Raw genomic sequence first — 57,195 nt, forward strand, 5'->3', positions numbered from 1 at the left:
GCTCTGGGGGAGAACTGCGCGACCAGCCCCCACGCAGGGAAGATCGCGACGCCCACCGCAAGGGCACCCCCGGAGCGCTACCTACGGCGTGGGCGCGTGGGGGTACCTCCCAGGCGAAGCTCTGGGGGAGAACTGCGCGACCAGCCCCCACGCAGGGAAGATCGCGACGCCCACCGCAAGGGCACCCCCGGAGCGCTACCTACGGCGCCGGATCACCGAGCCCAGCCACACCAGTGGATCGTACTTACGATCCACTGCCCGCTCCTTCAGCGGAATGAGCGCGTTGTCCGTGATCTTGATGTGCTCAGGGCACACCTCCGTACAGCACTTCGTGATGTTGCAGTACCCGAGCCCGTGCTCGTCCTGCGCCGACGCCGCCCGCGAAAGGCCCTCCTCGGACGCCGCGTCCAGCGGATGCATGTCGAGCTCGGCGACGCGCATGAGGAAGCGCGGCCCGGCGAAGGCCGGCTTGTTCTCCTCGTGGTCGCGGATGACGTGACACGTGTCCTGGCACAGAAAGCACTCGATGCACTTGCGGAACTCCTGCGAGCGCTCGACGTCGACCTGCTGCATGCGGTACTCGCCGGGCGCGACGCCCTTGGGCGGGACGAAGGCCGGGATCTCGCGGGCCTTCTCGTAGTTGAAGGAGACGTCCGTGACGAGGTCCCGGATCACCGGGAAGGTGCGCAGCGGGGTGACGGTGACCGTCTCCTCGGGGGAGAAGACGGACATCCGGGTCATGCACATGAGCCGGGGCCGGCCGTTGACCTCCGCGCTGCACGACCCGCATTTGCCGGCCTTGCAGTTCCAGCGGACGGCGAGGTCCGAGGCCTGGGTGGCCTGGAGGCGGTGGATGATGTCGAGGACGACCTCGCCGTCGTTCACCTCGACCTCGTAGTCCTGGAGGCCGCCGCCTTCCGCGTCGCCCCGCCAGACCTTGAAGTGCGCTGTGTGGGTCACGCGTCAAGCTCCTCGTCCGTCAGGTATTTGCCCAGCTCCTCGCGTTCGAAGAGGGCGAGCAGGTCGGCCCGCATGGGCGGCATGTCCCGCCGCCGCAGGGCGATACCGGCCGGTTCTGCGGCGCCGCCCGGCGCCGCCAGCTCGCACACGAGGTTGACCTTGCGCCAGGCGCGGTCCATGCCGGGGTGGTCGTCGCGGGTGTGGCCGCCGCGGCTCTCGGTGCGCTCCAGCGCGGCCCGGGCCACGCACTCGCTGACCAGCAGCATGTTGCGCAGGTCGATCGCGAGGTGCCAGCCGGGGTTGAACTGCCGGTGGCCCTCCACGCCGACCCGCCCGGCGCGCTCGCGCAGGGACACGAGCCGTTCGAGGGCCTGCTCCATCTCCGCGCCGCGCCGGATGATGCCGACCAGGTCGTTCATGACCTGCTGCAGCTCCTGGTGCACGGTGTACGGGTTCTCCGGGACGCCCGCGGAAGAGCCGTCCGCCGGGGACTCCGCCCCGAAGGGCCGCAGCACCTCCGCGGCGGCGGCGTCGATCTGCGCCTGGTCCGCGGCGGGGCGCGCTTCGCCGAGGCCGGCGGCGTACCCGGCGGCGTGCAGGCCCGCGCGGCGGCCGAAGACGAGCAGGTCGGACAGCGAGTTGCCGCCGAGGCGGTTGGAGCCGTGCATGCCGCCGGCGACCTCGCCGGCCGCGTAGAGGCCGGTCACGCCGGTGGCCGCGGCCGTGTCGGGGTCGACGTCGACTCCGCCCATCATGTAATGGCAGGTCGGCCCGACCTCCATGGCCTCGGCGGTGATGTCGACGTCGGCCAGCTCCTTGAACTGGTGGTGCATCGACGGCAGCCGGCGCCGGATCTCCTCGGCGGGCAGCCGCGTCGAGACGTCGAGGTAGACCCCGCCGTGCGGGGTGCCGCGGCCGGCCTTGACCTCGGAGTTGATCGCGCGGGCCACCTCGTCGCGGGGCAGCAGCTCGGGGGGCCTGCGGTGGCTGTCCGGGTCGGAGTACCAGCCGTCGGCCTCCTCCTCGCTCTGCGCGTACTTCTCCTTGAAGACGTCGGGCACGTAGCGGAACATGAACCGCTCGCCCTCGCTGTTGCGCAGCACCCCGCCGTCGCCGCGCACCGACTCGGTGACGAGGATGCCCTTGACGGACGGCGGCCAGACCATGCCGGTCGGGTGGAACTGGATGAACTCCATGTTGATCAGCGGCGCCCCGGCCAGCAGCGCGAGCGCGTGCCCGTCCCCGGTGTACTCCCAGGAGTTGGACGTCACCTTGAAGGACTTGCCGACGCCGCCGGTGGCGAGCACCACCGCGGGCGCGTCGATCACGAACAGTCGCCCGGACTCGCGGACGTAGCCGAACACCCCGGCGACGGCGCCACTGCCGGAGCCGTCCTTGAGGACGCGGGTGACCGTGCACTCCTGGAAGACCTTCAGCCGCGCCTCGTAGTCGCCGGTCTCGGCGAAGTCCTCCTGCTGCAGCGAGACGATCTTCTGCTGGAGGGTGCGGATCAGCTCCAGGCCGGTGCGGTCGCCGACGTGCGCGAGGCGCGGGTACTCGTGGCCGCCGAAGTTGCGCTGCGAGATCCGGCCGTCCGCGGTGCGGTCGAAGAGCGCGCCCCACGTCTCCAGCTCCCACACCCGGTCGGGGGCCTCCCTGGCGTGCAGCTCGGCCATCCGCCACTGGTTGAGGAACTTCCCGCCGCGCATGGTGTCGCGGAAGTGCACCTGCCAGTTGTCGTGCGCGTTGACATTGCCCATGCTGGCCGCGATGCCGCCCTCGGCCATCACGGTGTGCGCCTTGCCGAAGAGCGACTTGCAGATCACGGCGGTGCGCAGGCCCTGCTCGCGGGCCTCGATCGCGGCCCGCAGCCCGGCGCCGCCCGCGCCGACCACGACCACGTCGTACGCGTGCCGTTCGACTTGTGTCATCTCAGAAGAACCTCGGATCGTCGAATACGCCGCTGGCCACCAGGTACACGTAGAAGTCGGCGACGGCGACGCTGATCAGCGAGGACCAGGCCAGCAGCATGTGGCGGCCGTTCAGCGCCCCCACCCAGCCCCACAGCCGGTAGCGCACCGGGTGGGCCGAGAAGTGCCGCAGCTTGCCGCCGATGATGTGCCGGCAGGAGTGGCAGGACAGGGTGTACGCCCAGATGAGCGCGATGTTGACGACGAAGACCAGGGTGCCGAGCCCGGCGTGGCCCCAGCTCCCGTCCGTCCCGCGGAAGGCGAGCACCACGTCGTAGGTGAGGATCCCGGCCACCACGAGGGCCAGGTAGAAGAAGTAGCGGTGGACGTTCTGCAGGATCAGCGGGAAGCGGGTCTCGCCGCTGTACTTCTCGTGGGGCTCGGCGACCGCGCAGGCCGGCGGCGACATCCAGAAGCCGCGGTAGTAGGCCTTGCGGTAGTAGTAGCAGGTCAGCCGGAAGCCCAGCGGGAAGATCAGCACCAGCAGCGCGGGGGACAGGCCCCACCAGCTGCCGAACAGGTGCCAGTCGGCGCCGCCGTCCATGTCCGTGCAGTTCGAGGCGAGGCACGGCGAGTAGAAGGGCGAGACGTAGGGCGCGGTGTAGTAGTCGCCGTTCGCGAAGGCCCGCCAGGTCGCGTAGACCACGAACAGGCCCAGCACCGTCGCGGTGACCAGCGGTGACAGCCACCACTTGTCGGTCCGCAGGTGGCGGGCGGGGATCGCGGCGCGGCCGGGCGTGAAGACGCCGCGCTCGGGTGGAGTGACGGGAGTGGTTCCGGTGGCCAAAGGGTGACTCCGTACGGGAGGGGGCCGGGGGCGCGCGACGGGAGCGGCGCGCACAGGCGTGACGCGGGGCGGGGCGGGGCCCGCCGGTGTCACGGGGCGTGCCGGTACGGCGAGCCGAGCCCCTCGTCCTCGGCGTCCGCCCACAGCCCGCGGTCGTACGGCGCGTCCGGAACGGTGATCATCTCCACCGGCCGGCGGCTCGCGGCGGCGGGCGCGGCCTCGCTCAGCAGCGTGAGGCTTTCCCGCAGGTGATCGGCGGCAGAGCGGACTCTGCGCAGGTCGAGGGAGTCGCCGCACGGCTCGTCGAGGCGGGCGACGCAGCGCATGAGGTCGTCGAGCCGGCGCTGGACCGACGTCAGGTCGTCGTGCAGGGACATGCCGTGCCCTCACCTTCACCATCTGCCGCCATGGCATCGCGGTGCTGCGCCAGCGAGTGTCGCGCGTCACACCACGCCTTGTGAAGACGCGTGCACGGATTCGATCAGCGCGCGGGGCGTGGGCCGGACGGGTGGAGTGCGCCGGTGCGGTCGGCGGGTCGGGGGCGCGGCGCCGGTGGCGTCGTCTGGAGTGGGGACTGCGAATAACCGGACCACCGGTAAAGCGGCCCATTTGATCATCGGAAAAGTCCCCGGCGGAACCCGACCGTCTCCGGCCGGCCGCCAGGGTCGCGGAGGAGCGACCTCATGAACCGTGCGGCCCCGACCGCCATCCCCCCGGCGCCGCGGGCGCGTGCGGTGCGAATCGCCGTGGCGCTCACCGCGGGCGCCACCCTCTCCCTCAGCGCAGCCTGCTCCTCGGGCGGCGGCAACCACGCGGCCGGCACCGCGGGCACCGACATCGCGACCGTCGCGCGCTCGGGCGTACGCGACGGCGGGACGCTCCGCTGGGCCACCGAGAGCGTGCCGCGCACCCTCAACGCCTTCCAGGCCGACGCGGACGCCGACACCGCGACCGTCGCGGGGGCCACCCTGCCCGTGATGTTCCGCCTCGACGCGCACGGACGGCCGCACGCCGACCCGGACTTCGTCACCAAGGCCGACGTCACGAAGACCTCGCCGCGGCAGGTCGTCACCTACCGGCTCAACCCCAAGGCGAAGTGGAGCGACGGACGGGCCGTGTCCGCCGCGGACTTCACCGCCCAGTGGAAGGCCCTCAACGGCTCGAACTCCGCGTACTGGACCTCGCGCAACGCCGGGTACGACCGGATCGCGTCGGTCAGGCAGGGCGAGGACGCGCAGCACGTCGAGGTCACCTTCAGCACGCCGTACGCCGACTGGCGCTCGCTCTTCAGCCCGCTCTACCCCAAGTCCGTCACGGGCGACCCCGACGCCTTCAACGACAAGGCCCGCACCGCGCTGCCCGCCGCGGCCGGGCCCTTCGCCGTCAAGGACGTCGACGCCAAGGCCGGCACGGTGACGCTGGAGCGCAACGCCGCGTGGTGGGGGCAGCGCGCCAAGCTCGACCGGATCGTGCTCACGGCGGTGCCGCAGGGCAAGCGGGCCGCGGCGCTGGCCGCCGGCAGGCTCGACCTCGCCGACATCGAGCCGGGCGCGCTCGGCGCCGTCACGAAGACCAGGGGCCTGGCCGTACGCAAGGCGCCCGACGCGGCCTACGCGCAGCTCGCCCTCAACGGCAGCGCGGGCCCGCTCGCCGACGAGCGCGTCCGGCACGCCGTGGCCCGCGCGGTCGACCGCAAGGCCATCGCGACCGCCGTACTCAAGCCGCTCGGACTGCCCGCCGAGCCGCTCGGCAACCACCTCGTCCTGCCCTCCCAGGACGGCTACGCCGACCACAGCTCCGCCCTCGGCAAGGCGGACGTCCAGCAGGCGCAGGCGCTGCTCACGGGCGCGGGCTGGAAGCGGTCCGCCGTCAAGGGCGGCGACCAGGCGGCGGCGCCCGCCGACGGCCACGACAGCGCGTCCGGCGCGCTCACCGTCGTCGAGCCCGCACGCGCGGTCACCAAGAGCGGCAAGCAGCTCAGCCTGCGGTTCGTGCTGCCGGCGGAGTCGCCGACGCTCGACGACGTCGGCTCGCGGATCGCCCGCATGCTCTCGGCGATCGGCATCCGCACGGAGATCACCAAGGTCGACGGGGCGAGCTACTTCCAGGACCACATCGCGGCCGGCGACTTCGACCTCGCCCTCTACTCCTGGCCGGGCACGGCCTACCCGGCCACCGACGACACGCCCATCTACGCGAAGCCCGTGCCGGCCCCGGACGGCTCGCTGAGCGTCGCCCAGAACTACACCCGCGTCGGCACCGACCGGATCGACCAGCTCCTGGACCGCGCCGGCTCCGAACTCGACGCCGGCACCGCCCGCTCCCTGACTGCCCAGGCCGACGCCCGCATCTGGGCTGCCGCCGGCTCGATCCCCCTCTACCAGCGCCCCGCGGTGGTCGCCCTCCGCACGACCGTCGCCAACGCGGGCGCCTTCGGCTTCCAGACACCGCGGTACGAGGACATGGGCTTCCGCAAGTAGCCCTACCGTTCTCCGCGCCGGGTACGCCCCGGGGGGTGCCACTTGCGGTGGCCCCCGCGACCGTTCCCCTGTGGGTGGTTGCGCGCCCAGCCCCCACCGGGGGACAGGTACCGTGCCACGCCCAGTGGCAATCACCCAGGGGCGCGGGGACCTGCGCGCCCAGCCCCCACGCGCGGAGGTTCGCGCAAAGCACCCCCGGGGGCACCCCGAGGCGTACCCGGCACCCCCGGAAGGGTCAGAGGCGGAGGAGCCCCGCCGCTCGGGCCTGGGCGCGAGCGGCCTCCGCGGGCCGCCCGGCGGCGGCGTGGACGGCGGCCAGCGTGTCGAGAGCCCCGGCACGGGAAAGCGCCTCCGGGGCGTTCGCCGCGGCCCGCGCGGCAAGCTTCGCCGCCAGCGGAAGCCGCCCCTGGAAGTACGCCTCGCGGGCCACGAGATCCGACCGCCGCAGTATCGCGGGCGCCTGGGCCCGCAACCCGTCCATCGCTGCCGCGAAGTACGGCAGCCCCGACTCCGCCGGGAAGTGCCCGGCGCGGACCCCGTCGCTGATCGCGGCGGCGTAGAGGGCGAGCGCCCCGGCCCGCAGCGAGGGCGCGGTGGACCGCGCGTAGAGGTCCACCGCAGCGTGCGCGGCCTCGGCGGAGCGGCCCTCGGCGAGGGCGAGCATCGTGGTGAGGGTGAGGCGCCGTGGCGAGTCGGACGGCGGAGCCGCGGCGAGCGCGGCCCGCACGAGGTCGATACGCCCGGCGCCCGCCGCGCGCGTGGCGGCGATCGTGGCGTCGTCGACGCGCCATTCGCCGAGCCTGTCCTCCTCCGTCCCGAAGGGCAGCCGCAGCAGCCGCCACGCGGGACTGGTGACCCGGCCCGGGGCGAGGACGTGGATCAGGACGGTGATGAGGGCGATGCCCCAGCCGACAGCCGCGACGGCCCCGCCCGCGGCGATGAGCGCCGCGGCCACCGCGCTCTGGACGAGCAGCTGGACGAACGCCCCCCACCACAGCTTGCGCCGCAGTCCGGGCCGGTCGGCCACGACCATGCAGGGGCTGTAGAGGATGAGCGGCAGCGGCCGCAGGACGAGCTGCCGTCCGCCGACGGTGGTGGCCCCCAGCCAGGGGCCCGCGCCGAGCGAGGAGTAGACGGGCGCGAGCCCGGCGAAGGGGCCCAGCAGCCGGGTGAGCACGTTGTGCAGCGAGACGGCGAGCAGCACCCCGACGGGGAGGAGCAGGAAGTAGCGCTCGGGGAAGGGAAGCGCGTCGGCGCTGCCGGCGACGCCGACGGCGCCGCCCACGAGGGCGGCGATGACGAGGGTGACCTTCCGGCTCCGGCCGCCCGCGGGCGCGTCGGGGAGGGCGGGCGGGGGCGGCGGCACGGTGGCGCCCTGCGGCGGCGCGGGTGGCGTGTACACGCCCCGGATCATGGCACCACCCCGCGTCCGCCCGGCCACTGCCCCCGGCGTGAGCCCGCCCGCGCGGCCCCGGACGGCACTCGCGCGGCCCCGGACGGCAGGCCCACCCATCCGCGAGCGCCGATCCGCGCCCGGCAGCGGCCCCGCCCGGCCACTGCCCCCGCGGGGGCGAAGGCTCTTCCGGAGAGCCCCTCGGACCGGCCCCGCGCAGCGGTGTGGTCTCCCGGCGGGCGGCGGCAGGCGGGGCACGTACCATGGGAGGTGGCCGTGGCGTGAGTTCTGCCCGGCGAGGCGAGCGCGTCATACCGGAACGCGACGTCATCCACGATCCGGGAGAAGCCCCCCAGCATGTCCACGCGCCACGATATCCGTAACGTCGCCATCGTCGCCCACGTCGACCACGGCAAGACGACCCTCGTCGACGCCATGCTCAAGCAGGCGGGCGCCTTCTCGGCGCACCAGCACCTGGACGACCGGATGATGGACTCCAACGACCTGGAGCGCGAGAAGGGCATCACCATTCTCGCGAAGAACACCGCGGTGAAGTACCACCCGAAGGACGGCGGCACCCCGGTCACGATCAACATCATCGACACCCCCGGCCACGCCGACTTCGGCGGCGAGGTCGAGCGCGGCCTTTCCATGGTGGACGCGGTCGTGCTGCTGGTGGACGCCTCCGAGGGCCCGCTGCCGCAGACCCGCTTCGTACTGCGAAAGGCGCTGTCCGCCCGCCTCCCGGTGATCCTGTGCATCAACAAGACGGACCGCCCGGACGCGCGTATCGACGAGGTCGTCAACGAGACCTACGACCTCTTCCTCGACCTGGACGCCGACGAGGACCAGATCGAGTTCCCGATCGTCTACGCGTGCGCCCGCGACGGCGTCGCCTCGCTGACCAAGCCGGCCGACGGCACGGTCCCGGCGGACAGCACCAATCTGGAGCCGTTCTTCTCCACCCTGCTGGAGCACGTCCCGGCCCCGGTGTACGACGAGGAGGCCCCGCTCCAGGCGCACGTCACCAACCTGGACGCCGACAACTTCCTCGGCCGTATCGCGCTGCTGCGCGTCGAGCAGGGCCACCTGAAGAAGGGGCAGACCGTCGCGTGGATCAAGCGGGACGGCAGCATCTCCAACGTCCGGATCACCGAGCTGCTGATGACCGAGGCGCTGACCCGCGGGCCCGCCGAGAGCGCGGGCCCCGGTGACATCTGCGCGGTCGCGGGCATCCCGGACATCATGATCGGCGAGACCCTCGCCGACCCGGACAACCCGATCGCGCTGCCGCTCATCACGGTCGACGAGCCGGCGATCTCGATGACGATCGGCACGAACACCTCGCCGCTGGTCGGCAAGGGCGGCAAGGGCCACAAGGTGACCGCGCGGCTGGTCAAGGACCGGCTGGAGCGCGAGCTCGTCGGCAACGTGTCGCTGCGCGTGCTGCCCACCGAGCGCCCGGACGCCTGGGAGGTGCAGGGCCGCGGCGAGCTGGCGCTGGCCATCCTGGTCGAGACGATGCGCCGGGAGGGCTTCGAGCTGACCGTCGGCAAGCCCGAGGTGGTCACCAAGGACGTCGACGGCAAGGTGCACGAGCCGATCGAGCGCATGACGATCGACTCGCCCGAGGAGCACCTGGGCGCGATCACCCAGCTCATGGCGTCGCGCAAGGGCCGGATGGAGACGATGACCAACCACGGGTCCGGCTGGATCCGCATGGAGTGGATCGTGCCGTCCCGCGGCCTGATCGGATTCCGGACGGAGTTCCTGACCCAGACCCGCGGCACCGGCATCGCGCACTCCATCTTCGAGGGCCACGAGCCGTGGTTCGGCGAGCTGCGCACCCGCAACAACGGCTCGCTGGTCGCGGACCGGGCCGGCGTCGTCACGGCCTTCGCGATGACCAACCTCCAGGAGCGCGGCGTGCTCTTCGTGTCGCCGACCACGGAGGTCTACGAGGGCATGATCGTCGGGGAGAACTCCCGGTCGGACGACATGGACGTGAACATCACCAAGGAGAAGAAGCTCACGAACATGCGGTCCTCGACCGCGGACGTGACCGAGTCCCTGGTGCCGCCGCGGCTGCTGTCGCTGGAGCAGTCCCTGGAGTTCTGCCGGGACGACGAATGCATCGAAGTCACCCCGGAGACCGTCCGGATCCGTAAGGTGGTTCTCGACCAGAAGGAGCGGGGCCGCGCCGCGTCCCGCGCCAAGCGCTGACGCCTGCTGACCGCCAACTGAACGGTGAGGGGTCCAGGGCTTCCTGGACCCCTCACTCATGCCCCGGATGCGTCCGCTTTCCGGACGCCAATCACCGTTAGATATGTCACACTGCCCAATTCGCCGGTGTCTGTCTACGTTCCATAATGTCCGGATTCTGGAACGAGATCGCTGGTGATGTGACCAAAGCGAGACCAACCCTGTGTCGATCCGACTTCAAACGTGCCCGATAGTGGGACGAAGTTGAGCTCGGGTCAATGGGTCACGCGCTGATGGGGAGCGCCGACTCACGAGCACAGGAAGGCCGTAGTCGCTGTCAGGGGTGTCAGTGAGCGTCCGGCCTTCCTTTCACGTATCGACAGTGACTCCTGAGGAGGCAAACCCATGCGCGGTGCCAAGAGCGCCAAGTGGGTCGTAGGAGCGGCCGTGATCGCCCTCGCAGCGACCGCCTGCAGTTCGAGCGACGATTCGGGCGACAAGGGCAAGAGCGGCGGCAACAAGGCGAGCAGCTCGTCCGACGGCGTCGTCCGGGCGTGGTGGGGCGACCCCCAGAACCCGCTCGAGCCCGCCAACACCAATGAGGTGCAGGGCGGCAAGGTCCTTGACATGATCTTCATGAACCTCAAGGAGTACGACCCGAAGACCGGTAAGGCCATGCTGGAGGCCGCTGACTCGATCACGAGCACGGACCAGCAGAACTTCACCATCAAGATCAAGCCGGACCTGAAGTTCTCGGACGGCACCCCGGTGACCTCCAAGTCCTTCGTGGACGCGTGGAACTACGGCGCGCTTGTCACCAACAAGCAGCTGAACTCGTACTTCTTCGCGGACATCCAGGGCTACAAGGACGTCCACCCGGACGACGAGAACGCCAAGCCGACCGCGCAGACCATGTCCGGTCTGAAGGTCGTGGACGACCACACCTTCACCGTCGCGCTGTCGCAGAAGTTCTCCACCTGGCCGGACCGCCTGGGCTACAAGGCCTTCGCGCCGCTGCCCACCGAGTTCTTCTCGAACCACGCGGCCTACCTCGCCAAGCCGGTCGGCGACGGCCCCTACATGGTCGACTCTTACAAAAAGGGCACGAGCATGAAGCTGGTGCCGAACCCGAACTACACCGGCCCGAGCAAGCCCAAGAACAAGGGCGTGCTGCTCAAGGTCTACACCAGCAGCGACACCGCCTACGCGGACCTGCAGTCCGGCAACCTGGACGTCCTCGACGACATCCCGGCCGCGGACCTGTCGCACGTGAAGTCCGACCTGAGCGACCGCTACCTGAACCAGCCGGCGGGCATCATCCAGACCTTCTCGTTCCCGATGTACGAGAAGGAGTGGAGCAAGTCGGGCATGGACAAGGTGCGTCTGGGCATCTCCATGGCGATCGACCGCAAGACGATCACCGACAAGATCTTCCAGGGCACGCGTACCCCGGCCGCCGACCTCACCTCCCCGGTGCTGGGCACGGCGGGCGGCTACAGCGACACGCTGGCCGGCGACTCGGTCAAGTACGACCCGGTCAAGGCCAAGCAGCTGATCCAGGAGGGCGGCGGTCTGCCCGGCGGTCACATGACCCTCGGCTACAACGCCGACTCGGGCTCGCACAAGGAATGGGTCGACGCGGTCTGCAACAGCATCAACAACGTGCTGGGCGACAACAAGGCCTGCGTCGGTGCCCCGACGGGCACCTTCGCGGACTTCCGCAGCCAGATCACCAAGGGCCAGATGAAGCAGCCGTTCCGTTCCGGCTGGCAGATGGACTACCCGCTGATCGACGACTTCATCACCCCGCTCTACGCGACCGGTGGCAGCTCGAACGACTCGAAGTACACCAACAAGACGGTGGACACGCTGATCAACCAGGCTAACGCCGAGGCGGACACCACCAAGTCGGTGCAGCTCTACCAGCAGGCCGAGACGCAGATCCTCAAGGACATGCCGATCGTTCCGCTGTGGTACCAGAACGCCCAGTGCGGCTGGTCCGACAAGGTCTCGAACGTGACGGTGAACTCCTTCAGCTACCCCGTCTTCACCGACATCACGGTCAACTGACCTGACAACTGAACCACTCGCAGTGAGCGGGTCCGACAGGGGAGACGTCCGGGCACGCTTGCGGGGGAACTGACAAACAACCGCTCGCGGTGTGGATGTCGGCCGGGGCCACAAGCCCCGGCCGACGTCTGCCCGATCCCTGGAGGGCAGATGGGGCGCTACGTCATCAGGCGACTGCTCCAGATGGTTCCCGTCTTCATCGGGACCACATTGTTGATCTTCGTCATGGTCTACGGGCTCGGTGATCCCGTGGCCGCCATGTTCGGAGACCGAAGGCCGGACCCCGCAACGGCCGCTCAGCTCAGAGAACAACTGCACCTGAACGACCCCTTGTGGCAGCAGTACCTGCTCTACATGAAGGGCGTCTTCTCCGGTGACTTCGGCAACGCGTGGAACCAGCAGCCGGTCACCGACCTGCTGAAGTCCGCGTATCCGGTCACGGTGCGCCTGACGCTGGTCGCGTTCGTGCTCGAAGCCGTCATCGGCATCGCGCTGGGCCTGTTCGCCGGCCTGCGCCGCGGCCGGGTCTTCGACACCGGCGTGCTCGCCATGACGCTGATCGTGGTCTCCATCCCGACCTTCGTCACCGGCTTCGTCCTCCAGTACCTGGTCGGCGTGAAGTGGAACATCCTCAGCCCCTCGGTGGGCGACGGCGCGCCGTTCAAGGATCTGATCATGCCGGGCCTGGTGCTGGCCGGTGTCTCCCTCGCGTACGTGGCCCGGCTGACGCGCACCTCGGTCGCGGAGAACACCCGCGCCGACTACCTGCGCACGGCGGTCGCCAAGGGCCTGCCGCGGCGCCGCGTCATCACCAACCACATGCTGCGCAACTCGCTCATACCCGTGGTGACCTTCCTCGGTACGGACATCGGCAACCTGATGGCCGGCGCCCTCGTCACCGAGCGCATCTTCAACATCCACGGCGTGGGGTACCAGATCTACCAGGGCATCGTGCACAACAACCCGCCGACCGTCGTCGGGTTCGTGACGGTGCTGGTGGTCATCTTCCTGCTCGCCAACCTGCTCGTCGACCTGCTCTACGCGGTCCTGGACCCGAGGATCCGGTATGCCTGAGAACACCGACGCCGCGATCCTCGACGGCGTCCCCACCACCCAGGACGGCACCGCGCTCCCGACGCCCGAGGCCCGGGACAAGGCGCGCAGCCTCTGGAACGACGCCTGGTACGACCTGCGCCGCAACCCGGTCTTCTACATATCGTCGCTGGTCATCCTGTTCCTGGTCTTCATCTCCATCTGGCCGGGCGCCATCGCGCACGCCGACCCGCTGCAGTGCGACCTGATCAACTCGCAGAACGGTCCCAGCGGCGGCCACTGGTTCGGCTACGACCAGCAGGGCTGCGACGTGTACAGCCGCACCGTCCACGGCGCGCGCAACTCCGTCGAGGTCGGCCTGCTGTCCACGGTGGGTGTGGCCGTACTCGGCTCCGTCCTCGGCGGCCTGGCCGGCTACTTCGGCGGCTGGCTGGACGCGATCCTCTCCCGGCTCAGCGACATCTTCTTCGGCATCCCGATCCTGCTCGGCGGTGTGGTCTTCCTCTCCGCGGTCAAGGGCGGCTCGGTGACCACCGTGTCGACGTTCATCATCCTGCTGGGCTGGCCGCAGCTCGCCCGTATCGCCCGCGGTGCCGTGATCACGGCCAAGGAGCAGGACTACGTGCTCGCGGCCAAGGCTCTCGGCGCGGGCCACACGCGCATGCTGCTGCGGCACATCGGCCCGAATGCCCTGGCGCCGATCATCGTATGGTCCACGATCGCGCTCGGCACCTTCATTTCGCTGGAGGCGACGCTGTCGTTCCTCGGCGTCGGCCTCAAGCCGCCGGCCGTCTCGTGGGGCATCGACATCTCCGCCGCCTCCGAGCAGATCCGCAACGCGCCGCACATGCTGCTCTTCCCGGCCGGTGCGCTGAGCATCACGGTGCTGGCCTTCATCCTGCTCGGCGACGCGGTCCGCGACGCTCTCGACCCGAAGCTGCGCTAGGAGGGCGTACGTTGACTGTCATCGACGATGTTTCGAACGTCCCGGCACCGGACGCCAGTACGGCGCCGCTGCTGGAAGTACGCGACCTGCACGTGGAGTTCCACACCCGTGACGGTGTCGCCAAGGCCGTGAACGGCGTCAACTACTCGGTGAGCGCCGGTGAGACGCTGGCGGTGCTCGGCGAGTCCGGCTCCGGCAAGTCGGTGTCCGCGCAGGCGATCATGGGCATCCTCGACATGCCGCCGGCCCGGATCCCGAAGGGCGAGATCTTCTTCCAGGGCCGCGACATGCTCAAGATGTCCGGCGAGGAGCGGCGGAAGATCCGCGGCCGGAAGATCGCGATGATCTTCCAGGACGCGCTGTCCTCGCTCAACCCGGTGCTGAGCGTGGGCTACCAGCTCGGCGAGATGTTCCGGGTGCACCAGGGCGCCTCCCGCAAGGAGGCCAAGGCCAGGGCCATCGAGCTGATGGACAAGGTGCGCATCCCGGCCGCCCGGGAGCGGGTGGGCGACTACCCGCACCAGTTCTCCGGCGGTATGCGGCAGCGCATCATGATCGCCATGGCGCTCGCCCTGGAGCCCGACCTGATCATCGCGGACGAGCCGACCACCGCGCTCGACGTGACGGTCCAGGCGCAGGTCATGGAGCTGCTCGCGGAGCTGCAGCGCGAGTTCAACATGGGCCTGATCCTCATCACCCACGACCTGGGCGTCGTCGCCGACGTCGCCGACAAGATCGCGGTGATGTACGCCGGCCGGATCGTCGAGGACGCCCCCGTCCACGACATCTACTCCAAGCCGGCCCACCCGTACACCAAGGGCCTGCTCCAGTCGATCCCGCGGCTGGACCAGAAGGGCCAGGAGCTGTACGCGATCAAGGGCCTGCCGCCCAACCTGACGCGTATCCCGTCCGGCTGCGCGTTCAACCCGCGCTGCCCGATGGCGCAGGACATCTGCCGTACCGACGTGCCGCCGCTGCACCCGGTCGGCACGGCGCGCGGCAGTGCGTGCCACTTCTGGAAGGAGACCCTCGGTGACTGAGCCCACTCCCGAGAAGCCCGCCGCCCAGGACGCCAAGGCCGCTCCGGTCGAGGCCGCCGCGGCGAAGCTCGCCGAGCGCGAGCCGATCCTGTCGGTGCGCAACCTGGTCAAGCACTTCCCGCTGACCCAGGGCATCGTGTTCAGGACGCAGGTCGGCGCGGTCAAGGCCGTCGACGGTGTGTCCTTCGACCTGTACGCGGGTGAGACGCTCGGCATCGTGGGCGAGTCCGGCTGCGGCAAGTCCACGGTCGCCAAGCTGCTCATGAACCTGGAGCAGGCGACCGCCGGCGAGGTGTTCTACAAGGGCCAGGACATCACCAAGCTGTCCGGCAAGGCCCTCAAGGCCGTCCGGCGCAACATCCAGATGGTCTTCCAGGACCCGTACACGTCGCTGAACCCGCGCATGACGGTCGGCGACATCATCGGCGAGCCGTTCGAGATCCACCCGGAGGCGGCGCCGCGCGGCGACCGCCGCCGGCGGGTGCAGGAGCTGCTGGACGTCGTCGGTCTGAACCCCGAGTACATCAACCGCTACCCGCACCAGTTCTCCGGCGGCCAGCGCCAGCGCATCGGCATCGCCCGCGGCCTCGCGCTCAACCCGGAGATCATCATCTGCGACGAGCCGGTCTCCGCGCTCGACGTGTCGGTGCAGGCGCAGGTCATCAACCTGATGGAGAAGCTGCAGGACGAGTTCAACCTGTCCTACATCTTCATCGCGCACGACCTGTCGATCGTCCGGCACATCTCGGACCGGGTCGGTGTGATGTACCTCGGCAAGATCGCCGAGATCGGCACCGACACCGAGATCTACGAGCACCCGACCCACCCCTACACCCAGGCGCTGCTGTCCGCGGTGCCGGTGCCGGACCCGGAGGCGCGCGAGCACCGCGAGCGCATCATCCTGTCGGGCGACGTGCCCTCGCCGGCCAACCCGCCGTCCGGGTGCCGTTTCCGCACCCGCTGCTGGAAGGCCGAGCAGCGGTGCGCCGAGGAGGAGCCGCTGCTCGCGATCCCGACCCGGTTCGCCGATTCCGACACCCCGGCGGCGCACGAGTCCGCGTGCCACTTCGCCGAGGAGAAGGACGTGGTCGGCGCGGCCTGAGCCGAGGCCCGACCCGTAGCGCAGTCAGCAGGGGCGCCCCCGCCGGGGGGCGCCCCTGCTGGCGTTCCGTCACGGTGTGGCCAACGCATCCGGGGGTGTCGCGCCGCATTGGGGGCGCGACACGCAATCCCAGAAGTGCAGGTTTGCCACGATTGCTGTGTCATGGGTAACGAAGTGTCATTTGTGACCCATGAGGAGGCGCACGATGCGCGGAGCCACGCGCGTGAGGTGGGCCGTCGGCGTGACGGTCGTAGCCCTGACCGCCGCTGCCTGCGGCGGCGGCGGTGACAGTGGTGGCAGCAGCTCGTCCGGGGGCAACGGCGGCGGCATCGTACGGGCCTCCTGGGGCGACCCGCAGAACCCGCTGGAGCCGGCCGACACCAACGAGGTGCAGGGCGGCAAGGTGCTGGACATGATCTTCCGCGGCCTGAAGATCTACAACCCCAAGACCGCCAAGGCCGAGAACATGATCGCCCAGTCGATCACGAGTACGGACGCGCAGAACTTCGACATCAAGCTCAAGTCCGGCTGGACCTTCAGCAACGGCGAGCCGGTCAACGCCGACTCCTTCATCAACGCCTGGAACTACGACACGCAGCTGAAGAACGCCCAGCTCAACGCGAGCTTCTTCAGCTACATCGACGGCTACGACAAGGTCCACCCGGACAGCCCCGGCGCCAAGGCCACCGCGACCACGCTGTCCGGCCTGACGAAGGTGTCCGACACCGAGTTCAAGGTCAAGCTCAACCAGAAGTTCGCGCTCTTCCCCGACACCCTGGGCTACGCCGCCTTCTACCCGCTGCCGAAGGCCTTCTTCGACAACCGGCAGTCGTGGCTGGCCAAGCCGATCGGCAACGGCCCGTACGCGATCTCGTCCTACACCAAGGGCTCCAAGATGGAGCTGAAGAAGTGGGACGGCTACAAGGGTCCCGACCCGGCGCAGAACGGCGGTGTGGAACTGCGGGTCTACACCGACAACAACACCGCCTACACCGACCTCCAGGCCGGCAACATCGACCTCGTCGACGACGTCCCGGTCTCCCAGCTGCGCAACGTCAAGGCCGACCTCGGGGACCGCTACATCAACCAGCCGGCCGGCATCATCCAGACCATCTCCTTCCCGCTGTACAACCCGCGCTGGTCGTCGGCGAACTCGGCGAAGGTCCGGCAGGGCCTGTCGATGGCGATCAACCGGCCGCAGATCACCAAGACGATCTTCCAGGACACCCGCACCCCGGCCTCCGACTGGACCTCGCCGGTGCTGGGCTCGGCGGGCGGCTTCAAGGAGGGCCTGTGCGGTGACGAGTGCACGTACAACGCCTCCAAGGCCAAGCAGATGGTCCAGGAGGGCGGCGGACTGCCCGGCGGCGGCATCACCATCTCGTACAACGCCGACACCGGCTCCCACAAGGAGTGGGTGGACGCCATCTGCAACAGCATCAACAACGCCCTGGGCAACAACAAGGCGTGCGTCGGCGCCCCGGTCGGCACCTTCGCCGACTTCCGCAGCCGGATCACCAACAAGCAGATGAACAACCCCTTCCGGGCCGGCTGGCAGATGGACTACCCGCTGATCCAGGACTTCCTGCAGCCGCAGTACTACACCGGCGCCTCGTCGAACGACTCGCACTACTCCAGCCCGGCGTTCGACAAGCTGGTCAACGAGGCGAACGCGGCCTCCTCCACCTCCGAGTCCGTCAGCAAGTTCCAGGACGCGGAGAAGGAGCTGGTCAAGGACATGCCGGCGATCCCGCTGTGGTACCAGAACGGCAGCGCCGGCTACTCCGCCAACCTCTCGAACGTCGCGCTGAACCCGTTCAGCGTCCCGGTCTACAACGAGATCAAGGTCAAGTGACCCCGCGGCCGGGAGCCGCCGCGCCGGTCAGCACGGCAGCGGCGGCCCCCGGCCCCCGCCCCGGCCGGCACCCCGGCCGGCTCGCTCGGCGGAAACCCCCGGAAGGCTGCGTATGGGACGCTATGTGATCCGGCGGCTGCTCCAGATGATCCCGGTCTTCATCGGCAGCACGTTCCTGATCTTCTTCATGGTCTACGCGCTCGGCGACCCCGTCGCCGCGCTCTTCGGCGACCGCGCGCCCGACCCGGCCACCGCCGCGCAGATCCGCAACTCGCTGCACCTCAACGACCCGTTGTGGAAGCAGTACCTGCTCTACATGAAGAACATCTTCTCCGGTAACTTCGGCACCGCCTTCAACGGCGAGTCCGTCACGAGCCTGATGCGCAGCGCCTTCCCCGTCACCATCCGGCTGACGATCGTCGCGATCCTCTTCGAGATCATCATCGGCATCGCGCTCGGCGTGATCACCGGTATGCGGCGCGGCAAGCCCGTCGACACCGGGGTGCTGCTGCTCACCCTGATCGTCATCTCGGTGCCGACCTTCGTCACCGGCTACGTGCTCCAGTACGTCTTCGGCGTGCAGCTGGGGTGGACCAGCCCGTCCGTGTCGCCTTCGGCGCCCTTCAACGAGCTGATCCTGCCCGGGCTGGTGCTGGCGCTGGTGTCGCTGGCGTACGTCACCCGGCTCACCCGCACCTCGATCGCCGAGAACACCCGCGCGGACTACCTGCGCACCGCGGTCGCCAAGGGGCTGCCGCGGCACCGCATCATCGTCCGGCACCTGCTGCGCAACTCGCTCATCCCGGTGGTCACCTTCATCGGCACCGACGTCGGCTTCCTCATGGGCGGCGCCATCGTCACCGAGCGCATCTTCAACATCCACGGTGTGGGCTACCAGCTCTACCAGGGCATCCTGCGCAACAACGCGCCGACCGTGGTCGGCTTCGTCACCATCCTGGTGCTGGTCTTCCTGCTCGCGAACCTGCTGGTCGACCTGCTCTACGCGGTCCTGGACCCGAGGATCCGTTATGCCTGACAGCAACCCGATCGACCCCGAGCAAGGCCCCATCGCCCCCGGCGGCGGCTACGGCGGCGGCATGGACCTGGCCGCCTCCGACGCCGAGACGCTGGAGCGCGCGCCCGGCGAGGGCCAGGAACCGGGCGGACCGGGCGGCAAGCCGCGCAGCCTGTGGTCCGACGCCTGGCGGGACCTGCGGCGCAACCCGATCTTCATCATCTCGGTGCTGATCATCCTCTTCCTGGTCTTCATCTCGCTGTGGCCCGGCACCATCGCCACCCAGGACCCGCTCGACGCCAACCTCAACCGGGCGCAGGCCGGCCCGGCGCCCGGCCACCCCTTCGGCTTCGACCAGCAGGGCCGCGACGTCTACACCCGGGTCGTGTACGGGGCCCGGGCCTCGGTGACCGTCGGCGTGTGCGCGACGCTCGGCGTGGTGCTGCTCGGCAGCGTCCTGGGCGGTCTCGCGGGCTTCTTCGGCGGCTGGTGGGACGCGATCCTCTCGCGGATCAGCGACATCTTCTTCGGCATCCCGGTGATCCTCGGCGGTCTGGTCTTCCTGTCCGTCGTCACCAACAGCACGGTGTGGCCGGTCGTCGGCTTCATGGTGCTGCTGGGCTGGCCGCAGATCGCCCGTATCGCCCGCGGCTCGGTCATCACCGCGCGGCAGAACGACTACGTGCAGGCCGCGCGGGCCCTCGGGGCCGGCAACAGCCGGATGCTGCTGCGGCACATCGCGCCCAACGCCGTCGCGCCCGTCATCGTCGTGGGCACCATCGCGCTCGGCACGTACATCGCCCTGGAGGCGACGCTGTCCTACCTCGGCGTCGGCCTCAAACCGCCCACCGTCTCCTGGGGGATCGACATCTCCGACGCTTCCAACCAGATCCGCAACGCGCCGCACATGCTGCTGTGGCCCGCCGGTGCGCTGAGCCTCACCGTCCTGGCGTTCATCATGCTCGGCGACGCGGTGCGCGACGCCCTCGACCCCAAGCTGCGCTGAGGAGCTGAGCGACAACACCATGGCCACCAGTGTCGAGACGATCACCGAGCCCGGCGGGACCGAGAGCGGCCCGCTGCTGGACGTGCAGAACCTGCACGTGGAATTCCGCACCCGGGAGGGGACCGCCAAGGCCGTCAACGGCGTGGAGTACTCCGTCGACGCGGGGGAGACGCTCGCGGTGCTCGGCGAGTCCGGGTCGGGCAAGTCCGTCACCGCCCAGGCCATCATGGGCATCCTGGACTCGCCGCCGGGCTTCGTCACCCAGGGCAGGATCGTCTTCCGCGGCCAGGACCTGCTGACGATGGGCGGCGAGGAGCGCCGCAAGGTCCGCGGCGCCCGGATGGCGATGATCTTCCAGGACGCGCTGTCCTCGCTCAACCCCGTCCTCACCGTGGGTGAGCAGCTGGGCGAGATGTTCACCGTCCACCGGGGCATGTCCCGCAAGGAGGCCCGCGCCAAGGCGGTGGAGCTGATGGAGCGGGTGCGCATCCCGGCGGCCAAGGAGCGCGTGCGCAGCTACCCGCACCAGTTCTCCGGCGGTATGCGGCAGCGCGTCATGATCGCCATGGCGATGGCACTGGAACCCGAACTCATCATCGCCGACGAGCCCACCACCGCGCTCGACGTCACCGTGCAGGCCCAGGTCATGGACCTGCTCGCGGAGCTGCAGCGCGAGTACAACATGGGCCTGATCCTCATCACCCACGACCTGGGCGTCGTCGCCGACGTCGCCGACAAGATCGCGGTGATGTACGCGGGCCGGATCGTGGAGAGCTCCCCGGTCCACGACATCTACCGCGCGCCCGCGCACCCGTACACCAAGGGCCTGCTCGACTCGATCCCGCGGGTCGACCAGAAGGGCCAGGAGCTGTACGCGATCAAGGGCCTGCCGCCCAACCTGCTGCACATTCCGCCCGGCTGCGCCTTCAACCCCCGCTGCCCGATGGCGCAGGAGGTGTGCCGCACCGAGGTCCCGCCGCTCTACCGGGTCAGCCAGGACCGGGCCAGCGCCTGCCACTTCTGGAAGGAGTGCCTCGGTGACGACCGCCCCGCAGCCGACAAGGCCTGAGCCGTCCGCGTCCGGTTCGCCGGGCCGCGAGCCGATCCTGTCGGTCCGCGGCCTGGTCAAGCACTTCCCGCTGACGCAGGGGATCATCTTCAAGAAGCAGGTCGGTGCGGTCCAGGCGGTCGACGGGGTGAACTTCGACCTCTACCCGGGCGAGACGCTCGGCATCGTGGGCGAGTCCGGCTGCGGCAAGTCCACCGTGGCCAAGCTGCTGATGAACCTGGAGGAGCCCACCAGGGGCGAGATCATCTACCGCGGCGAGGACATCAGCAAGCTGTCGGGCCGCGCCCTGAAGGCGGTGCGCCGCAACATCCAGATGGTCTTCCAGGACCCCTACACCTCGCTGAACCCGCGGATGACGGTCGGCGACATCATCGGCGAACCCTTCGAGATCCACTCCGACGTGGTCCCCAAGGCGCAGCGGCGCAAGCGCGTCCAGGAGCTGCTGGACGTGGTCGGCCTCAACCCGGAGTACATCAACCGCTATCCGCACCAGTTCTCCGGCGGCCAGCGGCAGCGCATCGGCATCGCCCGCGGGCTCGCGCTGCGGCCGGAGATCATCGTGGCGGACGAGCCGGTCTCGGCCCTCGACGTCTCCGTGCAGGCGCAGGTGATCAACCTGATGGAGAAGCTGCAGGACGAGTTCGACCTGTCGTACATGTTCATCGCGCACGACCTGTCGATCGTCCGGCACATCTCCGACCGGGTCGGGGTCATGTACCTCGGCAAGATCGTCGAGCTGGGCGGGGACGCCGAGATCTACGAGCACCCGACCCACCCCTACACCCAGGCGCTGCTGTCGGCGGTGCCGGTGCCCAACCCCGAGGCGCGCGAGCACCGCGAGCGGATCATCCTCACCGGGGACGTGCCCTCGCCGGCCGACCCGCCGTCCGGCTGCCGCTTCCGCACCCGCTGCTGGAAGGCGCAGGAGCGCTGCGTGGTGGAGGAGCCGCTGCTCGCGGTGCCGGAGGTCTTCCGCGGCACCGCGGGCCCGGCCGAGCACCCGTCGGCCTGCCACTTCGCGGAGGAGAAGATCGTCGTCCCGCCGGAGAACCGGGAGTGAGGCGGGAGTGACGCGGGGCAGGCCCTGAGATCCGTACGGCGCCGCGTCAGGGGCGATCCGAGTGGTCCTCCAGCGCCACGAGGGACGGGTCCAGCACCACGTCCTCCGTACGGCCGGTCACCGTCGGGTCCTCCGGGTGGTGGCACGCCGTCAGGTGCCCCTCGTCCGCGCCGTCGAGCCGGACCAGCGGCGGCTCCTCCTCCGCGCACAGCTTCGTGGCCTTCCAGCACCGGGTGCGGAAGTGGCAGCCGGACGGCGGGTTGATCGGCGAGGGCACGTCGCCGGCGAGCCGGATCCGGCTCTTGCGCTCGGGCCGCGCGCTCCCGTCGGGGGTCTCCCACAGCGGCTCCACCTCGGGCACCGCCGACAGCAGCGCATGGGTGTAGGGGTGCCGGGGCCGCAGGTAGATGGAGTCGCGGTCGCCGACCTCCACGATCTTGCCGAGGTACATCACCGCGAGCCGCTCCGAGAAGTGCCGGACGACCGCCAGGTCGTGCGCGATGAAGACGAACGCGATGCCCAGCTCGCGCTGCACGTGCTGGAGCAGATTGACCACCTGCGCCTGGATCGACACGTCCAGCGCGGAGACCGGCTCGTCGGCCACGATCAGCTTGGGCTCCAGGGCGAGCGCCCGGGCGACCCCGATACGCTGCCGCTGGCCGCCGGAGAACTCGTGCGGGAAGCGGTTGTAGTGCTCCGGGTTGAGCCCGACCGTCTCCAGCAGCTCGCGCACCCGCTGGTCCCGGCCGCCGGGCGGGTCGATGCCGTTGATCTCCATCGGGCCGCGGATGATCGTGCCGACGGTCTGCCGCGGGTTCAGCGACGAGTACGGGTCCTGGAAGATCATCTGGATCTCGGACCTGACCGGCGCGAGCTCCTTGCGGTCGGCGTGCGTGATGTCCCGCCCGCGGTAGGTGATGCTGCCTGCGGTGGGCTCCAGCAGCCGGGTGATCAGCCGCCCGGTGGTCGACTTGCCGCAGCCCGACTCGCCGACCAGGCCGAAGCTCTCGCCCGCCCGTACCGACAGGTCGACCCCGTCGACCGCCTTGACCGCGCCTATCTGCCGCCTGATGGGGAAGCCGCCCATCACCGGGAAGTGCTTGGCCAGCCCGCGGACCTCCAGCAGCGTCTCGCGCGCCGTCCCGTCCCCGGCCTGCTCTGCCGCCGGGCTGGTGTCCGCAGCGCCCTCTGCGTCTTTGGACAGTGAGATGTCGTTGCTCATGTGGATGCCTGCCCTGGTGAGTCAGCCGAGCCGCGGCTGAATCGTCTCGATGAACACGGACCGCTTCTGCTCGTCCTTCAGATGGCACGCCGAGCCGCGCCCGGCCGGCAGGTCCGGCCGCACCGAGGCGCACCGCCCGCCGCCGACCAGGTCGGTGAAGCCGCACCGCGGGTGGAAGGCGCAGCCCGGCGGCGGCGCCAGCAGGCTGGGCGGCGAGCCCGGGATGGGCGTGAGCGGCTCGGAGACGTCCGACCCCAGCCGCGGCATCGAGCCCAGCAGGCCCCAGGTGTAGGGGTGCTGCGGCGCCGTCAGCAACTCGCGTACCGAGCCGCGCTCGACGGCCCGGCCCGCGTACATCACCAGCAGGTCGTCGGCGACCTTGGACACCACGCCGAGGTCGTGGGTGATCAGGATGATCGCGGAGCCGAACTCCTGCTGGAGGTCCTTGAGCAGATCCAGGATCTGCGCCTGCACGGTCACGTCCAGGGCCGTCGTCGGCTCGTCGGCGATCAGCAGGTCCGGGTCGCACACCAGCGCCATCGCGATCATCGCGCGCTGCCGCATGCCGCCGGAGAACTGGTGCGGGTAGTCGTCCACCCGCATTCTGGGCTGCGGGATGCCGACCTTCTCCAGCATCTCGATGGCCCGCTCCCGCCCCTCCCGCTTGCTGGCCCCGCGGTGCTTGACGTACGGCTCGGCGATCTGCCGGCCGATCGTGTAGTACGGCGAAAGCGCGGTGAGCGAGTCCTGGAAGATCATCGCCATCTTGTTGCCGCGCAGCTTCTCCAGCGTGCGGTTGGACGCCCCGGTCAGCTCCTGGCCGTCCAGCACGATCTCGCCGGCGACCTCGGTGGTGGACGGGTTGTGCAGGCCGAGCACGGTCAGGTTGGTCACCGACTTGCCCGAGCCCGACTCGCCGACGATGCCCAGCGTCTGGCCGCGCTCCAGGTCGAACGACAGCCCGTCGACGGCCTTGACGACGCCGTCCTCGGTGGAGAAGCGCACGTGCAGGTCGCGCACGGACAAGAACGCGTCGGTGCTGCCCGCCGGGACGGCGTCCTCCGGTTTGGTCATGGTGGTCACTGCCGGTCTCCTAGGACAGCCGGATGCGCGGGTCGATGAAGGCGTAGACGGCGTCCACGATGATGTTGAACAGCACGATCATGAAGGCGCTGAAGAGCATGACGCCCATCAGCATGGGCAGGTCGGTATGGCTCACCGACTGGAGTGCCAGCTGCCCCAGTCCGCTGAGCTGGAAGGTGTACTCGGTGATCATCGCGCCGCCCAGCAGGGACCCCAGGTCGATGCCGAGGATCGTCACGATCGGGATGAGCGAGCCCCGCCAGGCGTAGCGGAAGAAGACGTATCTGCTGGACATGCCCTTGGCGCGGGCGGTGCGGACATGCTCCTCCTGGAGCTGCTCCAGCATCGTCGAGCGCGCCATGCGGGTGTAGTTCGCCGTGAACAGGATCGACAGCACGCACCACGGGATCAGCAGCCCGTTGAACCAGGACACCGGATTCTGCGTCAGCGGCACGTACTTGGGCTGGTCCAGGATGTGGTTGTTCCAGACCACCAGCGCCAGCACCAGCGGGCCGACGAAGTAGATCTGCATCGAGCTGAGCACGAGCGAGGCGGAGCTGAACGTCTTGTCGATCAGGGTGCCGCGCTTCCAGGCGGCCAGCATGCCGGTGCCGAGGCCGAAGAGGAGGAAGACCACCATGGCGCCCGCGGCGAGCGAGAGCGTCGTGGGCAGCCGGTCCATCAGGGTCGGCCACACCGGCTCGCTCGTGGCGAAGGAGTAGCCGAAGCACGGGGCCGGGCACGCGCCGGCCGGGAAGTGGTGGCCGGTGAAGATCCGCACCATGAACAGGTAGTACTGCACCGGCACCGGGTGGTCGAGGCCCAGGTTGTGGTGGATGATCTTCAGATTGTCCGGCGTGCAGTTCTTGCCGCAGGACAGCAGGGCGGGGTCGTGCGGTATCGCGAAGAACAGGAAGAAGGTGAAGGCGCTGATGAACAGCAGAATGACCACAGCGCCGAGCGTCCGGCGGACGAGGAATCGAAGCATGGCGGTCGCAGCTCTCTGAGGACGGGCGGCGGTGGACCGGAGGACCGGGTGCTGAGGCGCCCCGGTGGGGCCGGGCGACTGCCCGGCCCCACCGCGGCGTTGCGCCGGACGGCTTTGCGGCTGTACGGCTGTGCGGCTGCTACGGCTTGAGGAAGAGCTTCGTGCAGTCGATGCCCGACCACATGTTGTTGTAGACGGCGCCGCCGACCTTGGAGCCGAACAGCTGGAGCTGCTTGTAGTAGACGGTCGGCACGGCCGGGATCACCTTGGTGGTGATGTAGGTGTTCAGGTCGAACCAGGCCTTCTGCGCGGCCGCCGGGTCCGTCATCGCCGAGATCTTGTCGATCTGGCTGTTGATGTACGGGTCGTTGACGTGCGAGTAGTTGGGCGCCTGGTCGGCGATCGTGCGGCCGTCGAAGACCGGCGGAATGACGGTGGAGGCGCTCGGCCAGTCCGCGCCCCACGCCGAGGCGTAGATGTCGTACTGGTTGTCGACCTTGCCGATCAGGTCGTAGTACGTGTCCGACGGGAGTTCCTTGCGCTGCACGTCGAAGCCCGCGGCCTTCAGCGCGGCGGCGATGGCCACCGAGTACTGCTGGCCCTGCGTGGTGTTGACGTACGCGTAGGTGATCTTCGTGTTGACCTTGCCCGCGTCGGTGAGGATCTTCTTGGCGGCCGCGGCGTCACCGTTGGGGTTGGCGATCTTCCCCAGCGGGTCGGACTTCTGGTAGCCCGCCAGCGCGGGGCTGAGGAAGCCGCCCGCGTACTCCGCGCCGTACTCGGCGCCGAGCGCCTGGTAGACCGGCTTGGTCGGGATCGCCAGCGCGAGTGCCTTGCGGACGTTGAGGTCCGTGATCCGCTTCATGTTGAAGTTGATCTGCCCGGTGAACGGCTGGTAGCCGGCCACCGTGCGCTTGTAGATCGACGGGGTGCCCACCACGGTCGGGGTGTTGTCCGTGTCGACGGCGTTGGAGAAGCTCACCGACGTCTGGTTCTCACCCGCGTCGGACATCATCCGCTTGGTGGAGTCCTCGTACTGGTGGTTGAACGTGATCGCGAAGGAGTCCACGTACTGGTGCCGCGACGAGTCGCTGTTCGGGTCCCAGTTGGGGTTCTTCACCAGGGTCATCGACTTGCCCTGGTTGAAGTCCTTGATCATGTAGGGACCGGAGGCGACCGGGGCCTTGTCGTACGCCTGCTTGGTGTCCTTCGCGGAGTCCACGACCGCGTAGCCGGGCAGCGCGAACAGGTACGGGGTGTCGGGCTGGGGCTTGGTGAAGTGGAAGACGACCGTCTTCTCGTCCGGCGTCGACAGAAGGGTGTCCGGCAGGTGCTGGCCGTTGTACGGGCCGGCCGGCAGCAGCTTGCGGTAGTCGGTGCCGCTGGTGTTGGCCAGCCACTGCTGGAGGTAGGCCGGGCCGTTGGTGATGAACGGGGCGAACAGCCGCTCCACCGTCCAGCGGATGTCCTTCGACGTGATCGGGGTGCCGTCCTGGAACTTGATGTTGTCCTTCAGGTGGAAGGTCCAGGTCTTGCCGCCGTCGGACTGCTCACCGCTGTTGGTCGCGAGGTCGCCGACGACGGTGTACTTGCCCGCGTTGTCGAGCTTGTACGTCGTCAGGCCGCGGTGGATCAGCGTCGCGAGCTGGTACTCGTTCTGGACGTAGATCTGGCCCGGGTCGAGGTGGGTGTAGCTGTCGCGTTCCAGCACGTTCATCGTGCCGCCGCTGACCGCGCCCGGTACGGGCTCGGCCGGGCCCTTCGACGCGGCGTCGTCGCCGAAGGTGATGGCGCCGGCCAGCTCCTGGGCGCTCTTGCTCTGCTTGGCCTTGGCGTCCTTGTTCTCGGTGGACTTGCCACCACCGCCCCCGCCACTGCTGCACGCGGTCAGGACCAGTGCGCCGGCGGCGACCGCCACCAGCGCGGCCCGCGTTCTACGCATGTAGACTCTCATATCGGTTGTGCACCCCTGTCCTTCGTAACGATGAGCTGGCTGCAAAGCGGTCCTGTGCGGGGCGACGCCGCCCCCGCAGCGGCGTCCCTAACGTGCGGCCTTCGGGTCGAAGGCGTCACGGACCGAATCCCCGAGCAGGTTGAAGGCGACGATGAAGATCACCATCGCGACGCCGGGGAAGAACATGTACGTGATGTCGTTCTGGTAGACGTCCGCGCCGCGGGCGAACATCCGTCCCCAGTCCGGCGTCGGCTCGACGAGCCCGACCCCCAGGAACGACAGTCCGGCTTCCGCGGTGACGAAGGTCGGCAGCATCAGCGTGCTCTGGACCAGAATCGGCGTCACCAGATTCGGCAGCAGCTCTCGGCGCACGATGCGCCACGACGAGGCCCCCGTCACCCGGGCCGCCTCGATGAACTCCCGTTCGCGCAGGCTCAGTACCTGGCCGCGCAGCAGTCGTGCGAGTCCCATCCAGCCGAGGAACCACTGCACGGCGATCAGTGCCACCACTCGCAGGTACGTCGGGGTCTCGTCGGTCGGGCTCACGAAGATCGCCGTGACGACGGGCATCACGGCCACGAAGAACAGCTGGGAGGGGAAGGCCATGAGCAGGTCGGTGACCCGCCCGATGAAGTAGTCCGTCTTGCCCCCGACGTAACCGGCCGTGATGCCCAGCACGATCGCGGTGATCGTCACCACGATGGTCACCGACACCGCGATGAACAGCGAGGTGCGGATGCCGTAGAGAAGCTGGGTGAACACGTCCCGGCCGAGGGTCGGCTCGATGCCGAACCAGAAGCGCCCGCTGATCCCGCCGTTCGGGGCGATCGGGTATCCGAAGTCGTCCAGCAGGCCCGGTTCGTGCTGCCCGTAGAGCGTGTACGGGTCCTTGCCGTAGAGCTTGGCTATGAGCGGCGCGCAGATACCGATCACGAAGAAGAAGGCGACGATGTAAGCCGAAATCACCCCGGCGCGGTCGCGTTTGAAACGGCGCCACATCAGCTGCCCCGGCGACCGCCCCGCCAGTTCGGGGGCGACCGCGGGCAGGGCGTCGCTGATCTCGCCCGGTTCGCCGGGCGGTTCGGAGACGGTGGTCTCGGTGGAACTCGTCATCGCGATGGCCCCCGCTGGTGCGTCACTGATGAGCAGATGGCTTGGGACTCCCTCGACGGGTGGACGTCGTGAGTTGCCGGGACTGTCGCAATGAAAGCAAGTTGCAGTCAAGGGGGCGTGGAGGGAAGAAAGCGTGATCGTCCGCTTCTTGAGCGAAGATTGAGCAGATCGTCTTCCGGGCGTGCTTGACAGCCTCCCGCCGGGGGAGACATGTACGACTTGACGGGACGAATCGTGTTTACGCGCGCGCAACACGGCCGAGGCATGACCGATATACGGACCGGGTTTCCTGCTCTGCGTGGCACCGGTGGGGGTGCGCGCCCGGTGGTCGGCCGAGAGGTTTCCCCTGAGGCGGCGCCGCCGCCCGGGGGTGTAACACCAGCCCCATCCGTAACTTGCGGGTTCTTACGGCCTGAGGGAGCGGTTCAGGAAGGCCACCTGCAGGCGGAGGAGGTTTTCGGCGACCTCTTCCTGGGGAGTCATGTGCGTGATCCCGCCCGAGAGCGGCAAAACCTCGTGCGGCCGCCCCGCGGCCAAGAGCGCGGTGGAAAGCCGCAGCGTATTCGCGACCAGTACATTGTCGTCCGCGAAGCCGTGAATGATCATCAGCGGGCGGGCGGGTTCCGCGAGTTGGGGAATACCCTCGGACGTCACGACGGAATTCGCGTCGTAGGCCGCGCCCTGCTCCTGCGGGAGTCCCAGATAACGCTCGGTGTAATGCGTGTCGTAGAGCCGCTGGTCCGTCAGCGGCGCACCGGCGATGCCGGCGTGGAAGACGTCGGGGCGGCGCAGCACCGCGAGTGAGGCGAGGGTGCCGCCGAAGGACCAGCCGCGGATCGCGACCCGGGAGAGATCCAGCGGGAAGGACTCGGCGAGCGCGTGCAGCGCGTCGATCTGGTCCTCCAGGACGACCTCGGCGAGCCGCCCGCCGCTGATCGCCTTCTCCCATGCGGGGGAGCGGCCCGGGGTGCCGCGGCCGTCGGCGACGACCACCGCGAAACCCTGGTCGGCGAACCACTGCGAGACCAGGTACGGGTCGTGCGCCGCGGTGACGCGCTGGCCGTGCGGGCCGCCGTAAGGGTCCATCAGCACCGGCAGCGGGCCGTCGCCTTCGCTGTGGCCGGCCGGCAGCAGGACCGCACAGGGGATGCGCCGCTTGCCGGCCTCGGTCAGCCGGACCCGCGCGGTGAGCGACGGGGCTTGCGCGTACGAGGCGATCTCCGCGACCTCGGTGCCCCCGCGCAGCACCCGGGTGCGGACGCCGGAGCGGCCGGGCAGTGACGAGGTCAGCACGGTGACCGCGCCCGCGCGCACCGCGGAGTGCACGCCGGGCTCGCCGGTGACACGGACCGGGCCCTCGGCCGTCACCCGGTAGACATGGATCTCGCCTGTCTCCGCCTCCTCGGCCTCCGCTCCGGCCGAGGCGCTGACCAGCACGTCCTCGCCGTCCGCGGCCAGCACGGCACGCGGGTGCAGCCGGCCGTCCGTCCACGGCTTCCCGTCGGCCGTCAGGACGCGGGCGCCGTCGGTGTCGGTGATCCGCAGCAGCGTCCCGTCCGGGCGCAGGGCCGGTACGCCGGGGAAAAGATCAAGCCAATCTCGATCTTCCTCGGCTGCCGCGAGGGTCGTCGCACCCGATTCCGTGTCGACCGTCAGGTAGTGCTGGGCGCGCTGCTCGCGCGTCTGGACCAGGAGCAAGGGCGCCCCGGCCGCCGTCCAGTGCACGGCCGCGAGGTACGGGAAGCGCTCGCGGTCCCACGTCACCTCGCGGCGGGTGCCGTCCAGGCCGAGCAGCCACAGCGTCACCTCGGCGTTGGCCGTGCCCGCCGCGGGATAGGCCATCTCGACCGGTGCGCGGTCCGGATGGGCGGGCTCGGACAGCCAGCGCCGGGCCACCCCGGACTCGTCCACCCGGGCAGTCAGCACCGCCGAGCCGTCCGGCGCCCACCAGAAGCCGCGGTGCCGCCCCATCTCCTCGGCGGCGACGAACTCCGCGAGGCCCCACGTCACTTCCTCCCCGTCCGGCTCGGCCAGCGCGCGGCCGCCCGACCCGTCCGCGGCCACCACCCGCAGCGCGCCGCCCGCCGAGAACGCCACCCAGCGCCCGTCCGGCGAGGGCCGCGGGTCCACCACGGGGCCGGGCACCGGCAACTCCCGTGGGACGCCGCCCCCTTCCGCCAGCCCCACCGTGAACAGCCGCCCGGACAGCGCGAAGGCGGCGGTCGTCACCTCGGCGTCCACCGCGTAGGCCACGACGCCCGCCGAGGACTGCCGGCTGCGCTCCCTGCGGGCCCGCTCGGCCGCGGGCAGCTCCTCCTCGGAGCCGCCCAGCAGCGCCACCGGGTCGGCCGCGACCCGCTCCCGTACCGCCCCGCCCTCGGCGGCGGGCAGCTCCAGCACCCACAGCAGCTGCGCGGTGTCCGTGCCCGTGCGCGAGCGCAGGAAGACCACCCGTCTCCCGTCCGGCGCCACGGTGAACGCCCGCGGCACCCCGAGGGTGAACCGCTGTGTCCGCGCGTGCTGCCGAGGGAATGAGAGGTACGTCATATCCGTGACAGTAGGGGGTGGGTCCGACAACCGCCCCCGGATTTCGGTGCGACACCGCCGCGAGCCACCCGACCTGCGGCGCTACCCGAGGGGCCGGGCACGGGAGGCGGCACCGCGGTGGCTGGATCTGGTCATGCGCCCCCCAGTGCTTCCGTGCTCCGACCTATGCGGTCGCACGGAAAGTTATGATCCGTTGCCATGGGTGGGTAATAAGCATGTGGCAACTGACATGACCCCTGCGTCGTACCTGGAGGTGAGCCGCTGTGGCACTCTCGATTTCGGCGGTGCTGCTGCTGCTGATCATCGTGGTCCTGCTGATCCGACGGTCCGGGTTGAAGTGGGGCCACGCCGTGGCGTGCACACTGCTGGGCTTTTACCTGGCGAGTTCGTCCTGGGCTCCGCAGATCAACGATCTCACCAACAACGTCGCGGGGATGATCTCCGACATCAAGTTCTGAGCGCCCCCGGCGGGAGTCGTAGGCTTCCGCCATGACCGACCGAACCACCCCGTCCGCGCGTCCCGCGCGCCGGTTGCTGCTCGTCCACGCCCACCCGGACGACGAGACGATCAACAACGGCGCCACCATGGCGAAGTACGCGGCCGAAGGCGCCCTCGTCACCCTGGTCACGTGCACCCTGGGTGAGGAGGGCGAGGTCATTCCGCCCGACCTCGCGCACCTGACGGCGGACCGGGACGACACCCTCGGCGAACACCGCGTCGGCGAACTGGCCGCCGCGATGGCCGAACTGGGCGTCACCGACCACCGCTTCCTCGGCGGCCCCGGCCGCTACCGCGACTCCGGCATGATGGGCGTCGCCCAGAACGAGGTGCCCGGCTGCTTCTGGCAGGCCGACCTGGACGAGGCGGCCGGCCATCTGGCCGAGGTCATCATGGACGTACGCCCGCAGGCGCTCGTCACCTACGACGACAACGGCGGCTACGGCCACCCCGACCACATCCAGGCCCACCGGGTCGCGATGCGCGGTTACGAGCTCGCCGCCGGGCAGGGCCACCGGGTCGACCGGGTCTTCGAGATCTGCACCCCGCGCTCGGCCGTCGAGGAGGGCTTCGCCCGGGTCGCCGCGGCCGGCAAGGACTTCCCCTTCGGCGGCGTCGCGACCCCCGACGACATCCCGGGCGTGGTCGACGACGCGCACGTGAGCGTCGTGATCGACGGCAGCGCGTACGCGGACCGCAAGACCGCGGCGATGCGCGCGCACGCCACCCAGATCGCCGTGGACGGCCCCTTCTTCGCGCTCTCCAACGATCTGGGCCAGCCCTTCTTCAGTACCGAGTGCTACCGCCAGGTGCACGGCGACCCGCTCCCCGGCGCCGCGGCCGGCGCCCCGGTGACCGACCTCTTCGCCCGCAGGCCCGGCGGCAACTCCGGCTCCGGGCCGGGCTCCGGGGCCGGATCGGGCTCCCCGGCCGGCTCCGGCTCCGGCTTCGGCTTCGACGACGACGGCCTCGGTGGAGGTGCCGCGTGACCACCCCTCTCTCCCTGGGCCGGCTCCTCGGCTACCTCGGTCTCGCCGTGCTCGGCGCCCTCGTCGCGCTCGCCGGGGCGCTCGTCCAGGCGGGCCTCTTCCCCGGCGGGCTGCTGCTGAGCCTCGCGGGATGCGTGGCGCTCTTCTACGGCGGCCTGAAGGCCACCGGCAGCCGGGTGGGGGTGGCGGTGCCCGCCGGAATCTGGCTGATCTCGGTGATCCTGCTGAGCACCACCCGGCCCGAGGGCGACTTCCTCTTCGCGGCCGGCGCCGGCTCGTACCTCTACCTGCTGGGCGGCGCCCTGGCCGCCGTGATCTGCGCCACTTTGCCGCAACTGCTGCCATCAGGGGCGAATAGGGCCTGACTTGGCGGGCAGGGGCGAGGCCGTGGTTGGCTGGCCCTGAGCGTTCCGCCCGACCAGGGCCGCCGCTGGCGGCCGGTCGGTATGGTGGGGCCCGCCGGCGAGCCGCAAGCGGGGAACCATGTCGGGCGGCGAAGCACACCGGGAGAGCCTGCTTTGACTCGTGAAACAGACAGTTCGTCCTCCGGGGCACAGGGCCGCGGCGGCGCCGCGTACCCGTCCGGGACGCAGCCGTACGGCAGCCGTCCCTTCCCCTCCCTGCACCCGCAGGAGCGGCCCCGGTCCGCGGACGCAACCGACGACGGCAGCGGCTCCGTCCCCGGCACGGGTTCCGCTTCCGGCACCGGGCCCGAGCCGGGCGCGGGCGAGCCGCCGCTCCCGGACGAGCCCAGGACCGAGACGACGCTGACGACCCGGATCCGCATCAACATCCCCGGGTCGCGGCCGATCCCGCCCGTCGTCGTCCGCACGCCGGTCGACGAGGCCGCCGCTGCCGCGCCGGCCGAGGAGGCGCCCGAGGCCGAGCCGGAGGCCCGGCCCGAGCCGGAGCCCGAGAAGGCCACCAGCGACTGGTTCTCGCCCCGCAAGCCCGTGGCCGCGACCGAGGGCGCCGAGGAAGAAGCGCCGCCGCCTGCCGCGGAGGCCCCCTACGCCGGCGGTGTGCCTTACCTGCCGCCGCCGGTGGGCGGTGCGCCCGGCGAGGCGGAGGCGGCCCGCGGGCCGCACGACACCCCCGCGCAGGGCTTCCCCGCGCCCTTCGCCGGGCAGGCCCCGCCGCCGCCCTTCGGCTCACCCTTCGACACCGGTTCCGTACCGCGCCCGCCCGCGCCCGACACCTCGCCCTTCGCCGCCCGTTCGCCCTACGACACGGCGGCGATGCCCGCGGCCGACGAGGGCCGCTCGCCGTACGACACCGGGTCGATGCCGATTCCGGGTGGCGGGCCTTCGCCGTACGACACGGGGTCGTCGCGGCTGCCCGGCGACGCGCCCTCCCCGTACGACACGGGGTCGACGCGGATCCCGGGTGGCGGGCCTTCGCCGTACGACACGGGGTCGTCGCGGCTGCCCGGTGATGCGCCCTCCCCGTACGACACGGGGTCGACGCGGATCCCGGGTGGCGGGCCTTCGCCGTACGACACGGGTGCGACTCCGGTCGTAGGCGACCCGCAGTCCCCGTACGACACCGGGTCCCACTCCCCGTACGACACCGGGTCGCAGCCGTTCGGGACCGAGGACTTCCCGCCAGGGGTGCCGCGGCCGACGGCTTCCGACCCGGCGAGCGCGAGTTACACCGTGCCTGCCTTCGGCGACACGCTCAGCCCGCCGGACGGCCCGACCGCCGGTCCCGCGACCGGTGCCATGAACGTGCCGCCGCTCACGCCCGACCCCGCGCACACGCCGCCCGGCGGCACCGGGCGGGTGTCCGGCGACACGCTCGTGAGCGGTATCCCCACCGTGCCGCCCGGCGGTCCCCGCGCCCCGCGCCCGGCGGCGCCGCGCAGACCCGAGCCCGACCGCGAGCCGGAGCCCGCCGCCAAGCCCGCCGCGCCCGCGCCCGCTGCGGCCCGGCCGGCGAAGAAGGGCCGCTCCAAGCCCGTGCTGCTGGGCGCCGGCGTGGTCGCCGTACTGGTCCTCGCGTACGGCGCGGGCCTGCTCATGAACCACGCCGACGTGCCCAAGGGCACCACCGCCTTCGGCGTCGACATCGGCAACCAGAACCGCGCCGCCGCGGTCAAGCTGCTCGACGACGCGCTCGGCGACCGCGCCAGCGCGCCCCTCCAGCTCAGCATCGGCGGAACCAGGACGACCCTGAAGCCGTCCGTGGCGGGACTGTCCGTCGACACGGACGCGACCGTGCGGGCCGTCGCGCACGCCGACTACAACCCGGTCTCGGTGATCGGCTCGCTCTTCGGCGGCAGCCGCACCGCGAGTCCCGTCTACGTCATAGACGAGGACAAGCTCAAGGCGGCGCTCCAGACGCTCGCCGGCAAGGGCGACGGCGGCAGCGAGGGCATGGTGCGCTTCGAGGACCACAAGGCGATCGCCGTGCCCGGCAAGGCCCGTCACACCGTCGACGTGGACTCCGCGGCGCAGAAGATCGAGGCGGCCTACCGCACCCGCGTGGAGACCGCGGCGGACCCGGTGGTGGCGCTCGACGCCGGCACCGTCGCCCCGAAGGTCACCCAGGCCGAACTCGACCGCGCCGTCAACGGCTTCGGCAAGACCGCGATGTCCGGCCGGGTGACGGTGCGGGCGGACGCCGCGCACTTCATCTCGTTCGACAACACCCTGCCGCAGTTCCTGACGATGACGGCCGACCCGGAGGGCAAGCTCGCGCCGCACATCGACCTGGTCAAGCTCAAGGAGCTGTACGGCAAGGCCTTCAAGAACGTGAAGCTGGAGCGCGGCGACGGCTCCAAGACCGCCGTCACCCCGCAGGACGTCGCGACCGCCCTCATCCAGGCGCTCCACGCGACCGACCCCGCCGGGCGCACGGTGACCTTCCCGAACGTCGCCCGGTAGGGCCCGGCTCCCAGGGGCGGCCAGAGGCCCGCGGAGGCCTCAGGGGGCCTCTTCCGGCAGGCCCGCGCGGACCTCCGCGAGGGCCTGCCGGCTCACCCGGTGTATGTCGCCGACCTCACGCGCGGCCCGGGCCGGCGAGGCCGCCAGCATCCGGCCCGCCAGCTCGCTCTTGATCGCGATGAGGGCCAGCGCGTGTCCGAGCCCGTCGTGCAGGTCGCGGGCGCGGGCCACCGCCTGCCGGGCCTCGCGCAGCTCGCGTCCCGCCCGGGCCAGCCGCGCGCCCGCCAGCGCGCCGCCGAGCAGCACCGCGCAGGCCGCGGCTGCCCGCATGCCGGCCGCGTGCGGCGGCGTGGGGAGCGTCACGGCGCCGTCACGCCTTCCGGGTGTCCTTGCGGTACAGCCAGGCGGCCGTGCCCGCGAAGAGCAGCAGGTAGACGACCAGCACCGTGACGTCCTTGGCGTGCGGGGCGTCGCCGAACTCGATGGACTGGCCCAGCGCCGCGTACGCCCGGCCCGGCAGATAGCCGGCGACGGTGCGCAGCCAGTGCGGGAAGGTCGTGAAGGGCACCCACAGGCCGCCCAGCATCGCGAGCGCGAAGTAGCACAGCATCGAGACCGGCCGGGCGACGTCCGTCGTGGCGACGTAGCCGATCGCGACGCCCAGCGCCGCGAAGACCATGCTGCCCGCCCAGACGCTCGCCAGGAGTGCCACCCACTGCCACGCGTCCAGCGACACGCCCTTCACCGCCGCGCCAAGCACCAGCACGATCAGGATCGACGGCAGGCTCACGGTGGCCGCCGAGGCGATCTTCGCCGTGACGTAGCCGCGGCCCGGCAGCGCGGTGAGCCGCAGCTGCCGCACCCAGCCCTTCTCGCGCTCGCGGGCGATGCGCTCGGCATTGCCCATCAGCACCGCGGTCATCGCGCCGAAGGCGGCCATCGCGACCATGTAGTACGCGACCACGGTCAGGTCGGAGCCGTCCAGCTTCTTGTGCTTGTCCGCGCCCGCCGTGATGATCAGGAAGAGGAAGCCGGGGTAGAGCACCGAGAAGAACATGAACTTGCGGTTGCGCAATGTACGCAGGATTTCCAGCTTGACCAGGGTCTTCATCGGGCGTCCGCCTCCCCGGCGGGCAGCGCGCCGGCGTCGTCGCGCGCGGCGTCCGCCGCGTCGGTGATGGCCAGGAAGGCCTGCTCCAGGCCGAGCCCGGAGACCTCCAGGTTGCGCGGGTAGAGGCCGAGGCCGTAGAGCGCGTGCACGGTGGCGTCCGCGTCGTCGGAGCGGATGCGGACGGTCGGGCCGGTGATGTCCAGACCCACCAGATGCGGCAGGGCGCGCAACGCGGCCTCGTCGATCGTCCCTTCGAGGTCGAAGGTCACCCGGCGGGCGCCGGCCCGCGCCTTGATCTCCGCCGCGGTGCCGTCCGCGATCAGCCGCCCCTGGTGCAGCACCAGCACGCGGTCGGCGATCGCGTCGGCCTCCTCCAGGTAGTGCGTGGCGAAGAGCACCGTGCGGCCCTCCTCCACCTGCCCGCGCATGGTCGCCCAGAACGCCTGCCGGGCGCTGACGTCCATGCCCACGGTCGGCTCGTCCAGCACGATCAGGTCGTTCGCCCCGGCGGTGGCCAGCGCGAAGCGCACCCGCTGCTCCTGACCGCCCGACAGCTTGTCGACCATGCGGGACGCGATGTCCGTGACGCCCGCCGAGGCCAGCACCTGCTCCACCGGATACGCCTTCGGATGCAGGTCGCACGCGAGCCCCACCAGCTCGCGCACCGTCACCTCCTCCATGAGCCCGCCGCTCTGCAGCATGGCCCCGACCCGGCCGGCCTCGATGGCCTGCGCCGGCGTCGTCCCGAAGACCCGCACCCGGCCGCCGTCGGCGTTCTTCAGCCCGAGCAGCAGGTCGAGCGCGGTGGACTTCCCCGCGCCGTTCGGCCCGAGCAGCGCCACCGTCTCTCCGGGGTACAGCTCCAGGCTCAGCTCCGCCACGGCGCGCACGGCCCCGTAGCTCTTGTCCACCGACACGAACTCCACGGCGGGCCGCCCCGCCTCCCGGGGCTCCGCCGCCGTGCCGTCCGTCGTGGTCGCCGTCGTTCTCATACCTCCACCCTGCCGCGCCGGGCGGTCGGCTCGGCAGTGCCGTGGGTCGTATCTTCCGCATGACAGATGTCATACGGGGGGTGTACGGGGCGGGGCCCGGCGTACCGCGGGCGGTGTCGGGGCCGTGCGGTGGCGGCCCGCGCGCGGTGTGGGTCGGCCCCGGGGCTCGGGGAGCCGCGGGGCCGGGTGGGGGGCGGGCCCGTACGGGCCCCTTGCGGAGGGCGGGTCAGGCGAACGGGAACCAGCCGGCGCGGAGCGTGGCGGATGCCTCGGAGCTGCCCGGAGCCATGACGTCGGGGGTCTTCATTGTCGGCGTACCTTCCCATGCCTCGCTGTTCTGGCGGGGAGACCGCCGGATGACGGCGGCTCGCCCGGGCACATCATAGGTCCGCCGAGCGCGGGTGATCATGGTCGCCCCCGCGCGGACCAGCCCCTACCGCCGCGCGAGGCGGCCGACTTGGCGGGCCGGTGACGGGCGGTCCGGCGGGCGGCCGGGTGCGGCGAACGGCGTAAGAATGGCGGAAGAGTGAACGAAAGCGGCTGAAGCGGGGCAGATCAGCCAGGACGACCAGGAAGCACGGCGGACGCGAGGCTGGTGATGCGCTGATGGTTCCGGCACCGGACGGTGGTCCAGGCCAAGGGACCCCCGACGGCTGGGATCCCGGTGGTCCCGGCACAGGAGGTTCCCGGGCCGGCGGTGACGGCGGGCCGGGAAAGGCTCATTCCGGCGGCGACGGGTCCGGCGCGTGCGATGCCCGCGACCTCGTGCGGATCCGGCTGGTGGAGGCGGTCGAAGGGCACGGTGAGGCCGAACTCCTGCGGCTGGCACTGCAGCAGGCCGTCGGCGCGCTCGGCGGCTACGGCGGGCTCGTCCATATGGCCGGGGCCGAGGGGCTGCTGCGGCTGGTGGCCGCCAACGGGCTGCCCGGCCCGGCCGTCCACCGCTGGGAGGAGCTGTCCTCGCGGGCCTCCACCGCCCCCGCGCTCGCCGTGACCCGTGGCACGGTGTGCTGGTCGACCCGCAGGCCGCCCGCCCGCGGTGAGGCGCCCGCCGCCGCGCCCGTCGGCCCGCCGGGCCTGGACCGCCCCGCGAGGGCCGGCGACCGGCCGCCCTCCTCCACGGGGCCCGCCGACGCCGGTGAGGAGGCCGTGGCGGAGCTGCCCGGCGGGATGGTGGCCGCGCCCGTCATGGTCGGCGGTATCCCCGTCGGCACCCTCGCCGTCCTCACCGGCGAGCCACCGGACGCCGCCGCCCAGGACTTCCTGGCCCGGCTCGCCCGCACGGTCGGCGAGCGGCTGCCGCACACCCGCCGGCGGTTCGGCGGGGCCGGCCCGTGGTGGCAGGAGCCCGCCGGGGTGCGCGAGCAGGTCGTGCAGCAGATCAGGGTCGGCACCTGGAGCTGGGACCTGGCGACCGGCCGGCTGGACGTCGACGACACGGCCGAGGACCTGCTCCCGGCCGCCGGTCTGGACCCGGACACCTGGGACCACCGGATCGAGACGTGGATGGCGCGCGTCCACCCCGACGACCGGCCGGGCGTGCAGGAGTCCGTGGCGACGGCGCTGGCCGGACGGCAGCCGTACGCCGTCGAATACCGCGTCGTCGGTGCGGACGGCGAGGTCAGCTGGGTGGAGCTGCGGGCGGTTTTCGAGTACGACGGGACCGGCCGGGCCGTCCGGCTGGCCGGCACCGTCTGGGACGTGACGGCCCGGCGCAGCAAACTCACCTGGCTCGCCGGACTCTTCGAACGGCACCCCGACCCCATCCATGTGCTGGACGCCGACGACCGCGTCGAGTGGGCCAACCGGGCCGCCCGCGCGCTGGGCCAGGGCGGGGGCGCGAAAGTTCTCGGGCAGATCCCGTGGGAGACCGTGCCCGACATCGCCGACCAGGGCAGGCCGATGCTCGCCGCGGCCCGCGCCGCCCCCGGCAAGGCCGTGTCGACCGAGCTGACGTACGAGGGCCCGAAGGGCGAACGGGTCTCCTGGCTGGTGCGGGCGGTGGACGTCGGCGGCTTCGTCGCCACCCAGATGGCCGACGTCACCGAGCAGAAGGCGGCCGAGACGGCACGGGCCGAGCGCACCCGCCGGATGATCGAGCTGAACGCGGCGCTGATCCGCGCGCTCGACACCGGGGACGTCATCGAGGTGCTCGTCCGGCACCTCCTGCCGATGGTCGCCGCCGAGGGCCTCATCGTGCTCGACCTGACCGGGCCCGCGCCCCGGCTCGTCGCCGTGACGGGCTACTCCGCGGACTACAGCGCCGAGCTGGAGGCGCCCGGGATGCTGCAGCGCATCGCCGACGTCGTCGGCAGCGCCGGGCCGCGGTATTTCTCCACCCCGGAGGAGATGGAGGCCGAGCTGCCGAGCGTGGCCGCCCGTGCCCGGCAGGGCGGCAAGCGCGCGTGGGCGACGCTGCCGCTGGTCGTCAACGACCGCCGTGTCGGCGCGTGCGTCATCAGCTGGTCCGCCCCGCACGAATTCCCGGACGACGAGCGCTCGCTGCTCGGCACGATCGCCGTCGTCATCGCCCAGTCGCTGGCCAACGCCCGGCAGTACGAGGACGCCCGGCACCGCGCCGAACGCCTCCAGGCGGAACTGCTGCCCGGCGGCCTGCCGCACACCGTCGGTGTCCGCGCCAAGGCCCGCTACCGGCTCGCGGAGGGCGAGGAGGTCGGCGGCGACTGGTACGACACGATCGCGCTGCCCGGCGGCCGCAGCCTCGCCGTCATCGGCGACATCCGCGGCCACGGCCTCGAACAGGCCATCGCCATGGGCATCCTCCGGCACGCCGCCCTTGCCGTCGCCTCGCTCGACCTGCCCGTCGACGAGGTCATGGCCCACCTCAACGACGCCGCCGGCCGCCTCGGCCCGCTCACCGCGACCTGCATGCTGGTGCTCTACGACGCCACCACCGGCGCCTGCCGCTTCGCCTCCGCCGGCCACCCGCCGCCCGTCCTGCTGACCCCCGGCGGCGAGGCCCACGAGATGGACCTGCCCAGCGGGCAGCCGCTCGGCCAGGCGTCGGTGCCCGCGCCCGTCATGCACACCCCGCTGCCCGAGGGCAGCGTCCTGGTCCTCTACAGCGACGGCCTGCTGGACGGCGACCCGCGCGACACCGGGCCGCTCACCGACCTCGTCACCCGCTACGGCGCCACCGTCCCGCTGCCGCAGGAGGAGGAGCGCCGCGACGCGTGGCTCGACACGCTGTGCGACACGATCGGCGGCCATCTGCCCTCGGCGCCGCACCGGGACGACGACGCGGCGCTCATGGCCCTCGCCCTGGGCCGCGTCCCCGCCGAGCGGGTCGCCGTGTGGGACCTGCCGTTCGCGCCCGAGACCGCCGGCCGCGGCCGCGCGCTGGCCGCCGAGCGGATCGCCGCGTGGGGGCTCGACGACCTCACCGACACGGCCACGCTCGTGGTGAGCGAGCTGATCGGCAACGCGGTACGGCACGCCGTCGGCATCGGCACGGACGTCGCCGACGACACGGCGGGCCATATGCGGCTGCGGCTGCTGCACCTCGCCGAAGAGGGCACACCAGCGGTCACCTGCGAGGTCTACGACGGCTCGCAGGCCACCCCGCGGGTGCGGCACCCGCTGCTCGACGACGAGTTCGGCCGCGGGCTGCAACTCGTCGCGGTCACGGCCCGGCGGTGGGGGACGCGGTACACCGAGGGCGGCAAGTGCATCTGGGCGACGGTGGCGGGGTGAGCGGCGCCCGCCGGGTGGACCTGCCCGGCAAGGTGCGCGGGGCGGGGCGACTGGCCCGGTTCCGGCCGCGGCCCCACCTGATCGGCGGGCGCCGGACAGGGCCCGCCGTTCGTTGGCAGGACATGACGCACGCTCCCCTCCCCGTCCCCGTCGCCGCGGCCCTGGAGGCCGCCAACGCCGGCGCCACCGAGGACTTCCTGGCCGCCTTCGCCGAGGACGGCGCCGTTGACGACTGGGGCCGCGAATTCCGCGGCCACGACGCGATCCGCGCCTGGAGCGACGCCGAGTTCATCGGCAAGCAGGTCCGGCTCGACGTCACCGGCTGCCACCGTACGGACGGCGACACGATCACCGTCAGCGCACAGGTCGGCGGCAACGGCTACAACGGCCCGTCCGACTTCGCCTTCACCGTCTCCGGGGATCGGGTGAGCCTCATGAAGATCACTGGTTGAACAGGTCGTCGGCGGTGTGGTCGATGCAGTTGGCCGCGATCTCCAGCATCTCGTAGGGCGTGCCGTCGTCGTCGACGGCCCCCGTGGTGCGGGTCACGAACACCTCACCAGTCGTTGCTGGTGAGGTGGCTCTCGTCCGAGCCGCCGGTCGTGGCGGTTTTCCAGCCCGCCGCGGTGAGCGACGAGACGACGCGCTCGCGGGTCTTCGGACGGTCCTTGCGCGCCTCGTACACGCGGAGGAAACCGGAGACGCAGGGGCGGATGGCGTCGTCCCTCTCGGTCGCCGGCAGGTGCGCCGCCGTGAGGGCCTGCCGCATCTGTGCGGACACCTTGTCGGTGAGGGCGGCGGCGGGTTCGGCGGACGCGCTCGCGCTCGGGGTCGCGCTCGGGGCGGCCGCGGTGCGGCTCGGTGCGGGCGAGGCCGCGTCGTCGTCGCTGCCGTTGCCGCCCCCGCAGGCGCTGAGCAGGAAGAACGCGGGTGTCGCCGCTGCGGCGAGGGCGGTGCGGGTTCTCATCGGCGCAGCTCATTAGGCTGGCGGCCATGACCGACGCGCGGCCCGTACGGGTGCTCCTCGCTGACGACCAGTCAATGGTCAGGGAGGCGCTGGCGACGCTCCTGGGGCTTGAGGACGACATCGAGGTCGTCGCCCAGGTGTCCCGCGGCGACCAGGTGCTCGGCGCGGCGAAGTCGGCGGCGCCGGACGTGGCACTGCTCGACATCGAGATGCCCGGCATGACCGGCATCGAGGCCGCCGCGCAGATCCGGGCGCAGTGCCCGGGGGTGAAGGTCGTCATCGTCACGACCTTCGGCCGTCCCGGCTACCTGCGGCGGGCCATGGAGTCCGGTGCGGACGCCTTCCTCGTCAAGGACGCGCCCGCGTCGGAGCTGGCCGACGCGGTGCGGCGGGTCCTGCGGGGGGAGCGGGTCATCGATCCCACGCTGGCCGCGGCGGCGCTCGCGGAGGGGGCGGATCCGCTGACGCCGCGGGAGCGTGACGTCTTGTCCGCGGCGGCGGACGGCGCGGTCAACGCGGAGGTCGCGCGGCGGTTGGGGTTGTCGGAGGGGACGGTGCGGAATTATCTCTCGACGGCGATCCGGAAGACGGGGGCGCGGAATCGGGCGGAGGCGGTGCGGATAGCCCGCGAGAAGGGGTGGCTCTGAGCTGCGCCCCGGGGTGCCTCTTGCGGTGGTGCCCGCGACCTTCCCGCCGTGGGGGCTTGTCGCGCCGTTCTCCCCCAGAGCTTCGCCTGGGAGGTGCCCCCACGCGCCCCTGTTTGTTACCCGGCGGGGCATCGCGCCCTTGTTTCGGTGGGTGGGGTCGGGTGCCACTCCGGGGGTACCTCCTCGGAATGCGCGTTCGCCCTCTTCCGTAGTGGTTGAGGGGCTGGAAGCGCATTCCTGCGGGGGCACCCCCGGATCGTCCCCCTCCCGGGGTCTCGTCGGCGGCTGTCTGCCGGTGGGGGTGGGGGCGGGTGGGGCGGATCGTTCCCCGCCCGGGGGCTCGTGGGCGGCTGCCTGCCGGTGGGGGGTGACCGTCTCCCTCCTGGCGTCTCGCGTGCGGCTGCCCCGCCGGTGGGGGTGATGTCCACGGGACTGCCGTTCGCCCCCGACGGGGAATGCGCCCCGCAGGTGGGCAGAAAGCCGACGTCCTCCTCGCGCACGGGTGGTGGGGGTGGAAAACAGCCGCGCCGCCAGGCGCGGGAAACCCCCAACGGCGGGGAGCCGGAAGCGCACCGTCAGTTCAGGTGGGCCCGCGCGGCACGTGCCTGGTGGTGGAGGGTCTGCGCGGTTTCGGGGTCGAAGGCGCCGATGACCTCGGCGTAGGCGTCGAGTTCGGCGGCGCCGCCGAGGAAGTCGCCCATGGTCACGAGGAGTTTGGCGCGCTCGTAGCGGAGTTTGGCGGGGTGGCGGGGGAGGAGGAGGGTGAGGTCCAGGGCCCAGAGCTGGACGGCGCGGCGTTCGGGCCGGGGGGCGGCCCATACGCGGATGTTGCCGAGGACGCGCTGGATGATGTCGAGCGGATCGGCGGGGGCGTACGTGCCCGTGCCGCCGCCCGCGAGGGCTTCCGCGTCGGAGACGGACATGGGGCGGCCGAAGTCGAAGGGGTCGACGAGCACGTGCTCGCCGTCCGGCTCGCCGATGCCGACGACGAAGTGGCCGGGGAGGGCGACGCCGTAGACGGGCGCCCCGGCCCGGCGGGCGACCTCGATCCAGACGACCGACAGGAGGATGGGCAGGCCGCGGCGGCGGCGCAGGACCTCCTGGAGGAGGGAGGATTCGAGCCGTCGGTAGTCGGCGGGGGTGCCGTGGAAGCCGTGGCCGCGGCCGAGGACGCGGTGCAGGGCCTGCGCCCAGGCGAGAGGGGTGTGCGGGCCGGCGGGCAGGAGCCCGGCGAGGCGGTCGAGTTCGATCTGGGCGAGGTCCGCGGCGGTGCCGTCGAGGGCGGGGTCGGCGCGGGCCCCGACGAGCAGGCACAGCTCGGCGAGGTCGGGCCGGCCGTCCCGGGCGGCCGCCGCGAACCGTTCGGCGGGGGGCTCGGGTTCCGGCTGCTCGGAGGTCATGCCGCGGGCCGCCGGTAGTGGTAGCCGTGGTGGTCGGTGAAGCCGAGGCCGTCGTAGAGGCGGCGGGCGCCGTCGTTGTCGGCCTCGACCTGGAGGTACGCGGCGGTGGCGCCCTCTTCCGCGGCGCGCCGGGCGAGGGCGCCCATGACGGCGGTGGCCAGGCCCTTGCGGCGGTGTTCCGGTATGACCTCGACGGCGCCGAAGAGCACCCAGGGGCCTTCGACGACGGCGCGCCCGATCGCGCCCTGCGTGCTTGCGAACCACACGGACGGCCCTCCGGAGACTACCCGGAGGGCGACGTCGGCGAGGTCCCCGGTGCGGTGGTAGGTGGCGAGCCAGTCGGCGTCAGGGGTGCGGGTCAGGGTGATCTCGGTGGCGGCGCGCGGCAGCCGGGTGAGGGGCGCGAGCGGCGCCGTCCGCACGAGTGTGTCGGCCTCGCGCACCCAGCCACGCGCGTCCAGCCCCGCCGCGTAGGGGGAGGAGTCGGGCAGCTGGAGGTAGGGGGTCGTGCCCCGCTCGCCGTACCAGCGCACGACGGCGGCGAGCGCGTCGTCCAGCGGCATGCCCGGATCGCCGCCCGCGAGGACCGAGTTGGCGCGCCGGGTGAAGCCCCCGGCGGCGCGCAGTGTCCAGCCGCCGAGCGCGGCGGTCTCGGTCGCGGGCCAGGCCCGGGAGGCGACGGCCTCCAGGTCGCCGTCGCTCACGGCGGGGACCGCGGCGGCGCGGCGCGGCGGTGCGGGCGGTACGACCTTGCCGGCGACGAGCGCGGATTCGGTGATCGGCACCGTCATGCCGTCCCTGCGCGTGATGTTCACCACCCCCTCATTCCAGGATGCGAGAACACCGACCGTATCGGTGAACGTAGGATGCCCGTCGACGATCTCCGTCAACTGCCGCACCGAGACACGTTTTCCCACGTCAGCGGGGGTGATCCGGACTTCGAGTCGCGCTCCGGCCGAGAAATCCGCTGGCATGCGTGGCCCTCCTGTTCGGTTCGTGCTCCGGAACGGAGATACTAGGTGCGGGCATCGACGACGCCGCGCTCCCGCGCGAGACAGCCCTACCGAGGAGGAACGAAAGCGTGACCTACGTCATCGCGCAGCCTTGTGTCGACGTCAAGGACAAGGCGTGCATCGAAGAGTGCCCGGTCGACTGCATCTACGAGGGCTCCCGCTCCTTGTACATCCACCCGGACGAGTGTGTCGACTGCGGCGCGTGCGAGCCGGTCTGCCCCGTGGAGGCGATCTTCTACGAGGACGACACTCCGGAGGAGTGGAAGGACTACTACAAGGCGAACGTCGAGTTCTTCGACGAGCTGGGCTCGCCCGGCGGCGCGTCGAAGCTCGGTCTGATCGAGCGTGACCACCCGTTCGTCGCCGCGCTCCCGCCGCAGAACCAGTAGCGGGCGCCGCACCACCGGCGTCTGACGCGCCGGGGAGGACGCCACCGCCCGACGGCGTCCTCCGCCGCGGCCCCGTACGCCTCTGTGCCGTACGGGGCCGCGGTGTTTCGACCGGTTGGTACCAGCGAGAGTTGTGAGCAGCACGTGAGTATTTCCGCCCGACTGCCGGTCTTCCCCTGGGATCGGCTGGAGCCGTACAAGGCGGCCGCGGCCGCGCATCCCGACGGCGCCGTCGACCTCTCGGTGGGCACCCCGGTCGACCCGGTGCCCGACGTCATCCGGCAGGCCCTGGTCGCCGCCGCCGACAGCCCCGGCTACCCGCTCACCTACGGCACCGCGGAACTGCGCGCCGCAGCCGCGGGCTACCTGCGCGACCGGCACGGCGTCACGGGCGCCGACCCGCGCGCGGTGCTGCCGCTCATCGGCTCCAAGGAACTCGTCGGCTGGCTCCCCACGCTGCTCGACCTGCGCGAGGGCGACACCGTCGGCTACCCGCAGCTGGCCTACCCCACGTACGAGATCGGCGCGCTGCTGGCGCGCGCCGCGGCCGTCACGTACGACGACCCGGTGACCGACCTCGACCCCGCCGGGCTGCGGCTGCTGTGGCTCAACAGCCCCTCCAACCCCACCGGGCGGGTGCTGGGCGCCGCGGAGCTGCGCCGGATCGTGGACTGGGCGCGCGGGCACGGGGTGCTCGTGGTGTCCGACGAGTGCTACATCGAGCTGGGCTGGGAGGGTGAACCGCCCGTCTCGGTGCTGCACCCGGACGTGTGCGGGGACAGCCACGAGGGGCTCGTCGCCGTCCACTCGCTGTCCAAGCGCTCCAACTTCGCGGGCTACCGCGGGGCCTTCCTCGCGGGCGACGCGGCCGTGGTCGCCGAGCTGCTCGCGGTGCGCAAGCACGCCGGGATGATCGTGCCGCAGCCCGTGCAGGCCGCGATGATCGCGGCGCTCGGCGACCGCGCGCACGCCGTCGAGCAGAAGGAGCGCTACGCCCGCCGCCGCACCGCGCTGCGCGCCGCGCTGGAGTCCGCGGGCTTCCGCATCGAGCACAGCGAGGCCAGCCTCTACCTGTGGGCGACCCGCGGTGAGAACTGCTGGGAGACGGTCGCCGACCTGGCCAAGCACGGCATCCTCGTCGCCCCCGGCGAGTTCTACGGCCCGGCCGGCGCGGAGTTCGTCCGCGTCGCCCTGACGGCCACCGACGAGCGCGTGGCCGCCGCCGTGGCCCGCCTCGGGGGCTGACCCCCGAACACGCACGAGGGGCCCGGGAGCCCGCGCTCCCGGGCCCCTTCGCCGCGTGTGTCAGCCCGTCGGGAGGGCCTTGAGCGGGAGTTCGTCGGTGGGGAGGGCGCCGGTGTCCGGCAGGGTGCCCGCGACCGGCAGCGACTCGGTCGTCGCGCCGACGACCCGGCCCGCCGCGTCGGTGGCCTGCGCGGCGCCCTGCCGGGCGACCGGAGCCGCGGCCGTCCCCGTCGTGCCGACGAGCCGGGCGGTCGCCGGGAGGGCGGTGTGAACGGCCTGGCCGCCGCCGTGGGCGGCGAGGCCGGCGGCCGACTGCGAGGTGTGGCCGACGGCCGAACCCAGCTCCGCGCCGTCCAGGGCGGTCGGACCGCCCACCCCGGCCTGCTGGGGCGCGGCGGCGTGCGCGGCGCCCGCACCGATCAGGGGTGCGGCGGCGGCGCCGAGCAGCAGCGCGGCCTGGGCGATCCGGCGCGTCAGGGGGAGGGACATGGTGCTCCTTGCGGGTGGGGTCCGGCGGTGGGCCGGAAGGACGCCGTGCCTATCGGCGGACGGGCCCGCGAAGTTGCGGCTTTCATGGGTAAAGAGTGCGTAATGCGTCGGATAATAAGCTTGCGGGGAAGTGCCCCTGACGGCCGATTGGTATGACCGGTCCGTGCCCCGGAAAACGTCCTGAGCCCGCGTTTTCGAGGGCTCCGGGAGGGCCGCCCGCCCGCTCCGGCAGCCCCTTTCGCGGCGAGTGGCCCGCATCCGCGGAAACCCCCGCCCGGGTGACGGCCCGTACTACTGCGCGACGGTGATCCGTACGAGGCCCCGGTCCGTGGCCCCGGCCTTCTTCGCGTCCTCCGCGGAGACCTTCTGCCAGCCCTTGCCCGACTGCGCCGCCTGCCACCGCACGCCGCCGAACCACACCTCGGCGAGTTTCAGGTCCGGCGCGTGGGCCACCGACCACTGCGCCAGCTGCCACCCGCGCTGTACGGTGCCGGCCGCCGTGCCGCCGCTCGCCGTGGCCGCCGGAACGGTCACCGACACGGCCGGCTTCCCCGCCGCCGCGGGCCGCACCCGGGCGCCGAACTCGCGCTTCAGCTCGGCCGTCACCGCTGCCGTGCTGCCCGGCGCGCCGCCCGCGCTGTCCTCCCGGTCCGCGCCCGTCGTGCAGCTCAGTGCGCTGCCCTTGCGGCCCACCAGCGCCGCCGCGAGCAGCGTCGCGTCCTCCTCGTGCTGGGCGTACGCCTCCGGGTAGCCGCTGCGCTGCACCTTCTGCGCCGCGACGGTCAGCGGGAGGTCCTGGTAGCCGTGGATCTTGACCAGGCTCTTGTAGAAGGCGGTCGAGGAGTACACCGGGTCGAGGATCTGGCGCGCGGTGCCCCAGCCCTGCGACGGGCGCTGCTGGAAGAGGCCGAGGGAATCGCGGTCGCCGTGGTCCAGGTTGTCCAGCCGGGACTCCTGGAGGGCCGTCGCGAGGGCTATGGCGACCGCCCGCTCGGGCAGCTCACGGGCCGCCGCGACCGCGGCGATGGTCGCGGCGTTCGCCGCCTGGGACTGCGTGAGGATGAGGGTGCTGTCGTCCACCAGGACCTTGCAGCCGGCTGCTTCCGGTTGCTTGGTGCGTCCGTGGAGGACCACGTACGCGGCTGCCGCCAGCACCAGCAGCGCGACGAGCGTGCTCAGGACGCGGCGGCGCGTTCGGCGGCCCTGACGGGCGTCTGACGTGCTCACGCGCCGGAGCCTACCGGCTCCGGCGGGTCCCTTTGAGGCTCCGCGCCCCACCGCGCGGCCGGGCCCCGCACCCCGGGCTGCCCCCGGAGATGCTTCGCGCGATCGTCCGCGCGATCCGGCTGGTCGCGCAGTTCTCCCCCAGCGCTTCGCCTGGGAGGTGCCCCCACGCGCCCCTGGGTGGTTGCCCTCTGCGCGCGGGGCGAGCGTTTTTCAGGGGCGCGGGGAACTGCGCGCCCGGCCTCCACCGGCGGGAAGGTCGCGGGCGCCACCGCAAGAGGCACCCCGGAGCGCGGAAGCCCCCACCGGGGGAAGGTCCCGCGTCAGGTGGGAAGGGGCAGCCCGGGGGGCGGGGCCCGATCCCGTTAGGGTCGGCTCATGGGACTTGACCTCGCGGCGGACGTCGCCGCGCTGACCGCCGCGCTCGTGGACGTACCCTCCGTGAGCCGCGAGGAGAAACCGCTCGCCGACCTCGTCGAGCGCGCCCTGCGGGCGTACCCGCACCTGACCGTCGACCGCGACGGCGACGCGGTGGTGGCCAGGACCACCCTCGGAAGGGCCGAGCGTGTCGTGCTCGCCGGGCACATCGACACCGTCCCCCTGGCGGACAACCTCCCCTCCCGGCTCGACGCCGACGGCGTGCTGTGGGGTTGCGGCACCTCCGACATGAAGGCCGGCGTCGCCGTCCAGCTCAAGCTCGCGGCGCAGCTCACCGCGCCCAACCGGGACCTGACGTTCGTGTTCTACGACGCCGAGGAGATCGCCGCCGAGTTCAACGGGCTCAAGCGGCTGGTGGAGCGGCACCCGGAGTGGCTCGCGGGAGACTTCGCCGTGCTCATGGAGCCGACTGCCGGGCGGGTGGACGGCGGCTGCCAGGGCACCTTGCGGGTGCGGGTGGAGACGACCGGCCGCCGCGCGCACTCCGCGCGCAGCTGGCTCGGGGAGAACGCGATCCACAAGGCCGCTCCGATCCTCGCCCGGCTCGCCGCGTACGAGCCGCGCCGGGTGGAGATCGACGGGCTGGTCTACCCCGAGGGGCTGAACGCCGTCATGATCGAGGGCGGCCACGCGGGCAATGTGATTCCCGACACCTGCGCCGTCACCGTCAACTACCGCTTCTCGCCCGACCAGAGCGAAGCGGAGGCGCTGGAGCGGGTGCGCGGCGTCTTCGAGGGCTTCGAGGTGGTCCTCACCGACACCGCGCCGGGCGCGCTGCCCGGCCTGTCGCATCCGGCGGCGGCGGCCTTCGTGGCGGCCATCGGCACACCCCCGGCCGCCAAGGAGGCCTGGACGGACGTGGCGCGGTTCGCCGCGCTCGGCATCCCCGCGGTCAACTACGGTCCCGGCGACCCGACCCTCGCGCACACCCGCGACGAGCACGTCGACACCGCCGCGATCCGCGAGGCGGAACGCCGGCTCACGCAGTGGCTCACGGATTGAGGTAGATCACCCGTTCGGCAGTCAACCGAACTCGGGTGCGTTCCGGTCCTTCCCCCCGGCAAGGTGGATACGTGTCCGTCACGGGCCAGGGGGAGGGGCAGCCGCGCCATGGGACTGACCAGCGGGTGGTTCGCCGTACTGCTCGCCGCCGCCGCGGTCGCGGCGGTGGCGGGCGCGCTGGTGCTGTGGCCGCGGGTGCGCGGGCCGCGCCCGGTGCGGCTCGGCGCCAGGGTGGGGCTGATCGTGCTGTGCCAGCTCACCGCGATCCTGGTGGTGATGGTGACGGTGAACAACGAGTACGGCTTCTACGCCTCGTGGGACGACCTGCTGGGCCGCGCCAACGCAGGCGGCGGCCGGCCCACCGCCGGCCCCGGCGCGTCCCCGACGCCCGAGGTGCCCGACTACGGCGTGAAGTTCGCCGCGTATTCGCAGGGCTTCCAGCGGGCCACCGTCCGCGGCTGGGACAGCGGCACCAAGGGCGACGTGATCGTGTGGCTGCCGCCGCAGTACGGCAAGCCGGAGTTCGCGCACACCCGCTTCCCGGTGATAGAGGTGCTGCACGGCATCCCGGGCACCCCGCACAGCTTCCTGCGCGGCATGCGGCTCGGCCAGGTCATGCAGGAGCAGATAGCCGCCGGCCGGGCCGAACCCGCGATCCTGGTGCTGCCCACGATCACCCCGGACCGGGTCAACACCGGCTGCGCCGACGTCGAGGGCAGGAGCCGGGTGGCGACGTGGCTGACCGACGACGTCGTCAGGACGGTCGCGCACAACTTCCGTACGCTGCCCGCGCCGCGCGGCTGGGCGGTCATGGGCATATCCACCGGTGGCTACTGCGCGGCCCGGCTGGCCCTGGAGTACCCCGAGGTCTTCGCCGCGGGCGCCGCCCTCGCGCCCGACGACCCCTCGCAGGGGACGCGCTCGCCGGTGTGGCTGGCCAGGACCGAGCACCCCCGGGCGCAGCTGCTGGTCGAGTCCAGCCGCCAGGACCCGGAGAGCCCGCCGCGCTTCGCCGACGCCATCACCGCGGCCGCGGCGCCGCCGACGCGGGTGAGCACCCTGCAGCTGAGCAGCGGCGGGCACAACTGGAACACCTGGGGCCGGATGTTCCCCGACGCCTTCACCTGGGTCAGCGCCCGGCTCGAAGCGCCCCGGGCGGTCCCGCTGGACCCGTCGGCGGCACCGTGATGCGTAGGCTGCCGATATGACAGAACGAGAGACCCAAGGCGTCGAGGACGACGCGCAGCAGGCCGCGGCAGAGGCCGCCGCGGCGGCGGAGAAGCTCCCGTACGGCAAGAGCTGGCCCGAGCGGCACACCGGCCCGGTGGTGCGGCGGCGCGGCCAGGTGCAGACGGGGACGACCGACCAGCGGCTGCTGGACAGCCACGGCCCGTCGGACTGGGTGCACGGCGACCCGTGGCGGGTCATGCGCATCCAGTCCGAGTTCGTCGAGGGATTCGGCGCGCTCGCCGAACTGGGCCCGGCGGTGAGCGTCTTCGGCTCGGCCCGCACCCCCGTCGACTCCCGCGAGTACGAGGCGGGCGTCCGGATCGGCCGCGCGCTGACCGAGGCCGGCTTCGCGGTGATCACCGGCGGCGGGCCCGGCGCGATGGAGGCGGCCAACAAGGGCGCGCTGGAGGCCGGCGGCGTCTCGGTCGGCCTCGGCATCGAGCTGCCCTTCGAGCAGGGCCTCAACCCTTACGTCGACATCGGTGTGAATTTCCGCTATTTCTTTGTCCGTAAAACGATGTTTGTGAAGTATGCTCGCGGCTTCGTCGTGCTGCCCGGCGGCTTCGGCACGCTCGACGAGCTGTTCGAGGCGCTGACGCTCGTGCAGACCAAGAAGGTCACCCGCTTCCCGATCGTGCTGTTCGGCAGCTCCTACTGGGGCGGCCTGGTCGACTGGATCCGCGGCAGCCTGGTCGCCGAGGGCAAGGCGTCCGCCGCCGACCTGGAGCTCTTCCACGTCACCGACGACGTGGACGACGCGGTGGAGCGGGTCACCAAGGAGAGCGCGGTCTGAGCCGTGCGCGCCCCGCGCCGTTCCTCCGTCGGCCTCACGCCAGTCCGCGGCGGGCGACCGCGGGCGGGCGGTGGCCGGCGATGGAGGCGACCATGTCCAGCACCTGCCGGGTCTCCGCGACCTCGTGCACCCGGTAGACCTGCGCGCCCAGCCACGCCGACACCGCCGTCGTCGCCAGCGTGCCGATCAGCCGCTCCTTGACCGGGCGGTCCAGCGTCTCGCCGACGAAGTCCTTGTTGGACAGCGACACCAGCACCGGCCAGCCCGTGGCCGTCATCTCCGGCAGCCGCCGGGTCGCCTCCAGCGAATGCCGGGTGTTCTTGCCGAAGTCGTGCCCCGGGTCGATCAGGATCCCGTCCCGCCGCACCCCCAGCGCCGCCGCCCGCTCCGCGAGCCCGCACGTCACCCGCAGGATGTCGGCCATCACGTCGTCGTAGCCGACCCGGTGCGGCCTCGTCCGCGGCTGCGCGCCGCCCGCGTGCGTGCACACCAGGCCCGCCCCGTACCGTGCCGCGATCTCCGCGAGGCCCGGGTCGACCCCGCCCCACGCGTCGTTGAGCAGGTCCGCGCCCGCCGCGCACACCGCCTCGCCCACCTCGGCCCGCCAGGTGTCGACGCTGATCACCACGTCCGGGTGCCGCCGCCGCACCTCGGCGACGAAGGACACCGTGCGGCGGATCTCCTCGGCCGCCGTCACCTCGTCCCCAGGCCCCGCCTTGACCCCGCCGATGTCGATGATCGCCGCGCCCTCGGCGACCGCCGCGGCCACCCGCTCCAGCGCGGGCTCGTCGGTGAAGGTGGCTCCCTGGTCGTAGAACGAATCGGGCGTACGGTTCACGATCGCCATGATCACCGGCTCCCGCGCGCCGAATTCCCGGGTTCCCAGCCGAAGTGCCACTGCCGCTCCTCATCTCAGACTCATGCGATCGTGGCACGATCGTGCCTGACACGACGGCAGGCCCTGAGGCCGGACTCCGGGAGACGACTTGTTCTGGTTCATGCTCATCGCGCTCGTCGCGGTGGTTGCCGCGGTGGCACTGGCCGTGCTCGGCGACGGCGGAGCGCTGCGGGACGCCGGCACCGACCGGCTGGCCGACCGGCTGCCGGCCGACCGTCCGCTGGTCCGCTCCGACATCGACGCGGTACGGCTGCCGACCGCGGTACGCGGCTACCGCATGGTCGACGTCGACGAGGTCCTGGACCGGCTCGGCGCGGAGCTCGCCGAGCGCGACGCGTACATCGCCGAGCTGGAGTCGGAGGTGAACGGCCCGCGCCCGGACCGGCTGCGCGCGGCCGTCACCGCCGGCGACCCGGGTGTGACGTCCCTCACGAAGGACGACCCGCACCCCGGCGAGCCGGGCGAGGCGTACGGCGGCGGCGCCGGTGAGTGAGCCGGGCGGCGTCGTGACCGGCGAGGACGGGGTCCCCCGCTGCCCCTGGGGCCTGTCCACGCCGGATTACGTCGGCTACCACGACCACGAGTGGGGCGTGCCCGTGCACGGGGACGACGCGCTCTTCGAGCGGGTGTGCCTGGAGGCCTTCCAGTCCGGGCTGTCCTGGATCACGATCCTGCGCCGGCGGGAGACCTTCCGGGCGGCCTTCAAGGGCTTCGTGATCGACACGGTCGCGGAGTTCGGCCCCGCCGACCGGGAGCGGCTGCTCGCCGACCCGGGGATCATCCGCAACCGTGCGAAGGTCGACGCGGCCATGGCGAACGCCGCCGCCGCCCGCGCCCTGCGCGAGGACGGCGGCCTGGACGCGCTGATCTGGTCCTTCGCGCCCGACCCGGCCACCCGCCCGGCCCCCCGCACGACCGCCGACGTCCCCGCGGTCACCCCGGAGTCCACCGCCCTGGCCAAGGCCCTCAAGTCCCACGGCTTCCGCTTCGTGGGCCCGACCACCGCCTACGCCCTGATGCAGGCCTGCGGCCTGGTGAACGACCACCTCGCGGACTGCGCGTCCCGCTAGGCGCCGCCGGGCAGACGGGATCCGTCAGGCGCGGCCCAGGCCTCAGAACCCGGTGAACCGCGGCGCCCGCTTCGCCACGAACGCCGACACCGCCTCGCGGTGGTCAGACGTCGCCCCGGCCTCGCCCTGGAGTTCCGCTTCCAGCGCGAGGGCCTCGGGGAGGGAGTGGCCCGCGGCGAAGGCCAGCGCGCGCTTCATCGAGGCGTACGCCCGGGTCGGGCCCGCGGCGAGGCGGCGGGCGACGGCGAGCGCCTCCGCCGGGAGGTCCGCGGCGGGCACGACGCTGTTGGCGATACCGATCGCCGCGGCCTCGACCGCGGGCACGGACCGCGGGAAGAGCAGCAGATCGGCGGCCCGCGCATGGCCCACCAGGCGCGGCAGCGTCCAGGACATCCCGGAATCGGTGGAGAGGGCCACGCCCGCGAAGGCCGTGGTGAAGGACGCGGTGTCCGCGACCACGCGGTAGTCCGCGGCGAAGGCGAAACCCGCGCCCGCCCCGGCCGCGACCCCGTTCACCCCGGCGACCACGGGCTTGGGCATGGTCGCGATCGCGAGTGTGACGGGGTTGTAGTGGTCGGCGACGGTGGTCATCCCGCCGCCTGCCTCCAGCGTCGCGACGTGCTCCTTCAGGTCCTGCCCGACGCAGAAGGCCTTGCCGTTCGCGGTGAGCAGCACCGCGCGTACCGCCTGGTCGGCGGCGGCCTCCTGGAGCGCGTCGCGCAGGGCCACCTTCGTGGCGGTGTCGAGCGCGTTCATCGCCTCCGGACGGTTCAGCGTGACGGTCGCGAGCCCGTCGGACACCTCGTACAGCACGTGGTCGGCCATGGCACCAGCCCCTTCGTCGCGGCAACGGTCCAGGCCAGAATGCCGGACCGGGTGACCGAAATGCGGGCGTACGCGGGTGTCGATTGTGGAACGGAGTGCCACCGCTGTTGGTCATCGGGCTGGTGGATGCGGGATAATGGCCGAGAACCAATGTGTTCGAGTCCGAGCTGGTTTCAGGAAGGGGAACGAGCATGGCGGCCATGAAGCCGCGGACGGGTGACGGCCCGCTCGAGGTGACCAAGGAGGGGCGGAGCATCATCATGCGCGTTCCGCTTGAGGGCGGCGGGCGGCTTGTTGTCGAGCTGACCCCGGACGAGGCGGATGCCCTCGGCGATGCGCTGAAGAAGGCCATCGTCTGAGACCAGCGGTCCCCTGCCTTCGCGGCCGCGTACCGGGCATGTCCCGAGTACGCGGCCGCTGGTCTTTCACCGGGTTCACCGGGATGACCCAGTTCACCGATGACCCGGTTCACCGGGCTCACCGGGGACCGCGGGTCCCGCTGCCGCCGGCGGAAGGCTACTGCGCCACCGCGCACAGCAGCCCGTCGTCGGTGGGCAGCAGGACCGGCGAGAGCCGCGCGTGGTCGCGCACCGCGCGCATCAGCTCGCGCAGCCGCATCGACTCCATGTCGTGGTGCGCGGCGTCCAGCGCGCGCCCCTGCCCGAAGGCGCCCTCGAAGCACAGCACGCCGCCGGGGCGCAGCAGCCGCAGCGACTCGTCCAGGTATTCCAGGTACTCCAGCCGGTCGGCGTCGCAGAAGACCAGGTCGTAGGCGCCGTCGGTGAGGCGCGGCAGGACGTCGAGGGCGGCGCCGGGAATGACGCGCGAGCGGTTCGCGGCGAAGCCGGCCTCGCGGTAGGCCTCGCGGGCCAGCTGCTGGCGGTCCGGCTCGGTGTCGACGGTGGTCAGCACCCCGTCCGCGCGCATGCCGCGCAGCAGGTGGATTCCGGAGACCCCCGCGCCGGTGCCGACCTCGACGACGTGTTTCGCGTTGCCGGCCGCGGCCAGCAGCCGCAGGGCCGCCCCGGTGCCGGGGGAGACGGGCCGCAGCCCGGACGCGTGCGAGCGGGCCCTGGCGCGTATGAGGGCGTCGTCCTCGGCGACGAACGCGTCGGCGAACGCCCAGCTCGCCTGCCGGTTGCCGGTAATGGCCCTCTCCTCGTGCCGACTGTTCCCGTCTGCCCTGCGCTGACCGTGCTCACCGTGCCGACCGTGCGTGGCCGTGTGTGGCCGTACGGGGACTGTCCGGGCGACTGTATCCGTTGGTGCGGGGAACCCGCTGATGGGACTGCGCGTTAGACACGGAGAAGGCACAAGGGCGGGAGTCCGCGGCAGCGGAGCGGGCCCCCGGCCCGGAGGCAGCAGTGCATTTATCCGGAGCTAACGGGCGAGGTGGCTATGGTAGAGGCTCTACTGGACACCACCAGAGCCGACAGGGGAGGTGCGGCTGCCGCCGGTGACCGGAAGGTGCTGACGCGCTTTCGAAGGTCGGCCGGACAGCCGAAATCCGTGACCAACACTGCAGACGACCGTTCACGCGACGACGACTCCCCGACCGCGACCGCGACCTTCGCAGCCGACGGAGACCTCCAGGCGTGGACGCCTCCTTCGTGGGAGGAGATCGTCAGCACGCACAGTGCCCGGGTCTACCGGCTGGCCTACCGCCTGACCGGCAACCAGCACGACGCGGAGGACCTCACCCAGGAGGTCTTCGTGCGGGTCTTCCGATCCCTGTCCACCTACACGCCCGGCACGTTCGAGGGCTGGCTGCACCGCATCACCACGAACCTGTTCCTGGACATGGTGCGGCGCCGCCAGCGCATCCGGTTCGACGCCCTCGGCGACGACGCGGCGGAGCGGCTGCCCAGCCGCGAGCCGTCCCCCGCGCAGCACTTCAACGACACCCACTTCGACGCCGACGTCCAGCAGGCGCTGGACACGCTGGCGCCGGAGTTCCGGGCCGCCGTGGTGCTCTGCGACATCGAGGGGCTGTCGTACGAGGAGATCGCGGCGACGCTCGGCGTGAAGCTCGGTACGGTGCGGAGCCGGATCCACCGGGGACGCTCCCACCTGCGCAAGGCTCTGGAACACCGGGCGCCCGGCGCCCGGCCCGCCGGCTCCCCGGCTGACGTTCCCGCGCTCGCTGCCGTCGCACCGCAACCTGGCCAGGAGGGCGGCAGAGCGTGAGCAGCAGCGGTTCCGGCGACCCGCGCGACAAGCGCGCCGCCGCCGCGGAGCAGCACCTGGGCGACCGGCTCGCCGCGTTCGTCGACGGCGAGCTGGCGGACGACGCGCGGGACCGCGTCCAGGCCCATCTGGCGACCTGTCCCCAGTGCAAGGCCGCCGCCACCGAGCAGCGCCGCCTCAAGAGCGTCGTGGCGGCCTCCGAGCTGCCCGCGATCTCGGCCGGCCTGCTGGCCAGGCTCCAGGGCCTCGCGGCATGCGGCCCCGACGGTCCCG

Annotated in this window: 51 protein-coding genes (1 of these 51 only partly in view); 29 read left to right on the forward strand and 22 right to left on the reverse strand. The window is 71.8% G+C overall.

Annotation, left to right across the window (positions count from 1 at the left end; all coding sequences use genetic code 11):
- Positions 1–195 precede the first annotated feature (195 nt).
- From IH54_RS0126330 to IH54_RS0126345, 4 genes are all read right to left on the reverse strand, one after another.
- On the reverse strand, positions 196–960 hold the full coding sequence (locus tag IH54_RS0126330; RefSeq protein ID WP_031521324.1) for a succinate dehydrogenase/fumarate reductase iron-sulfur subunit: 765 nt from the start codon (positions 958–960) through the stop codon (positions 196–198).
- Positions 957–2,891: a fumarate reductase/succinate dehydrogenase flavoprotein subunit gene (locus tag IH54_RS0126335; protein ID WP_031521325.1), complete on the reverse strand. Its 1,935-nt coding sequence runs from the start codon at positions 2,889–2,891 to the stop codon at positions 957–959. Before IH54_RS0126335 ends, IH54_RS0126330 begins: the two co-directional genes overlap by 4 nt.
- Before the next feature lies 1 nt (position 2,892).
- A complete protein-coding gene (locus IH54_RS0126340; protein ID WP_031521327.1) occupies positions 2,893–3,717 on the reverse strand; it encodes a hypothetical protein in 825 nt (274 codons plus the stop codon).
- Between the two features lie 89 nt (positions 3,718–3,806).
- Positions 3,807–4,094, reverse strand: coding sequence for a hypothetical protein (locus tag IH54_RS0126345; protein ID WP_031521329.1), 288 nt, complete (start codon positions 4,092–4,094; stop codon positions 3,807–3,809).
- Positions 4,095–4,400: 306 nt separating this feature from the next.
- On the opposite strand from IH54_RS0126345, the gene IH54_RS0126350 reads away from it, so the two are divergent.
- The gene (locus tag IH54_RS0126350) at positions 4,401–6,197 is read left to right on the forward strand and encodes an ABC transporter family substrate-binding protein (protein ID WP_031521331.1); all 1,797 of its coding nucleotides are present in this window, start codon (positions 4,401–4,403) and stop codon (positions 6,195–6,197) included.
- 235 nt (positions 6,198–6,432) lie between these two features.
- On the opposite strand, the gene IH54_RS0126355 is transcribed toward IH54_RS0126350, so the two are convergent.
- Positions 6,433–7,599, reverse strand: coding sequence for a hypothetical protein (locus tag IH54_RS0126355; protein WP_159012072.1), 1,167 nt, complete (start codon positions 7,597–7,599; stop codon positions 6,433–6,435).
- 348 nt (positions 7,600–7,947) lie between these two features.
- Here IH54_RS0126355 and typA point away from each other — a divergent pair, with 348 nt between their 5' ends.
- The 11 genes from typA (at position 7,948) to IH54_RS0126410 (ending at position 22,008) form a co-directional block, all read left to right on the forward strand.
- Positions 7,948–9,813, forward strand: coding sequence for a translational GTPase TypA (gene typA, locus IH54_RS0126360; protein WP_031521335.1), 1,866 nt, complete (start codon positions 7,948–7,950; stop codon positions 9,811–9,813).
- Between the two features lie 384 nt (positions 9,814–10,197).
- Entirely contained in the window at positions 10,198–11,862 is a 1,665-nt protein-coding gene (locus IH54_RS0126365; RefSeq protein ID WP_031521338.1) for a peptide ABC transporter substrate-binding protein, read from the forward strand.
- Positions 11,863–12,012: 150 nt separating this feature from the next.
- Complete coding sequence (locus IH54_RS0126370; protein ID WP_031521340.1) at positions 12,013–12,936, forward strand: ABC transporter permease; 924 nt, start codon at positions 12,013–12,015, stop codon at positions 12,934–12,936.
- A complete protein-coding gene (locus IH54_RS0126375; RefSeq protein WP_052397888.1) occupies positions 12,929–13,861 on the forward strand; it encodes an ABC transporter permease in 933 nt (310 codons plus the stop codon). The genes IH54_RS0126370 and IH54_RS0126375 overlap by 8 nt, the downstream gene beginning before the upstream one ends.
- A gap of 11 nt (positions 13,862–13,872) precedes the next feature.
- A complete protein-coding gene (locus IH54_RS0126380; protein WP_031521344.1) occupies positions 13,873–14,901 on the forward strand; it encodes an ABC transporter ATP-binding protein in 1,029 nt (342 codons plus the stop codon).
- The gene (locus tag IH54_RS0126385; protein ID WP_031521347.1) at positions 14,894–16,003 is read left to right on the forward strand and encodes an ABC transporter ATP-binding protein; all 1,110 of its coding nucleotides are present in this window, start codon (positions 14,894–14,896) and stop codon (positions 16,001–16,003) included. The genes IH54_RS0126380 and IH54_RS0126385 overlap by 8 nt, the downstream gene beginning before the upstream one ends.
- A 205-nt stretch (positions 16,004–16,208) precedes the next feature.
- A complete protein-coding gene (locus tag IH54_RS0126390; protein WP_031521349.1) occupies positions 16,209–17,858 on the forward strand; it encodes a peptide ABC transporter substrate-binding protein in 1,650 nt (549 codons plus the stop codon).
- Between the two features lie 112 nt (positions 17,859–17,970).
- On the forward strand, positions 17,971–18,894 hold the full coding sequence (locus IH54_RS0126395; RefSeq protein WP_031521351.1) for an ABC transporter permease: 924 nt from the start codon (positions 17,971–17,973) through the stop codon (positions 18,892–18,894).
- Complete coding sequence (locus tag IH54_RS0126400; protein WP_031521353.1) at positions 18,887–19,879, forward strand: ABC transporter permease; 993 nt, start codon at positions 18,887–18,889, stop codon at positions 19,877–19,879. The genes IH54_RS0126395 and IH54_RS0126400 overlap by 8 nt, the downstream gene beginning before the upstream one ends.
- A gap of 19 nt (positions 19,880–19,898) precedes the next feature.
- Positions 19,899–20,948 carry an ABC transporter ATP-binding protein gene (locus tag IH54_RS0126405; protein ID WP_052397889.1) on the forward strand — a complete coding sequence of 350 codons (1,050 nt, stop codon included), beginning with the start codon at positions 19,899–19,901 and terminating at the stop codon, positions 20,946–20,948.
- On the forward strand, positions 20,917–22,008 hold the full coding sequence (locus IH54_RS0126410; protein ID WP_052397890.1) for an ABC transporter ATP-binding protein: 1,092 nt from the start codon (positions 20,917–20,919) through the stop codon (positions 22,006–22,008). The genes IH54_RS0126405 and IH54_RS0126410 overlap by 32 nt, the downstream gene beginning before the upstream one ends.
- A gap of 46 nt (positions 22,009–22,054) precedes the next feature.
- Here the strand turns inward: IH54_RS0126410 and IH54_RS0126415 are convergent, their stop codons facing one another.
- From IH54_RS0126415 to IH54_RS0126440, 6 genes are all read right to left on the reverse strand, one after another.
- Entirely contained in the window at positions 22,055–23,230 is a 1,176-nt protein-coding gene (locus IH54_RS0126415) for an ABC transporter ATP-binding protein (protein WP_031521361.1), read from the reverse strand.
- A gap of 21 nt (positions 23,231–23,251) precedes the next feature.
- A complete protein-coding gene (locus IH54_RS0126420) occupies positions 23,252–24,313 on the reverse strand; it encodes an ABC transporter ATP-binding protein (protein ID WP_031521363.1) in 1,062 nt (353 codons plus the stop codon).
- Between the two features lie 10 nt (positions 24,314–24,323).
- A complete protein-coding gene (locus tag IH54_RS0126425; RefSeq protein ID WP_031521366.1) occupies positions 24,324–25,301 on the reverse strand; it encodes an ABC transporter permease in 978 nt (325 codons plus the stop codon).
- A 139-nt stretch (positions 25,302–25,440) separates the two neighbouring features.
- A complete protein-coding gene (locus tag IH54_RS0126430; protein ID WP_043182312.1) occupies positions 25,441–27,243 on the reverse strand; it encodes an ABC transporter substrate-binding protein in 1,803 nt (600 codons plus the stop codon).
- Between the two features lie 99 nt (positions 27,244–27,342).
- Entirely contained in the window at positions 27,343–28,368 is a 1,026-nt protein-coding gene (locus IH54_RS0126435; RefSeq protein WP_031521370.1) for an ABC transporter permease, read from the reverse strand.
- 405 nt (positions 28,369–28,773) lie between these two features.
- Positions 28,774–30,915, reverse strand: coding sequence for a S9 family peptidase (locus tag IH54_RS0126440; protein ID WP_031521373.1), 2,142 nt, complete (start codon positions 30,913–30,915; stop codon positions 28,774–28,776).
- A gap of 263 nt (positions 30,916–31,178) precedes the next feature.
- Here IH54_RS0126440 and IH54_RS0126445 point away from each other — a divergent pair, with 263 nt between their 5' ends.
- The 4 genes from IH54_RS0126445 to IH54_RS43620 all read left to right on the forward strand — a co-directional run bounded on the left by IH54_RS0126445 (position 31,179) and on the right by IH54_RS43620 (position 35,288).
- The gene (locus tag IH54_RS0126445; RefSeq protein WP_031521375.1) at positions 31,179–31,373 is read left to right on the forward strand and encodes a hypothetical protein; all 195 of its coding nucleotides are present in this window, start codon (positions 31,179–31,181) and stop codon (positions 31,371–31,373) included.
- A 31-nt stretch (positions 31,374–31,404) separates the two neighbouring features.
- Positions 31,405–32,403: an N-acetyl-1-D-myo-inositol-2-amino-2-deoxy-alpha-D-glucopyranoside deacetylase gene (mshB, locus tag IH54_RS0126450; RefSeq protein WP_052397891.1), complete on the forward strand. Its 999-nt coding sequence runs from the start codon at positions 31,405–31,407 to the stop codon at positions 32,401–32,403.
- Positions 32,400–32,768 carry a DUF6113 family protein gene (locus IH54_RS0126455; RefSeq protein WP_031521380.1) on the forward strand — a complete coding sequence of 123 codons (369 nt, stop codon included), beginning with the start codon at positions 32,400–32,402 and terminating at the stop codon, positions 32,766–32,768. The genes mshB and IH54_RS0126455 overlap by 4 nt, the downstream gene beginning before the upstream one ends.
- A gap of 153 nt (positions 32,769–32,921) precedes the next feature.
- Positions 32,922–35,288: a hypothetical protein gene (locus tag IH54_RS43620; protein WP_043182314.1), complete on the forward strand. Its 2,367-nt coding sequence runs from the start codon at positions 32,922–32,924 to the stop codon at positions 35,286–35,288.
- 39 nt (positions 35,289–35,327) lie between these two features.
- Here IH54_RS43620 and IH54_RS0126465 read toward each other — a convergent pair whose 3' ends face one another.
- Genes IH54_RS0126465 through IH54_RS0126475 form a run of 3 tightly spaced genes read right to left on the reverse strand, consistent with a single transcriptional unit; the run spans position 35,328 to position 37,391 of the window.
- Complete coding sequence (locus IH54_RS0126465) at positions 35,328–35,651, reverse strand: histidine kinase dimerization/phosphoacceptor domain-containing protein (RefSeq protein WP_031521384.1); 324 nt, start codon at positions 35,649–35,651, stop codon at positions 35,328–35,330.
- Between the two features lie 7 nt (positions 35,652–35,658).
- Positions 35,659–36,399 carry an ABC transporter permease gene (locus IH54_RS0126470; RefSeq protein ID WP_031521387.1) on the reverse strand — a complete coding sequence of 247 codons (741 nt, stop codon included), beginning with the start codon at positions 36,397–36,399 and terminating at the stop codon, positions 35,659–35,661.
- The gene (locus tag IH54_RS0126475; protein ID WP_031521389.1) at positions 36,396–37,391 is read right to left on the reverse strand and encodes an ABC transporter ATP-binding protein; all 996 of its coding nucleotides are present in this window, start codon (positions 37,389–37,391) and stop codon (positions 36,396–36,398) included. Before IH54_RS0126475 ends, IH54_RS0126470 begins: the two co-directional genes overlap by 4 nt.
- Positions 37,392–38,156: 765 nt before the next feature.
- On the opposite strand from IH54_RS0126475, the gene IH54_RS0126485 reads away from it, so the two are divergent.
- Positions 38,157–41,105 (forward strand): SpoIIE family protein phosphatase, encoded by a 2,949-nt coding sequence (locus IH54_RS0126485; protein ID WP_031521391.1) that lies wholly within the window; start codon positions 38,157–38,159, stop codon positions 41,103–41,105.
- 122 nt (positions 41,106–41,227) lie between these two features.
- Entirely contained in the window at positions 41,228–41,557 is a 330-nt protein-coding gene (locus IH54_RS0126490) for a nuclear transport factor 2 family protein (RefSeq protein WP_031521393.1), read from the forward strand.
- 104 nt (positions 41,558–41,661) lie between these two features.
- On the opposite strand, the gene IH54_RS0126500 is transcribed toward IH54_RS0126490, so the two are convergent.
- Positions 41,662–42,072: a hypothetical protein gene (locus IH54_RS0126500; protein WP_031521396.1), complete on the reverse strand. Its 411-nt coding sequence runs from the start codon at positions 42,070–42,072 to the stop codon at positions 41,662–41,664.
- A gap of 26 nt (positions 42,073–42,098) precedes the next feature.
- On the opposite strand from IH54_RS0126500, the gene IH54_RS0126505 reads away from it, so the two are divergent.
- Positions 42,099–42,719: a response regulator transcription factor gene (locus IH54_RS0126505; RefSeq protein WP_031521398.1), complete on the forward strand. Its 621-nt coding sequence runs from the start codon at positions 42,099–42,101 to the stop codon at positions 42,717–42,719.
- 575 nt (positions 42,720–43,294) lie between these two features.
- Here the strand turns inward: IH54_RS0126505 and IH54_RS44740 are convergent.
- Together IH54_RS44740 and IH54_RS44745 are read right to left on the reverse strand one after the other, a co-directional pair.
- Positions 43,295–44,119, reverse strand: a complete 825-nt coding sequence (locus IH54_RS44740) for a transglutaminase-like domain-containing protein (RefSeq protein WP_031521401.1) — start codon at positions 44,117–44,119, stop codon at positions 43,295–43,297.
- The gene (locus IH54_RS44745; RefSeq protein WP_031521404.1) at positions 44,116–45,093 is read right to left on the reverse strand and encodes a GNAT family N-acetyltransferase; all 978 of its coding nucleotides are present in this window, start codon (positions 45,091–45,093) and stop codon (positions 44,116–44,118) included. Before IH54_RS44745 ends, IH54_RS44740 begins: the two co-directional genes overlap by 4 nt.
- 107 nt (positions 45,094–45,200) lie before the next feature.
- Here IH54_RS44745 and fdxA point away from each other — a divergent pair, with 107 nt between their 5' ends.
- Positions 45,201–45,521, forward strand: coding sequence for a ferredoxin (gene fdxA / locus IH54_RS0126520; protein WP_019058397.1), 321 nt, complete (start codon positions 45,201–45,203; stop codon positions 45,519–45,521).
- Positions 45,522–45,665: 144 nt separating this feature from the next.
- Positions 45,666–46,766 (forward strand): succinyldiaminopimelate transaminase, encoded by a 1,101-nt coding sequence (dapC, locus tag IH54_RS0126525; protein ID WP_031521408.1) that lies wholly within the window; start codon positions 45,666–45,668, stop codon positions 46,764–46,766.
- Positions 46,767–46,826: 60 nt separating this feature from the next.
- Here dapC and IH54_RS0126530 read toward each other — a convergent pair whose 3' ends face one another.
- Both IH54_RS0126530 and IH54_RS0126535 read right to left on the reverse strand, forming a co-directional pair.
- The gene (locus IH54_RS0126530) at positions 46,827–47,255 is read right to left on the reverse strand and encodes a hypothetical protein (RefSeq protein ID WP_031521410.1); all 429 of its coding nucleotides are present in this window, start codon (positions 47,253–47,255) and stop codon (positions 46,827–46,829) included.
- A 291-nt stretch (positions 47,256–47,546) separates the two neighbouring features.
- Positions 47,547–48,482, reverse strand: coding sequence for a hypothetical protein (locus IH54_RS0126535; protein WP_031521412.1), 936 nt, complete (start codon positions 48,480–48,482; stop codon positions 47,547–47,549).
- A gap of 375 nt (positions 48,483–48,857) precedes the next feature.
- On the opposite strand from IH54_RS0126535, the gene dapE reads away from it, so the two are divergent.
- The 3 genes from dapE (at position 48,858) to IH54_RS0126550 (ending at position 51,942) form a co-directional block, all read left to right on the forward strand.
- Positions 48,858–49,919: a succinyl-diaminopimelate desuccinylase gene (dapE, locus tag IH54_RS0126540; protein ID WP_031521415.1), complete on the forward strand. Its 1,062-nt coding sequence runs from the start codon at positions 48,858–48,860 to the stop codon at positions 49,917–49,919.
- Positions 49,920–50,027: 108 nt separating this feature from the next.
- Positions 50,028–51,107: an alpha/beta hydrolase gene (locus tag IH54_RS0126545; protein WP_043182324.1), complete on the forward strand. Its 1,080-nt coding sequence runs from the start codon at positions 50,028–50,030 to the stop codon at positions 51,105–51,107.
- 16 nt (positions 51,108–51,123) lie between these two features.
- Positions 51,124–51,942, forward strand: coding sequence for a TIGR00730 family Rossman fold protein (locus tag IH54_RS0126550; protein WP_031521420.1), 819 nt, complete (start codon positions 51,124–51,126; stop codon positions 51,940–51,942).
- Between the two features lie 34 nt (positions 51,943–51,976).
- Here IH54_RS0126550 and folP read toward each other — a convergent pair whose 3' ends face one another.
- Positions 51,977–52,789 (reverse strand): dihydropteroate synthase, encoded by an 813-nt coding sequence (gene folP / locus IH54_RS0126555; RefSeq protein WP_052397901.1) that lies wholly within the window; start codon positions 52,787–52,789, stop codon positions 51,977–51,979.
- Between the two features lie 139 nt (positions 52,790–52,928).
- On the opposite strand from folP, the gene IH54_RS0126560 reads away from it, so the two are divergent.
- Together IH54_RS0126560 and IH54_RS0126565 are read left to right on the forward strand one after the other, a co-directional pair.
- Entirely contained in the window at positions 52,929–53,333 is a 405-nt protein-coding gene (locus IH54_RS0126560) for a DivIVA domain-containing protein (RefSeq protein ID WP_031521425.1), read from the forward strand.
- Positions 53,326–53,910 (forward strand): DNA-3-methyladenine glycosylase I, encoded by a 585-nt coding sequence (locus tag IH54_RS0126565; protein WP_031521427.1) that lies wholly within the window; start codon positions 53,326–53,328, stop codon positions 53,908–53,910. Before IH54_RS0126560 ends, IH54_RS0126565 begins: the two co-directional genes overlap by 8 nt.
- A 42-nt stretch (positions 53,911–53,952) precedes the next feature.
- Here the strand turns inward: IH54_RS0126565 and IH54_RS0126570 are convergent, their stop codons facing one another.
- Positions 53,953–54,735 (reverse strand): enoyl-CoA hydratase-related protein, encoded by a 783-nt coding sequence (locus tag IH54_RS0126570; RefSeq protein ID WP_031521430.1) that lies wholly within the window; start codon positions 54,733–54,735, stop codon positions 53,953–53,955.
- A 191-nt stretch (positions 54,736–54,926) separates the two neighbouring features.
- Here IH54_RS0126570 and IH54_RS43630 point away from each other — a divergent pair, with 191 nt between their 5' ends.
- Entirely contained in the window at positions 54,927–55,094 is a 168-nt protein-coding gene (locus tag IH54_RS43630; RefSeq protein WP_073493047.1) for a DUF3117 domain-containing protein, read from the forward strand.
- A 157-nt stretch (positions 55,095–55,251) separates the two neighbouring features.
- Here the strand turns inward: IH54_RS43630 and IH54_RS0126580 are convergent, their stop codons facing one another.
- Positions 55,252–55,884, reverse strand: a complete 633-nt coding sequence (locus tag IH54_RS0126580) for an O-methyltransferase (RefSeq protein WP_031521432.1) — start codon at positions 55,882–55,884, stop codon at positions 55,252–55,254.
- Positions 55,885–56,133: 249 nt separating this feature from the next.
- Between IH54_RS0126580 and sigE the strand changes: the two genes are divergently transcribed.
- Positions 56,134–56,922, forward strand: coding sequence for an RNA polymerase sigma factor SigE (gene sigE / locus IH54_RS0126585; RefSeq protein ID WP_107060261.1), 789 nt, complete (start codon positions 56,134–56,136; stop codon positions 56,920–56,922).
- Positions 56,919–57,195 carry the beginning of an anti-sigma factor family protein gene (locus IH54_RS40225; RefSeq protein ID WP_052397892.1) on the forward strand. Its footprint extends 689 nt past the window's final position, so the window shows 277 of its 966 coding nt (coding positions 1–277); its start codon is at positions 56,919–56,921; its stop codon lies beyond the right edge, outside the window. Before sigE ends, IH54_RS40225 begins: the two co-directional genes overlap by 4 nt.

Origin of the sequence: Streptomyces sp. NRRL F-5123 (genome assembly GCF_000721495.1) — a bacterium.
Lineage (GTDB): Bacteria > Actinomycetota > Actinomycetes > Streptomycetales > Streptomycetaceae > Actinacidiphila.

Excerpts from the sequence above, each read along its gene's own strand:
- IH54_RS44740 (WP_031521401.1), bottom strand. The coding sequence starts at position 44,119 with ATGACCTCCGAGCAGCCGGAACCCGAGCCCCCCGCCGAACGGTTCGCG.
- IH54_RS0126440 (WP_031521373.1), bottom strand. The coding sequence starts at position 30,915 with ATGACGTACCTCTCATTCCCTCGGCAGCACGCGCGGACACAGCGGTTC.
- IH54_RS43630 (WP_073493047.1), top strand. The coding sequence starts at position 54,927 with ATGGCGGCCATGAAGCCGCGGACGGGTGACGGCCCGCTCGAGGTGACC.
- IH54_RS0126345 (WP_031521329.1), bottom strand. The coding sequence starts at position 4,094 with ATGTCCCTGCACGACGACCTGACGTCGGTCCAGCGCCGGCTCGACGAC.
- IH54_RS0126500 (WP_031521396.1), bottom strand. The coding sequence starts at position 42,072 with ATGAGAACCCGCACCGCCCTCGCCGCAGCGGCGACACCCGCGTTCTTC.
- IH54_RS0126570 (WP_031521430.1), bottom strand. The coding sequence starts at position 54,735 with ATGGCCGACCACGTGCTGTACGAGGTGTCCGACGGGCTCGCGACCGTC.
- IH54_RS0126415 (WP_031521361.1), bottom strand. The coding sequence starts at position 23,230 with ATGAGCAACGACATCTCACTGTCCAAAGACGCAGAGGGCGCTGCGGAC.
- IH54_RS0126370 (WP_031521340.1), top strand. The coding sequence starts at position 12,013 with ATGGGGCGCTACGTCATCAGGCGACTGCTCCAGATGGTTCCCGTCTTC.
- IH54_RS0126470 (WP_031521387.1), bottom strand. The coding sequence starts at position 36,399 with ATGAAGACCCTGGTCAAGCTGGAAATCCTGCGTACATTGCGCAACCGC.
- IH54_RS0126395 (WP_031521351.1), top strand. The coding sequence starts at position 17,971 with ATGGGACGCTATGTGATCCGGCGGCTGCTCCAGATGATCCCGGTCTTC.
- folP (WP_052397901.1), bottom strand. The coding sequence starts at position 52,789 with ATGGCGATCGTGAACCGTACGCCCGATTCGTTCTACGACCAGGGAGCC.
- mshB (WP_052397891.1), top strand. The coding sequence starts at position 31,405 with ATGACCGACCGAACCACCCCGTCCGCGCGTCCCGCGCGCCGGTTGCTG.
- IH54_RS0126505 (WP_031521398.1), top strand. The coding sequence starts at position 42,099 with ATGACCGACGCGCGGCCCGTACGGGTGCTCCTCGCTGACGACCAGTCA.
- sigE (WP_107060261.1), top strand. The coding sequence starts at position 56,134 with ATGGTAGAGGCTCTACTGGACACCACCAGAGCCGACAGGGGAGGTGCG.
- IH54_RS0126425 (WP_031521366.1), bottom strand. The coding sequence starts at position 25,301 with ATGCTTCGATTCCTCGTCCGCCGGACGCTCGGCGCTGTGGTCATTCTG.
- IH54_RS0126365 (WP_031521338.1), top strand. The coding sequence starts at position 10,198 with ATGCGCGGTGCCAAGAGCGCCAAGTGGGTCGTAGGAGCGGCCGTGATC.
- IH54_RS0126435 (WP_031521370.1), bottom strand. The coding sequence starts at position 28,368 with ATGACGAGTTCCACCGAGACCACCGTCTCCGAACCGCCCGGCGAACCG.
- IH54_RS0126400 (WP_031521353.1), top strand. The coding sequence starts at position 18,887 with ATGCCTGACAGCAACCCGATCGACCCCGAGCAAGGCCCCATCGCCCCC.
- IH54_RS0126405 (WP_052397889.1), top strand. The coding sequence starts at position 19,899 with ATGGCCACCAGTGTCGAGACGATCACCGAGCCCGGCGGGACCGAGAGC.
- IH54_RS0126550 (WP_031521420.1), top strand. The coding sequence starts at position 51,124 with ATGACAGAACGAGAGACCCAAGGCGTCGAGGACGACGCGCAGCAGGCC.
- typA (WP_031521335.1), top strand. The coding sequence starts at position 7,948 with ATGTCCACGCGCCACGATATCCGTAACGTCGCCATCGTCGCCCACGTC.
- dapE (WP_031521415.1), top strand. The coding sequence starts at position 48,858 with ATGGGACTTGACCTCGCGGCGGACGTCGCCGCGCTGACCGCCGCGCTC.
- IH54_RS0126545 (WP_043182324.1), top strand. The coding sequence starts at position 50,028 with ATGGGACTGACCAGCGGGTGGTTCGCCGTACTGCTCGCCGCCGCCGCG.
- IH54_RS0126430 (WP_043182312.1), bottom strand. The coding sequence starts at position 27,243 with ATGCGTAGAACGCGGGCCGCGCTGGTGGCGGTCGCCGCCGGCGCACTG.
- IH54_RS0126530 (WP_031521410.1), bottom strand. The coding sequence starts at position 47,255 with ATGTCCCTCCCCCTGACGCGCCGGATCGCCCAGGCCGCGCTGCTGCTC.
- IH54_RS0126490 (WP_031521393.1), top strand. The coding sequence starts at position 41,228 with ATGACGCACGCTCCCCTCCCCGTCCCCGTCGCCGCGGCCCTGGAGGCC.
- IH54_RS0126390 (WP_031521349.1), top strand. The coding sequence starts at position 16,209 with ATGCGCGGAGCCACGCGCGTGAGGTGGGCCGTCGGCGTGACGGTCGTA.
- IH54_RS0126475 (WP_031521389.1), bottom strand. The coding sequence starts at position 37,391 with ATGAGAACGACGGCGACCACGACGGACGGCACGGCGGCGGAGCCCCGG.
- IH54_RS0126335 (WP_031521325.1), bottom strand. The coding sequence starts at position 2,891 with ATGACACAAGTCGAACGGCACGCGTACGACGTGGTCGTGGTCGGCGCG.
- IH54_RS44745 (WP_031521404.1), bottom strand. The coding sequence starts at position 45,093 with ATGCCAGCGGATTTCTCGGCCGGAGCGCGACTCGAAGTCCGGATCACC.
- IH54_RS0126350 (WP_031521331.1), top strand. The coding sequence starts at position 4,401 with ATGAACCGTGCGGCCCCGACCGCCATCCCCCCGGCGCCGCGGGCGCGT.
- IH54_RS0126375 (WP_052397888.1), top strand. The coding sequence starts at position 12,929 with ATGCCTGAGAACACCGACGCCGCGATCCTCGACGGCGTCCCCACCACC.